Origin of the sequence: Gilliamella sp. Nev5-1 (assembly GCF_001690895.1) — a bacterium.
Lineage (GTDB): Bacteria > Pseudomonadota > Gammaproteobacteria > Enterobacterales > Orbaceae > Gilliamella > Gilliamella apicola_C.
The window spans coordinates 1-57,671 of sequence record NZ_LZHO01000073.1 but is presented as its reverse complement, the minus strand read 5'-3'; the positions used below and the strand labels follow the sequence as shown (position 1 = coordinate 57,671).

Here is a 57,671-nt window from a genome sequence, read left to right as displayed (position 1 = left end):
CCAGATGCCAAGAGTAAGGGATTTTACTAATTCGCAGTGTATAGGTGTCATGGGTGGTTCTGGCTGTGAAGGTTCAGTCGGCACCACGCCATCTTCATCTAGTAATCATTACCAGCGCAATATTAACGCCGGTTTCCTCACTGAGTGGGGCAACTTGCTCAACTACCCTGGTGCCAGTTGTACCGACGACCACTGGACGAGTGACGCTACTCCGGATAGTGAACGGTTCGACCGGTTCATTGTGTGGATAGGCACTGGTGAGATATACAGATACCGGTCGAGAGACTCTAGCCAGACTTTTTGCGCCTCGGTCCTTAAACCCTAGTCCTTGGTCGTGAGGTTGATATGGACTAATCTAGCCGAGGCTATTTAAGAAAGGTTGCTGCGTAAGGCACGACCTTTCGCTTACAAGATCGGTGAACTAATTAAATAACGAAGCGAATTGGTTGCGTAAGTGACCTGCCAACGCCGAAAGCGGTGTTAGCAGTGGTAAAATTGGCATATAAAAGAATAGCTAAATTAAACACATCACAAAAAATCTTACTTTTTTAAATCTAATCTTTGTAAGATCGCGCTCTGCTTTTTAAAAAGCTATTTTTGACTGTACTATTTTATACAATTGTTACATAATGTTATTATAATAACATTATGGCTTTATCTTTGTTATTTTTGTAACATTACTATTCATTTACCTACTAACAATATTTATTAGACATTATTACAAAGACAATTTAAGGATCTCGTTATGAGCTATGCAAAGTATATTGATCATACTTTACTCGCAATGAATGCGACGGAAGATCAAATTCGTAAACTCTGTGATGAAGCCAAGGAATATCATTTTTATTCTGTTTGTGTGAATTCAGGTTATGTTCCTTTAGCTGCAAGCTTACTCAATGGCAGTGATGTTAAAGTTTGTTCGGTCGTTGGTTTTCCACTTGGTGCTATGCTGACTTGTGCTAAAGCTTATGAAACCGAAATGGCGATTAAAGCGGGCGCACAAGAAATCGATATGGTGATTAATGTAGGCTGGTTAAAAAGCAATGATTGGGACGCTGTTAAAAATGATATCGAAGCGGTATTTAAAGCTTGTGGTCAAGTGCCATTAAAAGTCATTTTAGAAACCTGTTTATTAACGAAAGAAGAAATTGTTAAAGTCTGCACCATTTGTAAAGAAATCGGAGTGGCTTTTGTTAAGACTTCAACAGGCTTTAGTGTTGCTGGTGCCACTGTTGAAGATGTTAAATTAATGCGCAAAACCGTGGGCGATAAGATGGGTGTGAAAGCGTCTGGTGGTATTCGCAATCGTGAAACGGCGGAAGCAATGATCCAAGCGGGTGCAACACGATTAGGCGCAAGTGCAGGTATTGCTATTGTTTATGGTAACACTACATCATCAAGCAATTATTAATCAATAAACCCATCAATAAGCGACGTTATGTTGCTTATTGTCGTTGATGGAATCTGAATGGAAATGCAATCACAAAAAAGAATTAATGAGCTCATTCAAATTTTAACAAAAACTGATAAGATTCATTTAAAAGATGCTGCTAAGCTGTTAGCGGTTTCAGAAATGACCATTCGGCGAGATTTAAATAGTGTTTCTGCCTCATTAAGTGTTTTAGGTGGTTATATTGTCAGCGATGCTCGTTATCAAGCAACACGATATTTTGTTTCAGACCAACAAGATAAACAAGTTAACGAAAAGTTACACATTGCTAAACGGGCAAGCAAATTAGTTTTTGATAATGATACCGTCTTTTTTGATTGCGGTACCTCAATACCTTTTATTATTGATGCTATTGATGATTCCGTTACTTTTACCGCTATCTGTTATTCATTAAACGCATTTTTAGCATTACAAAATAAATCTAATTGTAAGACAATTTTATGTGGTGGTCATTATCAGGCTAATAATGCGATTTTTAGCGCTATTGGACAGCATAGTGAATTAAATTCGATTTGCCCAAATAAAGCGTTTATTTCGGCCGCGGGGATCGATATTGAACAAGGTGTAACTTGTTATCATTTTGATGAGCTTGATATGAAATTGCAAGCTATAAAAAAATCAGGTCAGAATATTTTGATTGCCGATCATACTAAATTTAATCAAGTTAAGCCGGCTTTTATTGGCGAGTTAACGCTGTTTAATCAAATTATTACAGATAAAGCGCCTGCTAAGGAATTTATCACTTTTTTCAATAACTATAACATTAACTTGATGTATTAATATGAAAAATATCGCAATTTTAGGATCGACTGGCTCAATTGGTTGTAGTACTTTAACCGTTATTGCTCAAAATCCACATCAATTTAAAGCTTATGCTTTAGTTGGTGGCAATAATGTGATAAAAATGACTGAGCAATGTTTAGACTTTAAGCCAAAATACGTTGCCATGGCAACAGAGCAAGCGGCTGCTCAATTAAGAGCAAATCTTGCTAATCTAAAATTGGATGTTGAAGTGTTAAGTGGTGAACAAGCCATTTGTGATTTAGCGCAATTGCCAGAAATAGATCAAGTTATGGCGGCTATTGTGGGTGCGGCTGGACTAAAGCCAACCCTTGCTGCCATTAAAAAAGGTAAACGTATTTTGCTGGCCAATAAAGAATCGCTAGTAACCTGTGGGCATTTGTTTATGCAGGCGGTTAAAGAGTATGGTGCCAAGTTGTTGCCAGTAGATAGCGAACATAATGCCATTTTCCAAAGTTTACCAACGATGGTACAGCATAATTTAGGTTTTACTAACCTTGCCGATCATGGCATTACTAAAATCGTGTTAACGGGTTCTGGTGGACCATTTCGTGATTGGGATTTAGCCAATCTTGCACATGTCACCCCTGAGCAAGCGATTGCTCACCCTAATTGGTCGATGGGTAAAAAAATATCTGTCGATTCGGCAACGATGATGAATAAAGGGCTGGAATATATTGAAGCTCGTTGGCTATTTAATGCCAGTGCCGACGAAATGGAAATTATTATTCATCCGCAATCAATCATCCATTCAATGGTACGTTATCAAGATGGTAGTGTGGTGGCTGAACTCGGTGTGCCTGATATGTGCACGCCAATTGCTTATGCCATGTCTTATCCCGGTCGTGTGCCTTCAAGCGTACCACCTTTAGATTTTACGCAAATTTCGTCGTTAACATTTAAACAACCTGACTTTGACCGTTATCCATGTTTAAAATTGGCAATCGATGCCTTTAATCAAGGGCAAGCGGCTACCACAGCGCTCAATGCTGCCAATGAAGTTGCGGTTGAGGCTTTTTTGCAAAATAAAATCGGATTTATGGATATTGCTAAAAATGTATCAAAAACCTTAGAAAAATTAACTTTTCCTGAACCGTCAACTATTGATGATGTTTTTATAATAGATCATTGGGCAAGATCACAATGTGGCCAGTGCTAAATATTATTTAGTTTTAATAAACAATGAATTAAATTTAAGTAAGGGCAGTTGACAACCAAAATTATGTTTTACTGCCCCATTAGTGGCACTTTTTGTTAGGTCATTTGTTTCGCCGTTAATGTAGGGTTATCGCTAATAAATGATTGTAAAAATACACTATCAGGTAATGCGGTTAATGCGCCTTTTTGAGTAGTTGCTAAGGCACCACAAGCACTAGCTATAGTCATCATGCTTTCTAACATGAGCTTATCTTCTGGCATGCCTGATGATGCAATACTGCTTAATAATCCTGCTACAAAAGCATCACCCGCGCCAGTGGTATCAACGCTATTTACATGAAACGAATCAAAAGTAAAGGTTTTACCTTGCCATAATACAATACTGCCATCTTTACCTTTGGTAATGAGCTTTAATGGTGCTTCATAGTGTTGTTGTAGTTTACTTAGTGCTTCATGCCAATCATTGCATTGTGTTAACCAAAATAGTTCTTCGTCCGATAACTTGAGGATATCGGCATCATGGCAAAATTGCGTAATAGTTGTGCGCATTTCGTTTTTATTTGTCCACATCTGCTCACGCAAGTTAACATCAAAGCTGATTAAGCCACTTTTAGCTGTAAGACGTTCGATTGCTGTTTTGACTGTTTGCCGGCAAGTATGCCCGACGAGGGCCAAAGAACAAAAATGTAAAATATCTTGGTTGAAATCAGGTATTGCTTGCTGAGACAAAAATTGATCAGCTGAAGGTGACACAAGAAACGTAAAGCTGCGTTCGCCATTTTGACCTAAATCGACAACCACAGTACTTGTTCGATGTTGTTCGTCTTTTTCAAGGCTTTGACAATCAACGTGATATTTACGGAAAGTCGTTTCCATAAATTCACCAAAAGGATCATTGCCCACCCGACCAATAAAAGCGGAAGGTAATCCTAATTTTGCAACACCAATTGCGACATTAGCTGGCGCCCCACCAGCGCAAGCTTGATAATTCATATCACCAAATGGCAACAAATCAATGACAGCATCCCCAAGGGACCAAACTTTAGTATTATTCATTTTTCAACTCGATTATAGTTAGTTACTGCGGTAATCTACCATAAGCATAGATTACTCTATCTCTGTAAAATACATCATCTTTTTTACTTTTTAATAACATCATTGATGTTTAATTTTTTGTTCAATTAATTATGGCTTGTTTTTAGAAGTCTGCCATAAACTAAATTATTTAACAAAAAATTCATCGTTGATATTAGAAATATGTGACTATCATCACATATTTTATCGCTAACCACATTAATAGTTAACGTTAACAATTAAATTAGGATACTATTTAGATAAAGGTATCTAATATTGGATAAAAAGGGGATTTTTATGTCTACTGCTATTGATAAAGCCAATCAAGCTGTCAAAAATTTAGAAAAAGTAATGAATAAACAATATTATCCGCATTTTCATTTAGCACCATCTGCTGGTTGGATGAATGATCCTAACGGTTTAATTTATTTTAAAGGTCAATATCATGCTTTTTATCAGCATCATCCTTATGATGAAAACTGGGGACCAATGCATTGGGGGCATGTAGTTAGTGATAATTTAGTCACATGGAAAAGGCTACCAATAGCCATTGCTCCTGATCAAGAATTTGATAAATCAGGCTGCTTTTCGGGATCGGCGGTGGATAATAATGACAAATTATGTTTATTTTATACTGGTCATATTTGGTTAAATGGGCAAGGTAATGATGAGCAAATTGAGCAAACCCAATGTCTTGCAACTAGTAAAGATGGTATTCATTTTGAAAAACAAGGCATCATACTTACGCCAAAAAGCGGGATTATGCACTTTCGCGATCCTAAAGTGTGGCAAAAAGATGGTAAATGGTGGATGGTAGTCGGTCAACGAACCCCACAAGATGTCGGGCAAGTTTTGTTATTTCGATCGGATGATCTAAAAAATTGGCAATTTGACCATGTTTTGGTGAGTGATATCGATCCTGATGTTTATATGCTTGAATGCCCTGACTTTTTTCCACTTGGTGATAAATGGATCCTTATGTTTTCGCCACAAGGCATGAAAGCAAAAGGTTATCAATATCGTAATCGCTTTCAATCAGGTTACCTTGTAGGTGATTGGCAACCAGGGCAACAATTCTCAATGATTAAACCTTTTCAAGAAATGGATTTTGGTCATGATTTTTATGCACCTCAATCATTTCTTGCTGCTGATGGCCGGCGTTTAATTTTTGCTTGGATGGATATGTGGGAATCAATCATGCCAAGTAAAAAAGATAAATGGGCTGGAGCATTTACCTTACCCCGCGAGCTCATTTTAGATCAAGATAATAAAGTTAGAAATCGTCCCATCAAAGAGCTTGAAGCATTACGAGAAAAGCCAAAATCATTTGAGGAATTAACCCTTACTAATGAGCTTAAAAACACCAATATCGAATCTATTAGCTGCGAGCTTAACGTTGAATTTGATTTGACGCAAAGCACGGCCGAACGATTTGGCTTACAGCTAGCAGCAACGAAAGACGGTAAACAAGCTACATTATTATATGTTGATCTACAATCTGAGCGGATTGTACTCGATCGTAGTTTATCGGGGCTTGAATTAAAAGGTTATCGTAGCGTACCATTACCAAAAAAACAAAAATTAACTTTGCATATATATGTTGATGCTTCATCTGTTGAAGTTTTTATTAATGGTGATTTATATAGCTTTTCAAGCCGTATCTATCCTAAGTTACCAGCAGAGCGAACTGTAAATCTATTTGCTGAAAATGGTAACGCTAAAATCACCAATCTAGAAAGTTGGCAGTTAAAATCTATTTATGCGTAATGCCTATTCACTGCCAATTGGCAGTGAAGTTTGGCTTTGAATACTGAGCTTTTTATTGAGAAGTTTTAAATGTTGTGCGATAAATGGCTTTTTAGGTAACATAATTGACCATACAATTTGTGTCATAAGTTTATTATTACTCCATACCACATAATCGCACAATAAATGATAATGTAGAGCCATCAACGCAGACCATTATTTTTAATGGTTATTAAATGTTTGCTTAGCATCGGGTTTATCATAAACACCAAAATGATCAACTATTGTACTGCTGGCTTTATTCAACCCTAAAACTTCTACGTGTGCACCTTCTTTGCGGAATTTAATCACAACCTTATCTAAGGCTGCTACAGCCGTTATATCCCAAAAATGCGCTTGGGTAAGATCTATTGTTACCTTTTGCACAGCCTCTTTTAAATCAAATGAACTAATAAATTTTGCAGAAGAGGCAAAAAATACTTGTCCATATACTTTATAAATACGTTGCTGTTTAACTGGTTGCTCCTTTTTAATTTGCAAATAATGGGCAACTTTATTGGCATAAAACAATGATGCTAGTAATACTCCCGTAAATACGCCGTAAGCAAGATTATGGGAAAATACGACGACAATGACTGTTGCAAGCATAACAATATTGGTTGAAAGTGGGTATGATTTAAGGTTTTTTATCGAGTCCCAGTTAAAGGTGCCAATTGAAACCATGATCATGACAGCAACTAATGCTGCCATGGGTATTTGGCTCACCCAGTCTTGCAAAAAAACAACTAATAATAAAAGTATAGATCCTGCTATCAATGAGGATAAACGCGTTCGCCCTCCTGACTTCATATTCACCATTGATTGACCAATCATAGCGCAACCAGCCATACCACCAAAAAAGCCGGCGATAATATTGGCGATACCTTGCCCTTTGCACTCTCGGTTTTTATCACTTGGTGTATCGGTTATATCATCCACAATAGTTGCGGTCATCATCGACTCCAATAATCCCACAATTGCTAATGAAATTGAGTAAGGCAGAATAACCAATAATGTATCAAGATTAAAAGGCACATTAGGGAGCAAAAAGGTAGGTAAGCTCGTAGGAAGCGCTCCCATATTACCAACGGTTCTTATATCCATCCCAAAATAGATGTAGAGACCCGTAAGGATAAGAATACAGAGTAACGGTGATGGCAAAATTTTTCCTATTTTAGGGACATAAGGGAAGAGATAAATAATAGCAAGCCCTGCAATAGTCATCATATAGACATGCCATGTTACATTGGTCAGTTCAGGAAGTTGTGCTAAAAATATTAAGATCGCTAATGCATTAACAAAACCGGTTACTACTGAGCGTGATACAAAACGCATTAAATTTCCTAATTTAACAAAACCTGCAATAATCTGAAAAATACCACATAGTATGGTTGCAGCTAGTAAATATTCAATCCCATGCGCTTTAACCAGACTTGCAACTAATAATGCCATTGCACCAGTAGCCGCAGAGATCATTCCAGGACGGCCACCAACAAAAGCGGTAATAACCGCTATACAAAAAGCAGCATATAATCCCACCTTGGGATCAACACCTGCAATAATTGAAAAAGCAATTGCTTCAGGAATAAGAGCAAGAGCTACAACAATACCTGATAAGACATCGTTTCTGATATTTGAAAACCATTCTTGACGTAAAGATTGCATTGAATTTTACCACCACTGAAAAAAACAAAAGAAAATTACAGCGTGAAGCAATGTGTTAGAAAATTGTCAAAATTTGATAGGGAAGCCTGACTTCTGTGCATCACGCGAGTAATTATAATTATTATTGATAAGAACAACTCGCAATAAACTACACAGCTATACTCCAAAATGAAATTTATTTTTTATAATAATAAAACTTAACTAGTTGTACAAGGTTAATTTCTTAACTATAGTTAAATATTATAATATCTTAATGAGGTTAAAGTACGATAACATTAGTAATGTCTAACCTAAATAGAATAAATGTAATCTGTTGGGTTTTCACCCAAATATTAGCCTATGCTGACCTTAGCAAATGGCTCTCTTTAGTAATACAATTGTTCATATTCTTGTGGCAATATTCAACCACTAGTTAATAAGATATAGACCTACTTAATTATCAATTGAATGGCGTATATTTATGTTTGATAATAACATGATATAAATGATGGGTATTTTTACGTATTACACGCTAAATGATAAATACCGCATTACTCATTTTAATAGTCTTTAATTTTTCTTATAAGGATTGTCTTTCTAAATAAGGTGACGCTACAGGTATTATTTCATTTTGGGTTTTGCCATCAATAATATGTAAAGCTGCTTGTTCACCAATTTCATAATGAGGTAATTGCACTGTTGTCAATGGTGGATAAAATAGCTCACCAGTACCCACCATATTGTCGTAACCTAGCACAGCAACATCATTTGGAATATGAAAACCTCGACCAAGTAAAAATTGATAAGCGACAAAAGCGATTCGATCGTTACCACAAATTAATACATCAAAATCTGTTTTTTTATTACAATGTTGTTTCAATATATCAATTGTCATCATATATTCTTGAGCTAGGTTAGCTGACAAAATTGATGTGTGATAACTGGTAATATCCTCCAAATTGTTACCCGCATCAATCCATGCTTGTTCGGCTGCTGCGCGCCTAGTTTTTCCTGCTAGCGTTTTTTCTGATAAATAGATACATAATGGTTTTTTATAACCTTTATTTATCACCTTTTGCATGGCTTGATATTGACCTAAATAGTCATCAGGAATATAGCAAGCAAGTTGCTTTGAATCGCTTATGCAGTTAGCTAATACAACATTTTTATCTAATAACTTTTCAGGCAGTTCAACTTTTCTTAATCCCATTGTGGTATAGATGATACCGTTAGGGCGATATGACAGTAGGGTATTAATGGCATGATCGGCATCTTTATCATCAAATAAATTAACAATAAAGGTATTCCATCCATGATTTTGGGCAGTTTTTTCTATGGCTTGGAGTAATTCTACTGAAAACGGTGTCATGGCGGTTTCTAATGCTAAAACACCAATAGCAGAAGGTCCCGAGTTATCACCACGAATCTTTCTTGCCGATAAATCAGGCACATAATTAAGTTGTTCAATAGCTTGTTTAACGCGTTTATAGGTTTCTTTATTTAATTTGTCAGGATTATTTATTGCACGTGAAACCGTCATCAGTGACACAGATGCTAATTTTGCAACATCCTTAAGTGAAGCCATAGTTAAATCCTTTTGTTTAACAAGATAAAAAATGATTAACAGCCATTACTATGCATGATGATATCACAAATAGAAATGATAAAAAGTGTGAGGAGGTTAACATTTATGATAATCGATTCTATCTATTTCGTATTAAATATGGTCATAATGTTAACATTAACATGTTAACGTTAAACTTCATCAAATTTCAACAATATAAGAGTAATAAACATGAATATGATACAAAATAGAAACTATTGGTTCTCGTCAGGCTACCTTATTACGTTTTATGCTGCATGGTCGCTTTGGTGGTCTTTTTATGCCATTTGGTTAAAAAGTAAAATTGGCTTATCGGGTGAACAGTTAGGTATTGTTTATGCGGCTAATTCTGCTGCAGCCATGTTTTTTATGATTTTCTATGGCATTATCCAAGATAAATTACAAATAGGTAAAGCCGTAGTGACCTTCCAAAGTATTATCATGGTTCTTATTGGCCCTTTTTTAATTTATGTGTATGAGCCTTTATTAAAAAATGATTTTATTTGGGGTGTTTGTATTGGTGCACCAGTTTTAAGTGCCAGCTTTATTTCGGGCAGTGCTTTGATTGACTCTTTTATTGAACGTATTAGTCGATTATTTGGCTTTGAATTTGGCCCTGCTCGTTTTTGGGGATCATTTGGTTATGCTGCTGCAACGTTTGTTGCGGGTATTTTATTTGGCATTGATCCTCATATTAACTTTTGGATGGCGTCGGGTGTTGCGGTTATCTTTTTTACCATTAATATGATGTTTAAGCCAAAACAATATCAAGCATCACCAACTGAAAATAACGATACTGTTTTAGTAGAAAAAACAACGACTATACCAACAATGGGCGAAATTTTATCGCTGTTTGGTTTGCAAAAATTTTGGTTGTTTGTGTTGTTTGTTATTGGTACTTATAGTTTTTATACTATCTATGATCAGCAGTTATTTCCTAATTTTTATACTGGTTTTTTTGAAAAACCAGAAGATGGTTATCAAGTTTATGGTTATTTAAATTCCTTCCAAGTCTTTTTAGAAGCAACTTGTATGATTATTGCTCCTTATTTTATTAACAAAATGGGGGCTAAAAGATCGTTATTAGTTGCTGCACTAGTTATGATTTGCCGAATTGCATTATCTGCAACGTTAGATAATATTTATTTGATATCATTCGTTAAGTTATTTCATGCAATTGAAATTCCATTATTTATTTTGGCGATGTTCAAATATATTGTGGGTAATTTTGATGCAAGATTATCGGCGACCCTTTATTTAGTTGGGTTTAATATTTCATCCAATCTTGGCGTTATTGGGTTGTCATGGCTAGTTGGTAAATTATTTGATAATACCGGATATTCGACAACATTTTATGTCCTTGCCGGTGTTGTTTTACTGACTTCGGCGATAGCAATATTTACTTTAAGCGATGAGCAAAAATCAAAACAATAATAATCTTAAATTCGCGCTAACAATGATAACAAAATGGAAACATGGAATTTCCATTTTGCTTTTTAATGTGATGATAAATGAATACAAAACTTGCTTCTAGGTTAAGTTTGCGAAACAATGTTAGCAATTTTAGTTAATGTGTATAGGAACTTGTTGTGAACGATGCAAAGATTGTTGTTAAACCCCAAATGTTATGGCAAACCATTCGACAAGAAGCCTCAGCATTAGTTGAAAGCGAGCCGATGCTAGCGAGTTATTTCCATGCAACTTTGCTCAATCATGAAGATCTGGGTAGTGCTTTAAGCTATATTTTAGCTAATAAGCTTGTTTCTCAGGTTATGCCGGCTATTGAAATTCGTGAAATTGCTCGGCAAGCATATAAAGCTGATGAAAATATTATTCAGTCCGCAATAAACGATATTCTAGCTGTCTATATTCGCGATCCAGCAACTCATTATTATTCAACGCCACTGCTTTATTACAAAGGTTTTTTATCACTACAAGCTTATCGAATTGCTCATTGGCTTTGGCAGCAAAATCGTAAATCATTGGCGATTTTTTTACAAAGCCAGATTGCGATAGTGTTTGGGGTAGATATTCATCCAGCAGCAAAAATTGGCTATGGGGTGATGTTTGATCATGCAACAGGCATTGTGATTGGTGAAACCGTGGTAATTGAAAACGATGTTTCTATTTTACAATCCGTCACCTTAGGTGGCACGGGTAAACAAAATGGTGATCGCCACCCAAAAATTCGTGAGGGCGTAATGATTGGTGCGCATTCCACGATTTTAGGCAATATTGAAATAGGCAAAGGAGCTAAAATTGGTGCGGGTTCAGTTGTGTTAGATCCTGTGCCTCCGCATACCACCGTTGCCGGCGTGCCAGCAAAAGTGGTGGGTTGCCCTGATTGCGACAAGCCAGCTTTAAATATGGATCAAGATATTTAATTGTTATTAAATAATAAAAAACGCCGTTAATAGATATCGACGGCGTTTTGTATAACTGTTACTTAGTATTAAGGTTTACATCCATGGTTGGATATGGAATATTGATATTATTTTCAGTTAGCCCATTTTTGATATTTTCAAGCAATTCACCTTTTACGGTGCCGTAATTTTCATTTAATGTCCAAACTAAAACATTAAAATTCATTGAGGAAGCATCTAACACATCTAATCGAATGGTTGGCTCTTTGGTGGTTAATATATTATTGGTTTTATCAACGGCTTGTTTTAATACTTGATAAACTTTTTGAATATCTGAATTATAACCCACATTAATTACCAAATCTAAACGTCTTTCAGGTAAACGTGTATAGTTAATAATGTTGGCACTCACTACCTGACTATTCGGGATCACAACAAGTTCATTCGTTGGGGTAACAATAGAGGTTGAGAAGATTTGTATAGAATCAATAACGCCTTGCTGGCTATTGATGACAACAGTTTCACCAACTTTAAATGGACGAAAAATAATTAAAATAACCCCAGCGGCAAAGTTAGATAGCGAACCTTGTAATGCCAAACCAATCGCTAAACCAGCGGCACCAATAACAGCAACAATCGACGCCGTTTGTACGCCTAATTGACCTAAAACGGCAACCAATGTCATGACAATGATGGCATAATAAGACAAAGCACTGACAAATTTAACAACGGTCGGATCAACGTGTCGGTTGAACAATATCCGTTTTAATTGGTTGCTAATAAATCTAGCAATCGTTCTACCAATAACAAAAATAAGAATAGCAAAGCAGAAATGAGCGATATAGCTAAATACAACCCCATCATATCGTTTGATAAAGGTAAGGGTATGATTTAAGAAATCTTCAAAATTCATCTTATTATCCTCGGTAATAGGGAATAGAAATTTCTGTTAATGTGTTTTAGTACAAATTTGGCTAAACCAATTGTTTAACTAATAAACTCCAACGTGTATCAAAATTAGTGGTGGGTAGATATTTAAAACCTGAACGAGAATAACGCGCCATCATACCTTCACAATAAGCTAATAACTGGCTAGATAAAATCCGTTCGTCTGTTATAAAAGCCACTCCCTCACGAATTTTTCGTTCACGTAAAACTTGTTTAATTTGAGTCTCAATGCGTTCAAATAGTTGGCTAATCCGCTCTTGTAACTGTTCTTGCTCAAACATTAATGCATGACCGGTCATAATTCTGGTTAATCCCGGGTTTTTTTCAGAAAAGCCCAATATCAACGCAAGAATAAGTTGTAAACGCGTAAAGGTATTAGGCTCATCTTGAATAATCACATTAATGCGCGACAACAAGATATCTTCAATATAAACAATTAAGCTTTCAAACATTTTTGTTTTGCTTGGAAAATGTCGATATAGCGCTGCTTCAGACACACCTACTGTTGCGGCTAATTTGGCCGTTGTAATTCGTTGAGTGCCTTCATTGGATTCAAGCATTTTTGCCAATGCTTGTAAGATATCTTCTTTACGATTTTTATTTTTGCTACTCACAGTCATTTTTTACCCGAATGCCCAAATCCACCTTCTCCACGCGCTGACTCAACAAATTCATCAACAATGTTAAATTCGGCTTGTACAACCGGAACAATAATTAATTGGGCAATTCGATCGCCTGCCTCAATAACAAAAGGTGTTTGACTACGATTCCAAACGGGAACAAATAATTGGCCTTGATAATCAGAATCGATTAAACCAACCAAATTACCAAGCACAATACCATTTTTGGAACCGAGTCCTGAACGAGGTAATACTAAGGCAGCCAAACTAGGATCGGCAATATGCATTGATAAGCCCGTCGGCGTTAAGATAGTTTCGCCGGGTTTGATTTCCGTGGTTTTATCAAACATCGCGCGTAAATCAATACCAGCAGATCCTGCGGTTGCATAGGTAGGGAGTGGAAATTCATTACCCAAACGTTGGTCTAATACTTTTATATCAATTTTTCTTTTCATCATGACTCGCTTTATATCGTGTTATAACAGCTTGAAGTAACTGTGTTGCTAATTGTTGTTTACTGCTTAATGGTAACGTTTGCTCACCATTTTGCCAATATAGCGTTAATGTATTTTGATCAGAATTAAAGCCGATGGTTTTGTCTGAAACATCATTAGCGCAAATTAAATCTAGATTTTTTGTGATTAATTTTTTTAGTGCATAAGTTTTGACATCATGAGTTTCAGCTGCAAATCCTACCACAAAAGGGCGATTCGTTTTTAGTGCTGCGACACTTGCGACAATATCGGGGTTTTTTACTAATTCAATAATAAGTTCGTCGTTATCGCTGGTTTTTTTGATTTTTTGTGGCGCAATTGTTTTGGCATGATAATCGGCAACCGCCGCGCACGAAATAAAAATAGTTGATTTTTGCGCGCAATTTAATGCTTCATCATACATCTGTTTAGCGCTTTTAACGTCAATTCGCTTGACATCATTTGGCGTATCTAAATGGACTGGTCCACTAATTAATGTGACTGTAGCACCCATTTGAGCGGCTGCATTTGCAATTGCAAAGCCCATTTTTCCTGAACTGTAATTACTAATGTAACGAACTGGATCGATTTCTTCGATCGTTGGGCCTGCTGTAATGGTAATGGATATGTCTGAAAGTACTGAAGTTGCTTTAAAATAGTGTGCAATTTCTTCAACAATTGCGTGTGGCTCAAGCATACGTCCTGATCCAATATCACCACAGGCTTGGAACCCGCTATCTGGTCCGAAAATCAAGGTATTTCTTGAGGCTAATACTGATAAATTATGTTGAGTTGCCACAGCTTTATACATTTGTTGATTCATTGCTGGAGCAATGGCTATTGGTGCAGAGCTTGCTAAGCAAATGGTAGAAAGCAGATCATCGGCAATTCCATTTGCCATTTTGGCAATAATATTGGCAGTTGCTGGCGCAATTAGGACAAAATCAGCCCATTTGGCGAGTTCAATATGACTCATAGAAAGCTCAGCAGATGGATCGAAGAGATCACAAGATACCTGATTGCCAGACACGGCTTGTAGGGTCATTTTGGTGACAAAATGGCTAGCAGAATCCGTCAGCACGACATGTACTTGCGCACCTGCTTTTTTTAAATGGCGAACAAGATCAGGGCATTTATAAGCAGCAATGCCGCCCGTAATTCCTAATAAAATACGTTTACCAGATAAACTCATGAGAAGCTTCCCTCACACCTAAAATGAAAGCGCTATATTACCACAATTAAGTTAGATAATAAGTAGCTCTTTTGCATTGGCTAACGTTGCATCTGTAATTTTATCGCCACCTAATAATCTCGCTAACTCATTTAACCGTCCATTATTGTCTAATTTTTGCATATCTGTGGAAGTTTTTTTGCCATTAGTTTGTTTACTAACAAAGTAGTGCTGATTAGCATGCCCTGCTACTTGTGGTAAATGCGTAACGGTAATAACTTGCGTTGATTGCCCAAGCTCTCTTAATAGCTGCCCTACTTTGGCGGCAGTTGGTCCGCTGATACCGACATCAATTTCATCAAAGATTAACGCAGGCGTATCCATTTTTTTTGCCGTTAGCACTTGAATTGCTAAAGCAATACGGGATAATTCGCCACCCGATGCGACTTTAACCAGCGGTTGTGGATTTTGACCGGCATTAGTACTGACTAAAAATGTTACTTGATCAGCCCCATCGCTGTTTAATCGATTTTCGTTAAAAGCAATATCTATACTCAATTGTCCATTTGGCATCGATAATTCATGCATCGTTGCGGTCACATTTTTAGCTAACGTTTTACTGATTGTTAAGCGTTTTTGGTGTAATTTAGCCGCAATTTCAATAGCAATTTGATGATATTTCTTTATATCTGCTTTCAGTTGTTCGCTTTGCTCATCTTGTTGGTTAATTTGTTTGAATTCAGCTAACAAATTTTGATGTAATTCGGGTAGGGTTTCCGGAGATACATGATGTTTGCGAGCCAATGCAATTTGCTTTGAAATCCGCTGTTCAAGTTGCATGGCGCGAGCAGGATCAAGTTCTAAACGCTCGCTATAGTGGCGCAGTTCATCACTTGCCTCTTTAATTTGGATAGAGGCTTCTTCTAACAGGTTATAAACGCTATTTAAGCAAGAGTCGAGTTCAGCTAGTTCTTGAACGCTATTTTTTACACTGCTTAGTAAATTATTAACATTATAATCATCAGCTTCATCTAATAGCATGACTGATTGTTGGCTAAGGTTAATTAATTGTTCACTGTTTGATAATCGCTTGTACTCTTCGTCAATTTGTTGATATTCTCCTTCAATTGGCGAAAACTCATTAAGTTCTTTTAACTGATATTGCAAAAGTTGCATATGCGCGTCACGTTCTTGCCGTGAAGCTTCGTATTGTTGGTAAGTGCGCACTGCATCTTTCCATTGCTTATAAGCTTGATACATCTGCGTTAGCAGTGTTGGCTCATTCATATAATGATTCAGTAACAACTGTTGATAGTCACTTCGCAAAAGCCGTTGATGTTCATGTTGACCATGAATTTGAATGAGCATCTGCCCCACATCTTTTAATTGCGAAATAGGTACTGCACGACCATTAATAAAAGCCTTAGAACGTCCATCTTGATTAATAACGCGCCGTAAAATACATTCATTGCCTTCATCAAGTTGGTTTTCACTGAGCCAAGCAAAAGCAGCTGGTGTATCATCCAGCACAAAACTTGCAGAAATATCAACGCGATCTGCACCATAGCGAATCGATGAGGCATCGGAACGATTGCCTAAACATAATCCCAATGCATCAATGGCAATCGACTTCCCTGCACCTGTTTCGCCGGTAATAGCGGTCATTCCCGAAGTAAAATCGACAAGAAGCTGATCCACAATAGCAAAATTATTAATAGTAAGTTGAGTTATCATAATAAATTAATACATAAGGCTAGTTATAATATTGGTAGTATAGCAGTAAAAACACTGTAAATAAATACAGGTGATTGTTTTTATTTTTTGAGATGTTTTGGGAGGGAAGCTTGTGTTAAAGTATAGGGAGATTGATAAAATTATTTTGTCGTATGAAGATTAATAATAATGATTAGATGCAACTTAAAAAAATGAGTTAGTTGAGTTTTGCATCAATTACGGTAAGCAGAGTGTAAAGGGATAATTGATTCTAAGTTAGATTGACTGATTATTTTTCGATAAAAGTTAAATAAAGAGAAATAAAATGGGATTACCAAAAGAATTTAGGACTGAACAAATATTAGCATTGGAAAATGAATTAAAAAATTTTGAAGTTGAGTTATTAGAAAATTTAACTAATGAAGACTTTAGAATATTAGGTATGTATATACAAACTTACAATTTTATTGATTTAAACATTAGGCGTTGTTTTAATATATTAAAAGAAAAAGAAATTTTAATTACAAGTCAAAAAGAATTACATATTATTCCTAATTTAGTTAATAAAATTATATCTTGTCTTTCAGAATTAAACCTAAGCCATGAACAAAGAAAAGAAGCAGAAGAGAAACTTGAAGAAATAAAATTTCGAAGAAATCATAGAAATATTTTTGCTCATTTTGCGGCAAAAAGAATTCCTAATCAAGATGCAATAGTTTTTATGACAAATGATCCAATAGACATGAAAAAGATATTCAAACAAATAAGTCCCTCTGATGCAATTTTTTATGCTATATATGATACTGCTGATATAAGAGGATTAGTTAAACACGTATTATCGTATGAAAATTGGTTAGCTGAATTTACTTCAATGATTATTAAAATATAAGACTCTACTTATAGGGCCAATTCTACTTTGCTCCCTCCATCACCTTAACTGCGTACTCTCTAAAATCTTGATAATATTCTAAACTGCCAACTTTTTATGTACAAATCTATTCAACAACTCAACAAATTGGTACAACTCATAAGGATTTACCATGATAAGTCAACTTAACACCCACCCGATCACATTGTAAAATCACACGAAAATAATATAACACATTCTATTTATACTGAATATTTATTGATCAAATAATTCCACCTGTTCACATTTTAAATTATATTGTTGTAAAAAATATTCAGGATTCTATACCGTTTTAATAATAAATAATCACATTCAATGATTTATTTAAGCTAGATTTACATAGTGGTTATGCTCGATTATTTTTCAACAACATGGACTAATTGCTTTGAAAATTACCTTTGCCTAAAGGTGGCATAAAACACTTTATAAAGATTTCAAGGATTATTTTAACCAATGAATGTAACTACCCCCATCATTCCAATAACTTTTACAATCAGCCTATCCCTTTTATTCTTCTTTTATCTACTGCTGTGGAGTATAATCCGATGACGTAATTATTTTAACTATGGGATACCCAGTATGTTTGGAAATAAAACAAATCGCCAAGTTATTATATGGACCACCATTATTGGCGGATTTTTTAGTTCATTAGTAAAATGGGGTTCAGAGGTTAATATGCCTCCTCGTGTACCAGGTGAAATATCGCCACCAGCAGCGCACATTGATGCATGGCTTGGTTGGCTTGGGATTAATTCCCACTCGCTTGATTATATTTACCAAGGGGCAAGCGTTTTAGGTGCGGTGACACTTTATCACTGGTTATTTAGTTTCGCTTTTGCCTTTGTTTATGTTGCTGGCGCATATTATTGTAATAAAATCCGCTTATGGTATGGTGCATTATACGGCATTATTATAACTGTTGTTATGCATGGTTTTTTAATTCCGTTACTTGGCTTTCGCCATCCTGCTTATGATGCTGAAGGGACTGTGGGTTGGTTATGGAATTTAAATGGTTATGAACTTTGGAGTGAAATTCTAGGTCATATCTATTGGGGAGCATCGATCGAAGTGTGTATGATTGCGGTACTTGCTCATTTTACAAGACCAATTCATGGTAACTGGCGCCAATAACTGGCTTAGCTTTCATCTGTTAATGTTCAATCCTACTATTTAAATAGTGGGATTTTTTATTTTAGTTGTTATAGTTAAAAACTATAACAATTCATAAAAAACTAGAATTATTCAATGCCTGTTTTTTTTGTTATCTTTTTTATCACTAAAGAAAAATGATAAAAAGGAAATAAAAATGAATACTGCTGTTATTGGATATCCTCGTGTTGGTAAGCTTCGTGAACTTAAATTTGCAACAGAAGCCTATTTTAAAGGCAATAAAACCCAAGCTGAATTATTAGACGAAGCCAAGGCGTTACGCGCCGAGCACTTAAAACAACAAGTGGCACAAAAAATTGCTTTTATTTCATCGAATGATTTTTCATTTTATGATGCCGTACTTGATACCGCATGCTTGTTGAATGTCATTCCAAAACGTTATCAAGATTTAGGTTTATCTGAACTTGACCGCTATTTCGCGATGGCGCGTGGTTATCAGGGCGAAAAAGGTGATGTGCGTGCGCTGGCTATGAAAAAATGGTTTAATACCAATTACCACTATTTAGTGCCTGAAATTGAAGATTCAGTACAGATTAAGTTAACAGGTACGAAACCTTTTGACGAATATCAAGAAGCTAAAGCGCTAGGCGTGCAAACCAAGCCAGTTGTGATTGGTGCATTAACCTTTTTTAAATTAGCGCAGTATTTAGGTAAAAAACAGTTTGTTGATTTTAAAGCGGATATTATTAAAGCTTATCAAGAGATCATCCAAAAATTCACAACGCTTGGCGCTGAATGGATCCAAATTGATGAGCCAATTTTAGTAACCGATCTTAATCAAGACGATATCGCCTTATTTACCGAGCTTTATCAAGCGATTTTATCAGTTAAAGGTAACACCAAAATTGTTCTACAAACCTATTTTGGTGATGTGCGTGATTGTTATAAAGAACTTGTCGCTTTACCTTTTGATGGGATTGGGCTTGATTTTGTTGAAGGTAAACAGTCATTTGCTTTACTTGAAAATAATGGCTTCCCTGCTGATAAAGTGTTATTTGCTGGTGTTGTTAATGGTAAAAATATCTGGAAAAATAATTACCAAAAAACCTTAGCTTTACTTGGTAAAATCAAGCAAAAAGCCACAAATATTGTGATAAATACATCTTGTTCATTACTGCATGTTCCTTATACATTGCAAAATGAAACCAAATTAACCATTCAACAACGTGCTTATTTTGCTTTTGCCCAAGAAAAGCTGCAAGAGCTTGCTGAACTTGGTCAGTTATTTAATGATGCAAATCCTGAAAATAACACTGCTTATAAAGCTAATCAAACACTATTTACCCGTGAACGTGAAGGTGCAAACCAAGCGGTTCGCCAAAAAGTGGCGGCATTAAACGCGTCTGATTTTACCCGTTTACCTGAGTTTTCAGTGCGTGAAGCAGCGCAGAAAAAGGCCTTTAATTTACCATTATTACCAACCACAACCATTGGATCATTCCCGCAAACGCCTGATGTACGTTTAAATCGTGCTAAATTCAAAAAAGGTGAAATTTGCCTGAACGAATACACTGAGTTTAATCAACAAAAAATTGCTGAATGCATTAAATTACAAGAAGAAATTGGCATTGATGTGTTAGTGCATGGTGAATTTGAACGTAATGACATGGTCGAATATTTTGGTGAAAGCTTAAATGGCTTTGTGTTTACCGAAAAAGCATGGGTGCAATCTTACGGTACACGTTGCGTTAAGCCACCGATTGTTTGGGGGGATATTTCACGCTCTAAACCGATTACGGTTGAATATTCGAAATATGCACAAAGCCTGACTAATAAACCTGTTAAAGGCATGTTAACAGGGCCTGTCACCATTTTAAATTGGTCATTCCCACGCGAAGATATCTCTCAAAAAGAATCGGTATTCCAAATTGGATTGGCCATTGGTGATGAAGTGTTAGATCTTGAAGCTGCTGGCATTAAGATTATCCAAATTGACGAAGCCGCGTTAAAAGAAAAATTACCACTGCGTAAAGCGGATTGGAACAGCGAATATCTGGATTGGGCGATTCCGGCATTTAGATTAGTACACAGCAAAGTCCAAGCTGATACCCAAATTCATACACATATGTGTTATAGCGAATTTGCTGACATCATTAAAGATATTGATGCAATGGATGCTGATGTGATTTCTTTCGAAGCTTCTCGCTCTAATCTGCAATTAATTGATGTACTCAATGCTAATAATTTTAAAACTGAAGTTGGACCTGGTGTTTACGATATTCATTCGCCGCGTGTTCCACCTGTTGCTGAAATTAAAGCGACGATTGAAAAATTACTGGCGAAGATTGATAAGCAAAAATTATGGATTAATCCAGACTGTGGTTTAAAAACGCGTGGCGAAAAAGAAGTCGTTGAAAGCTTGCAGCATCTTGTTGAGGCTACATTAGCAGTAAGAAAAACACTGAATTAGGCACTGTTTTTACAAAAAACTGAGCTTATTTACTAAGACATCGTACTTTACGAGCCTGAAAATTCCGTCGCCTATTTTGGTGGCGGAAATATTAATAAGGAAAATAAGTGATATAACGAATGGATGATACAAATGAAAACAAATCTATTATTTAATCAAAAAACGGTGTTCTCTTTTGAAGTTTTTCCCCCTAAAAAAACCTCACCTTTAGCAACCATTTATAGCACGTTGCGAGAGCTTGGTTATTTTAAGCCCGATTTTATTAGTGTTACTTATGGTGCTGGTGGTAGCTTAAATGGTCAAACCACCATTGATATTGCGCATTCGGTTAAACATACTTATGGCATCGAAAGTGTTGCGCACTTACCGGGGATCAATTTTGATAAAGCCGAAATGCAAAAAATCCTACACGATCTTAAATGTGCAGGGATTGATAACGTGCTTGCTTTGCGTGGTGACATCAGCCCGAATGTGCAACCTAAAGATGATTTTCGTTTTGCCAGCGAACTGGTGACATTTATTAAAGAAAACGGCGATTTTAACGTGATTGGCGCATGTTATCCAGAAGGTCATCTTGAAGCATCAACCCTAAAACAAGATCTGATCCATTTAAAAGAAAAGGTCAATGCTGGTACTGATCAACTGATTTCGCAGCTATTTTTTGATAACGACTATTTTTATGCATTTTTAGATAAAGCGCACGATATGGGCATTAATGTGCCGATAGAAGCCGGCATTATGCCAGTGACTAATAAAAACCAAATTGAGCGCATGGTATCGATGTGTGGGGTGAATTTACCGAAAAAATTCAAACAAATGATGGAAAAATATGAACATCATCCTGATGCATTTCGTGATGCGGGTATTGCTTATGCAATTGATCAGATTGTTGATTTAGTTTCACAAAATGTGGATGGCATTCATTTATACACTATGAACAATAGCTACATAGCCAGACGCATTAGCGAAGCTGTCGCAACATTACTAGCTGTACCAAAATCAAAATAGTGATGATGAAAAAAGGATATATCAAGGATTGATAGGAATTGGTTGCGGGGGCTGGATTTGAACCAACGACCTTCGGGTTATGAGCCCGACGAGCTACCAAGCTGCTCCACCCCGCGTCAAAGAGGTAGCTATATTATAGTAATAAAATAAAAAAGCAATACCTATTTAGCTTAAACGCTACATTTTTAAACATTCTTGAGTTAATCTAGACTATTTTCTAATATAAACACAAATTTACTTGAAAGTTTTTAACAAAAATTTTAGCCTTCCTCCAAAAACAAAGACAGTAAAATCCAACTGTGCTGAAAATAGCAATAATTTTATAACCATATGATTTCAATTAAAAAATAAAAATAAAAAATTAAATAAAATCAATTATCTATCTGAACGGTTTTGATGAGTAACACACTGATTTTTTTACATCAGTATTTTAGTACACTTAGATAAATAAACAAAAGTCATTAACGTTAATATAATGATTAACAAATATCGGGGAGTTATCAACATGATGCTACTATCTAATTATCTAAAATCTACAGATATTGAATTAATCAATACTAATTTAAAAAAGTAGCTATGACAAACTTAAAACATATTCTTAATGATCACTACACAGAACTAGAACTTAATACTAAACAAGATACCCAAACCTTACTTTTCATGAAAGCTTAAGCATGCTTTTAACGGGAGATTATAATGAACCCGTTTTCAAATGTGCTTAAAAATTTATAAAGATGAAATGTATCTTGGTTATTATCACTATTTAACAACATTAGGCCTTACCTTTGTTGATGAATTCTTTATTATCAGATAACCAATAAAAACACATTGTGTTGCATTTTATATTGAAATGCTTAAACGCCCTAAAATCTGGTCAAATAGATTCAAGTAATAGATACCTTTATATAAAAAAATAATTTTCTGTTTCTCGACTTTTTATGCATTTAAACAATATTTTTACGAAGATAACGTACCATACAAAGTGCTAGCAACATAATTAGATTAGTAATACCCAGAAAGAGACTTATAAAAAATTACAAACATTGAATTAAAAACTAACACAAACAGAAGGTTGTTGCAAAGAGACCGCTTAGTTGGGACAACTAAAGATGATCAACTACCGCTCTTTTTTTAGTTTATATTAAATACAGGTATTATCGATTTTTACAATTCCTCGTGCTCCGTATAATCTTCTAACACCGCATCAGTCATACGTTCTAAATGTTTGGCTTTGCTAAGATCTTTTAAATTACTGTAGGGGATATAGCTACAACGATCTGATAATGGTCCACTTTCTAGTAACGAAAATACTGGACGACGGATCTCTTGAAATACCTTTTCCTGCCGGCTGTCTGGGGCGACAATATGTAGTTTAATATTCATATTGGGTTGTAAGGCGAGTAAATCCGCCATGCGTAAAATACCCGAATACACCGAAGTGGTATGTTCTACTTCATTAAGGGGATAATCAGTGGTTATGTTATTTTGTTGTAATAGGCAGTTTGTTAATAACTTACCATTTTATCAATGTTTTGAGTAAAAGAAAGGTGTTGCCAAATTTGGTCAGAATGAATAGGAATAGCTTGGGTTAATGGTAACCACACTTTAACACGAATATGAAAACGAACAATAAACGGATCATCCGATTCTAAAAAAAGTGGTGTGCTATCTTCATAAGGGCCATCAACCACTTCAAGCAGACCGCACCAGCGAGATAATCGAACCAGATAACAAATAAAAATATCCCCAGCTTTTACTTTTTCTGCCAGTGATTTTTGTCGAACCCGAAAACCGGATACTGTTTTATCTGAATTCATAAAAGCTTGATACGTTTCGGGTGAAAAAATATTGGTGTAGTAAGCCATAAATAATTATCCGTTTTTAATTAACCTTATTTTAATGGTTTGGGTCCATTTAAAAGTAATCAGTTAAATTGCTGTTTAATCTCGGTCATCCAACGTGGAAGTTCGTCATGTAAGGCGAGATTGAGCATAAATAAATTATCAATATCTTTATTTGCTTTGCTTAAATCAATCGTTTCAATCATTTCAGCAAAATAAGGCACAATATCCGATTTTGATAGTTCAAATTCAGTTATTGCTTGTAATAATAGCTTGCTATCAATACCCCATTCGTTAGCAAACTGGTTAACGGCATGTTTGATTTTATCGTTTTTCCAATTGGCAAATGCTTGATCAAAATGGACTTGGCTGGATAGGCGACCTGTTAATAATTCGGAATCGACAAATTCCTTTAATATTTTTGCTTGCTGATCTTCTCCCATTTGACTTAATTCTTGGATTTGTTCGTAGATAATGCGCCTAGTTTCGTCGTTAACGGTTTGCACACCATCAACATGCTTCACTTTAGATCCAATTAAGCTAAGAATATGGGCAGCATCAATCACCTGTGTGCCCGCTAATTTGGTTTTACCGATTAAAGTTGGTGCTACGATTGGCTTTTTAGTCGTATTATCTTTAGCGGTTAAGTTTTTAAATGCGCCAACATATTGCAACCAACGGTGCTCTGTCATGCCAAAAGTGGCATTATCCCATTGATATTCGTAATATTGTTGGACAATATTAAGCTGATCATCGGCAACTTTAAACGCTTTGCTAAATTCAGTTAGTTTTTTATCATCATGTTGAATTAATTGCCATTGGGTTGGATCGGCTAAGGTTAAAACTAATTGCTCCAAATCGTTAGCTAAAATTCGCACAGCAGTGGCATAGGTTTCAACAATCGCTTTGCTACTGCTACCACCACTACCATATAGCTCAAGGGCTTGGTTAACCATTTGTTCGGTCAGGCGTGGGGTTTGGAAATTTACAATTGTGCCAAACTCTTTGCTAGAACCAAACACGCGATTGGTGCGTGAATAAGCCTGAATTAAATTTTGTAGCTTTAAAGTGCGGTCAACATAAAGAGTATTGAGTCGTTTAGAATCATAGCCTGTTAATAGCTGATCAGCGACAATCACTAAATCAATATTTTTACCATTACGACCACTACCGCCACGGGTAGCACGCTCGACCACATCCTCAAAATAGGCTTGTTCGCCATGCTTTTTATCACCGGCGATAAACTTAATGCCAGTAAACGCTGCGTAATCATTAAACATGGCACTGATAATTTCGGGATCGACATTATCTGGATCATTTTCGTTACCAAAGCTAAAGGTCATGGCGATATTGATTTTTTGCTGTTGGCTTGCAAGTTGTTTTTTAAATTCCTGATAATAGGCAATCACCCGTTCTTTATAAGCGACGGTTAAAATAGCATTAAATTGTTGCTGTTGAGATTGTGCTTGCCAGTTATTTAAAATCTCTGTAACCACTTGTGGTATATGAGTTTGATCATGATAAACTAATAGCTCTTTATCAATAGCTTGCTTTTCAACTTCGGTTTCGCTCCAGCTATGTACTAATCGGGCGATTTCGCGATCGGATTGTTCTGGTTTTTCAATTTTAATACGCTCAATAAGCTTATCGCGTAAATCTTCATAACTGCTAAATTCGCCAGTATTAATATAATCGACATGAAACCCGAGCACGTTGCCATCAGCAATGGCTTCATCAATGGTATATTGATGTAATTTAGGGCCAAATAACTTTTCGGTAGTGTTAATCACTTCGCTGTTTTCGTTTATTTTGCCTTTAATTTTGTTTTCATCAAAAAGCGGCGTACCAGTAAAGCCAAAAAATAGCCCATTTCTTCTAAAATGGCTTTTTATATCGCCCATCATATTTTTCATGGTGGAACGGTGTGCTTCGTCAACAATAAAGACAATTTTTTTATCGGCTAAGTGACTATCTTTACCCTCTTCAAGGGCTTTAACCAAATTATGCAGTTTAAAGATAGTGGTGACCACAATGCCATTTTGGCGCGTGCTAAGGTGTTTTCTAAGTTGCGCAGTGCTGTGCGTGTCATCAACCGTGACAGGCTCAAAGGCAGCATAGGCTTTAAAGTTATCACTGGTGCGGCTATCAAGTTCACGCCGATCGACCAAAAAGACCACTTTATCAAAATAAGCTCGAGTTGATAAAAATAGCGCAGTTTTAAAACTGGTGATAGTTTTACCCGATCCTGTAGTATGCCAAACAAAGCCGCCATGTGGTTTTTTATTGGGATTATCCCAACCAAATGCCGCTCCTTCTACCGCTTGCAAAGCAAAGACCTGATAAGGGCGCATTAGCATATGTCGGCGGTTTTCTTCCTCTTTGGCTTCATCAATGACTAAGTAGTCGCCCACCATTTGATGCGCCATGGGGATCATTAAAAAGTGTTCAATGACTTGTTGCCAATGATTGATCGGTTGATTGAATTTATTTGCCCAATGAAACACAAAGCTAGGGTTAAAGTCACTAATTGATTTAGGCGTGGCAAAGTAACGAGTTTCGATTTCACTACTTATTACCATCATTTGCGAAAAAGCCATAAAATTGTGGCTATATTCACCATCTCGATAGTAACGCTTAAACTGTTCGAATGCTTCGTCAAGGTTTTTATCGGTCCGTTTTTGTTCAATATTAATTAACGGTAAACCATTAATTAATAACACCAAATCAAAACGATTACCGTTAGGGGTTTGTACCTCGCGGGCAATGCGATAACTGGAATCACCGCCACGCACTTCGGCTTTTTTAAAGATAGTTAAGGTAATTTGCTTACGGGTGATAAGCGGGTTATCATCGCGATAGATGCCATCAATTTTGCCTTTTGACTCTTCCATGGCGAGCAATTTTGCCGCTTGGTAACTGTTTTGTAGTTGGTTAACCTTTGCCATTACTTGGCTAAATTCGTTATCGGTTAATTCAACACCTTCAAGTTGATCGGCATTAAGACGATTAAGTTCACCCCGCCAATGCGTAACTAAATCATTAACCGTTACTTTACGTCGATTACCATCTAAAAAGTCAGGTGCCTGCCATTTCTGTTTTTCTAATTCCCTGACGAAATTTTCTTGAAAAATTTTTTCTGCGGCATCTTTTACAACCTGACTCATTCCTTAACTCCTTTTATACAAACATTTCGTTTAAATAAGCTTGTTTGATGTTTTTTAATTTATTTAGTTTTTTTTGTTCTAGGGCGATTTTGTTATCCAGTAATTTAAAGAAATTACCGATTTGTTGTTGCTCTACTTCACAAGTAACAGAAACCTCAAACTTCGAAAATTTTGAAATCCAATGCCTTTCATGATTTTGAGGTACATACATAATATTTCTCAATACGTAATAGACAAAGACAGAATTATAATTCTGATTTTTTAGCATTAAAATTTTTATTGCTGAACTCTTAATTTTAAAGGGGAAGTCAACATAGTGTGACGAAGTGGTAAAATCATCAAATATGATGACAGGGTTATTAACATTTGCTTTATAAATATTGTTTTCTTCATTCGTATAACCCAATATAAAGCTTTTCCCCGCTGTTAAAACAGGGATTTTATAAGCGTCATTATAGTCAACATTATTTACAATATACTTAGTTGGTTGTTCATATTTTAATAACTGAACCAGTTCCTTATTATTCCAGTCTTCTTTAAACCCACTAAACCGTAACTTAGGTTGTAATTTTCCCCTACTTGGAAACATTTCCCTCAGATAGGCAGATTTTAGGGTTTTGGCTTTTTCTAATTTTTTTTGTTGAGTATTAATAAGGTTATCAAGTTTTTGGAAAAAAATTCCAATAATTTTCTGTTCATCAATATTCGGAATAGTAGCATGCAGCTCGGATATGATTTTTTTATTTAATCCTCCACGAGAACCATCCCCAGAAGAAATCGAACGTAATTCTTCATATCTCATACCTAAATTTTGAAATAAAAACTCTGAATCAAGTTTTTCATTTGGTACTACTGCTGCAATAGACTGATTTGTTGTTATTTGTAATTCATTTATTGCGACTTTTCCTCTAGTTTTTCCTTGTCCTGCTAATGCGATAAGAATTGACTTCTCTTTTATCCAGCGTGCACTAGAACTATCAAATCCTTTTTGGGAAATCATATTATCTGTAGAAAAAATTCTTTTCTTATTTATTTCGCCAGAAGACATCCATGGAACTTCTTTCGGCATCCAAAAATCTTTAATTTGAGTACTAGGAGTACCACCAGTTAATATTTCAGCATATTCATTGAGTTGTTTTAAAAGACTCCAAGCCTCTCTATCCTCAAACGCCTTAAACCGCCGCTTAGGAATTAATTTCTTACTTTGACTCATTGCGTTACCACCAGATCTTGCATCATTGCTTGTAACTCGGCTTCGAGTTGTTCGATCTCTTTATCAATCGAAGTTAAGGTGTCTTGATAACGTTCGTTTAACATTTGCAGGGTTTTTAATTCGGCTTTAATCGGTTTTTCGATTAATTCGCTCAGTAATGCAATGGTATTACCAAACCATTTTTTAGACATTAGTGTGTCAATTTCTTGATCCGTTAAGCTCAAAATCCGTTCTTGTACCGCTTCTTTTAATGCCAATTCGTCCGCTTTAATTTGTTTACTTAATGTCGATTTTTGGCTGATTAATTTATCGACTTTTTTAAGTGTTAAATATGCTTCAGCATCTTTTGGTGTCTCTTTTAACTCTTGTTTGAGTTTTTTATTATCAAATGTATCAAGCGGTTCGTCATCATCATTCTTTTTCAATGATTCATACAGCGCATCGTACTCAGGGCTGTCTTCGACTTTGGCTGCTTCAATAAGATCCGCAAGTTCGCTTTCTAGCGTTTGGATTTGCTGTTTATTGTGGTCGATATTAGCTAATTCATCGGCATATAATTCCGTAGCAATTAATTCGCTTGGGATTAGACTGCTGATAAAGCCGTCTTGCTCAGACCGTTTTTTAGCACCGCTACCTTTGTTGACCATATTCGGTACTCGGTTACGTGCTGCGGTATAAAAATCAGTTGCGGCAATAATTTCAGCGTCATGGAGTAATGTATTTTGCCAAATTTCGGCAATAATCTGATAGCCGTCATAGATATCAAGATGATTAAAGCTTGCTAGTAAGATTTTTATATCGTTTAACATTACTTCCATCAGCGGGTGAATCTGTTCAGGATCATTAATTGCAATGATTTGTGACCAATAGCGGTCAATATAAGCTTGCGTTTGCTTCGCTAATTGCTCAGATTGTTGTAGAACACGTGCATCATTTAAAATTTTAGCGCTTAATTGACTAATCTCTTCTTTTAAAATGAAATATTTCGGACGAACAGGCTCTAATGCCGACTGTAATAGATCGGGGGTGGTGGCACGAATAACCGCCAGTTGCTCAATATTGTGCTGTGGTATACCACCTAATAAATGACCTTCAACGTCGTGAGCAATATCATCATCAATGGCATCAATATAGCGGGGGATATTGAGGTTGTATTCATTGGCGATAATCTCTTGGCGAGTGGCTAAATGGCTATAGCCAGCTTGCTCTTGACGTGATACATAAGTATCAACAATTTTGGCGATGTCTTTTTCTTGCAAGACATTTTGCTTACCGACTTTGATAAAGGTATTTGAGGCATCAATGATTAATACGGGATCGCTGAGCTGTCTATTCTTCTTCAACACTAAAACCACAACGGGGATGCCAGTGTTGGTAAACAGGTTGCTTGGTAAGCCGATTACGGTATCAATGTAATTCTTTTCTAATAATCGTTTGCGGATTTCTCCTTCGGCTGCACCACGGAATAAGATTCCATGGGGTAATACAATTGCCATGGTACCGCTTTGTCCTAAATGGAATAGTCCATGTAATAAAAAGGCAAAGTCACCTTTTGAATCAGGCGGCAATACGCCAGCTATTTCAAAACGGGGATCGCTCACTTTTAGCCCTGCACGATTCCAGTTTTTTACCGAATATGGGGGATTCATTACCACCGCATCAAATTGGACGCCCTCGCTAGGACGTTCAGGATCTTCAGGCCAATCATGGGCTAAAGTATCGCCATTTCTGATAGTCATTTTATTGGGTTTAACTTCATGCAGTAATAAATTCATCCGCACTAGATTATAGGTGGCGGTATTTTTTTCTTGACCGTAATAGGTTAAGCTTTGTTGTGCTTGTTTAGTTAAATGTTTTTTAACTGTTAGCAGTAATGAACCAGATCCAACCGTCGGGTCATAAATCGAACGGATATTTGGTGTTTTGGCGGCGATTTGTGCCATCACTTCACTTACTTGGCGAGGCGTATAGAATTCCCCCGCTTTTTTACCCGATTCCATGGCAAATTGCCCAATCAGGTATTCATAAGCATCGCCTAATACATCGCCTTTTTGCAAAGTGACCATATCAAGATCGGCAAATAATAAGATTAAGGCTTTAATATTTTTACTGCGTTCATGTAAATTACTACCAAGAGCGGTATCGGTTAAATCTAAGGTTGAATTAGAAAATAGATTTTTAAAGTCATCGGCATCTTTGCTATTGGCAATTGAACGTTCAAAGTGATTTAAACTGTCGATCACTTTTTGCACTTCAAAATTGCCTTTATTAATATCCGCGATCCAAGTTTGATAAAGATGCTCGGGTAAAACATAATAACCCAACGTACGTTGTAACATGCTTTCTAATTGAGGACCACGTTCAGCCATACCATTGTAATAATTGGTGATAAGCTCGGACTCGGTGATCTCATCTCGGGTTGTCATCGATTTAAATGCAGCTAATGTTTTATCGCTTAAAAATTTATAAAACATTAAACCTAACATATAATCTTTATAACGGCTGGCATCCATCGAACCACGCAGCTCATTGGCGCCATCCCATAATCGACTTTTAATCTCTTCAGATGTAATCACAACGTATTAACCTCGTTTGCTAATGTTATCTTGGTATAAAAATAGGGTTATTTTTAATGGTTTTATAACCAACCTAGTTTGCGCTGTATTTTAGCGATAATTAGCGCAAAATCCTAGCTAAATCAGTCAAAGTCAATATCGCTGTAAAATAGAGAAGAAAAGATATTATGCTTAGGGTATCTGGAAGCTTGTTATTTGATAGAATGTATTTAAATTGGAAATTATGTGATAGCCCAATACAATATGTATTACTTTTATCAATGGTTAGGTTTTATTTGTACGTTAATGAATTTTTAGCTTGATTATTCTAAACAAGGAGCGATTTCAAAAGATGAAACAAGTTGGAAAAAAGAAAATGATTTTCTTTTTTAGTCCTGACAATTACTTATCTCAATGGTACCCTTGCCATTTTGTCATTGATAATATTACATTTACTAGTGCAGAGCAGTGGATGATGTATGCTAAAGCATTGTTATTTCAAGATGTAGAAAGCGCCAATACCATTTTATCTATCACTTCCTCGAAAATGCAAAAGCAGATCGGGCAAGCTGTGCGTAATTTTGATGAAACGATATGGGATAACAATAAGAAAAAAATTGTTTTTAAAGGTAATTATGCAAAGTTTTCTCAAAATGCGGAGCTTAAAAAATCGTTATTATCAACCAAAGATAAAGTTTTAGCAGAAGCCAGCCCTTATGATAAAGTTTGGGGAATCGGTTTAAGCATGGATGATGAAATGCGATTTAATATGGCCAAATGGCGAGGAAAAAACTTATTAGGTGAAGTTTTGATGGCAGTGCGCAAGGCATTAAAAGAACAATCTAAATTAAGTTATTAAATAAGGCGGACTTACATTTTTAGGTATATTTTCCCCAATAAGTAGATTTGTATACTCAAATACCATATTACCTGAAGCCTTATCGACAATAATTTACTGCTTTTCACTAAAGTCTAAACAAAATTATTCTCGCTTGGTAGGGCAATTTACCGTAGGCAACACTTTACGAGAGTATCGATAAAATGACCCAAAGGGATCCTCTCGCTCCCTTTGGGTTATGGCTCTGGGTTAATGTGTTTCACTAAACGCTAAAAACGTTTAAAACGAGGTACAATGCTAAACAATAAATAAAAGTGTAAAGGGTTTAAAAATTTTTCTGAATTATTCTACTAGCTATTGTTTAACATAAATCTCTATAACTACTCAAAAAACTTAATCACGCTATTTTAGTGTGATTATTCAGTAACAATGGTAAAGCGTTGCTTAATATGTTTAGCGTTTTCTGCTTCATCAATCATTGCAATGGCGTAATCGGCATAGCTAATTTGGCTCTGGCCTTTATTATTGAATAACACTTGCTCACCGCCAGCTTTATAGTGGCCTGTTCTTGCTCCATCCGCAATAAACTCAATAGCAGGGCTTAAATAAGTCCATTGCACATCATCACATTTTCTAAGTTCATCAAGCGCATTAGCCATATTAGTCGCTAATGGTTTAAATTGATCAGGAAATTCAGGTGTATCGACTAAACGAATAGTATTTTCTGGATTAACGTATAAGCTTCCTGCACCACCTACAACTAATAATCGATTAGGTCTATTTTTTAAAATATCAGTAAGGTGTTTTAAGCTGGTTTGATGTAATGGCAATGATTCTGGTGTCCATGTGGCAAAAGCATCGACAATCACATCAAAAGGCTTTAAATCTTCATAAGTCAGATCAAACAGATCTTTAACCAATACTTTTGCTTTTGGATCGACGTGAGAAGTTGGCTTACGTACAATCGCCGTGACATCATGCCCACGTGAAAGCGCTTCTTTAACAATTAATGAGCCTGATTTACCGCTTGCACCAATTACAGCAATTTTCATTGTATACTCCTTTCGTATTGTTTAAATTAATATTTTTTAAATTTAATAAATATCTTTTCGAAAAAATTAGTTACTAAATAAGTATTTTTAGATTAGTATTCAACGTTTCTATTGTAAAGTAGGTACTAATTAGTAAGATAGTTACCAAAATAATATTATTATTGAATTTAAAGGATTTATTATTTATGTCACTTAATGAAAAGTTACCACCTTGTCCTGTTGAAACCACATTAATGTTAATGGGTGACAAATGGAAAATATTAATTGTGCGTGATTTACTTACGGGAACCAAACGCTTTGGTGAACTAAAAAAATCGCTGACTGGCATATCGCAAAAAGTCTTAACTCAGCACCTGCGAGCTATGGAAAAAAGTGGGCTATTAACCCGTAAAGTGTATGCCGAGGTTCCACCAAGGGTTGAATATACGTTAACTGAGGTTGGACAAAGTCTAAAACAGGTACATGATGCCATGTTAGCGTGGGGAAAGGCTTACAAATTAAAAGCGGATGAGTAACCTTTTACCCATCCTTAAATTAATCATGATTAGCCGTCAAATTCTTCACAGCCAAAATAAAACTCATCTGATTTAACATTTTTGTCACGGCCGATAAGAATGATACTAGGAAAAGGATTTTCTTCCGTGACTGGGGCTGTATATTGATAATATTGACCTATATCACCCCAAGACATTGCTTCTTTTAAATCGGCAGGGATTGGGGTTGCTGCCATTGATTTGGCAAATGTATCTATATCACCTTTAGCAATCGCATAAAAGTATGAACCACTATCGCCTTGATATTTAATCTGTGACACAGTGGTATTCATTATTTCCAGCGGTTTAGCAAAGTGATACTCTAAATTAATCAGTCCATCTTCTTCTAAATTTTTTACGGTAATGTTTTGCTCGCTGAGTTGTTTAACCACTTTTGCATCACGACCATCAATTGGATCAACCTTGCATAATAAAGCCGCTTTAAATTGTGACTCAATGGTATTATTTGTTTCGATCGCTAATGCATATGTTGAAAAGCCGAAAATAAGCAGTGAACTGCATAAAAATCTGTATGACACCTTTATATTTTCCTTTTAAAATCATCATTTCAATTATTTCGTATTATTGCAAAAAATAATTTTATCGAATAGCGCTTATCAAAATTTAGTTAAATAAAGTCATTTTAATTGCAATGGTAAAATGGTGGACATGATATTACATCCTATATCAGTTATGTGATTGACAATGTATTAGGATGCATAATTTTATAACCTAACTTAACCAATTTCTTTTGCCTAGTAACAAGATCATTTTATGTAAAAAAATTCAATCTGATATGCATGCACAACACTTTTAAGTCATTAATAGATTTATTCAAAACCATCTACTTTTTTATTATTTAACTATTTGATTATGTATTGTAAAAACATAAATAACTTTATAACAATAGTCAGCAAAAAATTATCAACATTCTATTTTTGGTTAACAATAAATTAGTTTAAAATATGCATAAAAATAAATAACATAATCAGAAAGGAAAGCAATTGGACGGGACAAAAACATATTGGTTTTTGAGTGCTAGCTATAATGGCAAAGATCAAACCGATCACTTTATTAGTGCAGGCATTTGGGAAAGTGGTTATAACGATAAATATTTAAAGCTAGTGCGTTCAATTGCGGTTGGTGACAAAATTGCCATCAAATCAACTTATACGGAAAAGCACAATTTACCCTTTGATAATAAAGGCCTTAATGTTTCTGTTATGAAAATTAAGGCTATTGGGGTCGTAACAAAGAACTACGGCGATGGTAAATTATTGGAAGTCAATTGGCAACGAACTGATTTAAATAAAAAGTGGTATTTTTACACTAATGTCGCTGTCATTTGGCAAGTTAAAGCTGATAATTGGTTTTCAGAACAATTAATTAATTTTACTTTTGATGATAAGCCACAAGAAATTGACGTGTTCCGTAATGCTCCTTATTGGCGTTCACGGTATGGGGATATTAATAGTAACAATGTTAATAGTAATAACAATGCTGACAATATGAACGAATCAAGTAATGATACTTGGAAAGATATTGTATTAAGTCGTGTTAAACAATTATGTTATCAGAAAAATGATAATATATTTACTCGATCGGAATTTCTTGATCATTATAAAGAAGAAATTCAGCAATTATTTCCTAATAATAAAACGATAAAATCAAGCATTGATAATAGGCTTCAAGAACTGAGAAATGATAATATTTTGTTATTTTTGGGAAATGGAAAATACCAATTACTAGAGACAGATGCAAGCTATCTAGAAAAAGACAGTTCAGATAATCAAGACACGACTGAGCCAGTAATAATGAAGCAATCTTATTCCTTGGATAATTTAATCAATGAAGGTTGTTTTGTTGATAAACAACAGTTGCAAGCCATATTAAATAGCTTAAGGTTTAAAAAAAATATTATTTTACAAGGTCCACCAGGGACAGGTAAAACATGGTTAGCCAAGCGTTTAGCGAATATTATTGTTGGTTATAAAGATTCAAAGAATATCAAAGCAATTCAATTTCATCCTAATATGTCTTACGAGGATTTTATCCGCGGCTATCGACCAACCAGTGATGGAAAATTAGCGCTGATTGATGGACCTTTTTTAGAGATAATTAATCAAGCAAGGAGAGATTCTCAATCAAATTATGTGATTGTGATTGAAGAAATTAATCGTGGCAATCCAGCACAAATTTTTGGTGAAATGTTAACGCTACTTGAAGCTGATAAACGAAATCCAAATGAGGCATTAGAATTAACATACCAACACCAAAATGAAAAAGGCGTATTTATTCCCGCCAATCTTTATGTTATCGGCACTATGAATATTGCCGATCGTTCGTTAGCGATGCTCGATTTTGCTTTACGTCGTCGTTTTGCCTTTTACCATTTAAGTCCTCATTTTGGCGAAAATTGGCTCAACTATGTGCAAGAAAAACACGCCTTTTCACCGCAACAATTACAAGATATAAGGCACCGTATAGAGGCATTAAATCAATATATTAGTAATGATAGTTCACTCGGCAAGGCATTTACCATTGGACATAGCTATTTTACTTGTCCTAACCAAGAAATGGCTGCGCAAGATTGGTTTGAACATATTGTTCGTTCAGAAATCGAGCCTCTATTAGAAGAGTATTGGTTTGGCGAGCCTGAAAAATTTAGCGATGCGATGAATATATTATTAGGTAATGCACAATAATGACCACAATAAATAATCATCCGCTATTAACCAATACGACCGTTGCCAAAATACCAATTAGAAACATATGGCTACTTTTGCTCTATGCTTCTGATTATTATAAAACTGTAGGGCAAAAGCAGAGAATAGAACTAGAAAATAACCCAGAGGAATTAATAATGCTCGCTGCCAAACTATATTGTCAGGCAGCAAATAAATGGTTAATACATCATCTTGCCGCAGATTATCAGCTCACAACAAAAGCGCTTAATCGTGTCAGAGGAAAAATAGAGGTTTTAACTACTCAGCGTAAGCAATTATTGGCAAAAGGTAAAATTCAATGTCGATATGATGATTTAACGATTGATACCCCTAAAAATCGCTATATTCATGCTGCGGCTCATCTATTAGTAAAACAATTGAAAGATGCGAGCTTAATTGAACAATGTAGAAAAATCATTCATCAATTTACTGCGTTGAAAATTGGTCAAACAACGTATTATTGCTATGAAAAGGAGCGTTTTAACCATGCAAATTTTAAAGATAATACTTTAATCTCTTTAGCAAAACTGATTTTTAGCTTGTCAATTCCCACTCAATTCCAAGGATTACATACCATTGAACAACTAAAAAAAACCGATCATTGGTTACGTGAATTATTTGAAAAAGCGATAGTTGGCTTTTATCGTGTAAATTTAGATCCTCGGCAATGGACTATTTATGCGGGTAAAAAATTAAATTGGCAATATAGCAATGCGACTGATAATATCACCACCTATTTGCCAACTATGAAAACCGATTTAATTCTTGAAAATCGCGGTCATACACAACGTTTAATTATTGATACTAAATGTACTTCAATTCTAAAAGAAACACGATTTAGATCTAACTCGTTTAGTAGTCATCACCTTTATCAATTGTATGCTTATTTAAGAAGTCAGGAAAAAGATAGTGATCCTTTATCGGTTTGCGCCTCTGGCATGTTGCTATACCCAACTGTCGGTGCGACGGTGAATGAAAATATGACTATTCAAGGACATAAATTATCATTTTGTACTATTGATTTAACCCAAGATAATACAAAAATCAAAGAGAGCTTATTGGCATTATTAAATGATTTTTTACCTTACTAGCTTAAATTGGATGCTGTGATAATTTTTGCTAAAAAACCAAACAGTCAAAATGGAAAACCTAAATATCATATTGAAACAGGGTTTAATCTGAAAGTTCATTTCTGAAAGCTTATTGATAATAATTTCAAGATATTGTGAAAGGAAACAACTTGAAATCTAACAGTACTACAGGCAGCATCCACCTTATAACTGCTTGATTTCACTTAAAAATGTCAAATAAAAACTTCAATAAAATCAATGGCTTTCCTGAACGATTTTTATATAGAAATGCAATGAAATTTTTCATCTTTTTTGTTTTAGTCATTAATTGTGTCGCTAGTTTATCAAGTCGATATCAACAATCTAAAATCGCTATTTTTTCTAAAATAGATTAGTATGATTTTATTGATTTTTGTTGGCTAAATTTATTATGGGCATATCTTCAAACAATTTGACGATTAAAGATATTGCAAAGCTTTGTGGGGTAAGCAAATCGACGGTGTCACGGGTGATCAATCATGACCCAATGGTTAAAGCCAGTACACGCTCCAAGGTAATGGCAATGATTGAACAGCATCAATTTACGCCGTCAAAATCAGCTCGAGCCATGCGTGGTTATGGCAATAAGGTCATTGGTATTATTGTGACCCGTCTTGATTCATGGTCAGAAAATCAAGCTGTTCGCAGCATGTTGCCTATTTTTTATCAGCATGGTTATGATCCTATTATTATGGAGAGTCAATTTAGTGCTGCTAAAGTTAAAGAGCATTTATCCATGCTAAAAGACAAGCAAGCTGATGGTGTGGTTATTTTTGCTTTTACTGGGCTTGAACATTCATTATTACCCTTCTGGCAAAATAAAAGTGTGGTGATTGCCAGAAAGTTTCCTGCTCATACTTGTATTTGTTATGATGATATAGGAGCAGTAAACACGCTACTTACCTATTTATATCATTCACAAAAACATCAAAAAATTGGATATCTTGGTATTGATCAACAAGACCAGACCACTGGCGCTCGGCGTTACCAAGCTTATCTGAATTTTTGTCAGCAATATCAACTGATCCCAAATGCAGCCTTAGGTCAATTAAGTTATCGCTCAGGCTATGAGCTCGCCATACCGGTATTAGCACAAAACCCATCGGCAATTGTTTGTGCAACAGATAGCATCGCATTAGGATTAAATAAATACTTACACGAAAAACAGTTTGAACATATTGTGGTTGGTAGTATTGGCACTAGTGAGCTACTGAGTTTTCTTTTCCCTAAGACTTGTGCAGTTGAACTCGGTTTTGATAAAGCCGGTAGTTATGCGGCTCAAGAGTTACTGAATATGTTACAAAATCAATTTGAGCTGAAAAGTATCACCATTCCTTGCTATTTAATAAGTTAACCCGTAGTTATTTTTATTTAATTTGTGCTTATTTTGCTCTAATTTGTGATATCAATCACAAAAAAGGGAACGTTCCCATTTATTAATTATTCAATTCCATCTATGCTTAATCTATATTCAAAATAGCCAGATTATTAGTGAAATAAAAAGGCTAATTCTAATTTAAAGGAGACCTTTTATGGCTAAAAATACCCAATTAACTAGCCAATCGATAATGCAATTGATCGAGTTGATTGGTGGGAAAGAAAATATTGCCAGTGTTACCCATTGTCTAACAAGATTGAGGTTTGCCTTAGTTGATCCTAAGCTAGCTGATGTCCAAGCTATAGAAGAACTGCCTTTTGTGAAAGGTTGTTTTAATAATGCTGGGCAATTTCAAGTTATCATTGGTACCAATGTTGATAGTTATTACAAAGTATTGATCCAGCAATTAAATTTAGATGAAGCAAGCAAAGAGCAAACTAAAGTTGCAGCTAAAAAGAATATGTCTTTTTTTGAAAGGTTTATTTCTAACTTAGCGGAAATTTTTGTGCCATTATTACCAGCTTTAATCGCTGGTGGTTTATTACTTGGATTACGTAATATTATTGGCGAAATGCCAACTATTGATGGTAAGCCGCTTATACAAACCTATCATTGGCTGGCTCCAATTTACAGTATACTTTGGTTACCTTGCGAAGCGATTTTCCACTTTTTACCAGTTGCCATTTGTTGGTCTACTGTGAAAAAGATGGGAGGATCGCCAATTTTAGGTATTGTTTTAGGTATCACTTTGGTTTCACCACAATTGATGAATGCTTATGATCTTGGCAGTAAAATACCTGATGTTTGGGATTTTGGTTGGTTTAGTATCGAAAAAGTCGGCTATCAAGCGCAGGTGATTCCATCTATTTTTGCTGGTTTAGCGTTGGGTTGGATCGAAACACGATTACGCAAAATTGTACCTGATTACTTGAATCTAGTGATTGTGCCGATTGGTGCGCTTCTTGTTTCTGTGTTTTTAGCCCATTTTATTTTAGGTCCATTTGGCCGCATGTTAGGTAATGGTATTGCTTATATTGTTAAATACTTAATGACAGGTGATTATGCCTTTATTGGTTCGGCTATTTTTGGCTTTATTTATTCACCACTGGTGATTACAGGTATTCATCACACCACGCTTGCTATTGACATGCAGATGACCAATAGTATGGGTGGAACACCAATTTGGCCCATTATTGCTTTATCTAACATAGCTCAAGCTTCAGCCGTGGTTGGTATTATTTTAGCCAGTAAAAAACAAAATGAACGTGAAGTCTCTGTACCTGCGGCGATATCAGCCTATTTAGGCGTGACTGAGCCTGCTATGTATGGCATTAATTTGCGTTATAAGTTCCCGATGTTATGCGCCATGATTGGCTCGGCATTAGCTGGATTAATTTGTGGGTTAGCTGGCGTGTTGTCTAATGGCATTGGTGTTGGTGGCTTACCTGGCATATTAACTATCAAACCGATATATTGGTCAATTTATGCCGTTGCTATGTTGGTAGCAATTGTCGTTCCGATTGTTTTAACCTCGTTAGTTTATAAAATAAAACAGAAGCAAGGCACGTTAAATATCCGCTAACTTATTGATGTCACTTTTTATCGTTGTATTAACTAAACGATAAGTGATTAACTGATTAACAAAAAGAGTGCACAATGAACAAAATTACAATTCCTTGGTGGCAAAATGGGACTATCTATCAAATTTATGTAAAAAGTTTTCAAGCTAGTGGCGCAAATTCAACTGGAGACTTACAAGGTATTATTAAGCGATTAGATTACTTAAAAAACCTTGGAATTAGTGCCATTTGGTTAACGCCAATCTATCCGTCGCCGCAAATTGATAACGGTTATGATGTTTCGGATTATTACGATATTGATCCAAGCTATGGCACAATGGCTGATTTTGAGCTACTCATTGCACAAGCTCATCAACGAGATATCCGAATTATGATGGATATGGTGTTTAATCATACTTCAATCCAGCATCCTTGGTTTAAAGCAGCTTTAGATAAAAATAGCCCTTACCGCTCCTTTTACATATGGAAAGATGCCTCTCCAAATGGAGCAGAGCCAAATAATTGGTTATCAAAATTTGGCGGTAAAGCGTGGCAATGGCATCAACCATCGGAGCAATACTATTTACACTTATTTGCTAAAGAACAAGCCGATCTCAACTGGGAAAACCCAACCGTTCGTGATGAAATCAAGAAAGTGTGTCAATTTTGGGCGAATAAGGGGGTCGATGCGCTTAGGCTTGATGTGGTTAATTTAGTATCTAAACAACAGAATTTTCCTAATGATGAAAATGGTGATGGAAGACGATTTTATACCGATGGCCCACGTATTCATGAATTTTTACAGGATCTGAGTGCTAATGTGTTTCAACCCTATCAGTTGAAAACGGTTGGCGAAATGTCATCAACCACACTAGAAAACTGCCGAAAATATGCCGCATTAGATGGTAAAGAATTGACTATGACCTTTAATTTTCATCATCTAAAAGTCGATTATCCTAATGGCTATAAGTGGTGTTTAGCTAAACCTGATTTAATTGAGCTTAAAAAAATTATCGGTTATTGGCAAACGGGCATGCATAATCAAGCATGGAATGCCATTTTTTGGTGTAATCATGATCAGCCACGCATTGTATCGCGACTTGGCAACGAAAACCAATATCATACACAATCGGCCAAAATGCTAGCCATGTTGCTGTATGGTTTACAAGGAACACCTTATCTTTATCAAGGTGAAGAAATTGGTATGACTAACCCTCATTTTACGGATATTACTCAATATCGCGATGTTGAAAGCCTGAATATCTATCAAGAAAAACTCGCGCAAGGCATGACAAAGCAGGAAATCTTAGCCATTTTAGCCAGCAAATCCAGAGACAATAGTCGAACCCCAATGCAATGGGATAACTCAGTTAATGCTGGATTTACGCAAGGTGAACCATGGATTGAGGTTGCCGATAATTACCCACAAATTAATGTTAACACTGCACTCAATAATCCCGATTCAGTGTTTTATTGTTATCAAACTTTAATTGCGCTCCGCAAGCAGCATCCGATTTTTATTTTAGGTGACTATCACGATTTTACCCCAAATATTGCCGATTATTGGGTTTATGTACGTAGTTACTATCAGCAACAACTATTGGTAATAATTAATCTTACTGATAAAAAAATCAATTACTCATTACCAACACAATTACAACATCTAAACTGGAGTCAATTATTAAGTAATTATCCAGATAGCCCGTTCTTAGGTTCGCAAATAACATTAAGGCCTTATGAAGCAATGTATTGGCTACAACAAAATAATTAAGCAAGCAATATGGGCAATCAAAGATAGATTGCCTATTTTTATATGATCATAATGGTAGTAAGTGATATAAAAACTTGTACATATTAACCAAAATTTATATTTCCTTAGCTGAATTTGACATTTCGTGTATCAAATCGCTGAATGCCTATTATGTCGTCACAATGGGTGGCAAACCATGTACTATTCAATTTGGTTAGTGCGGAGGCTTAATTTAGGATCAAATAGCGCATACAAATCCTATCAATGGCAAACATTCACTAACCTACCTGGCGATCTAGCCAATCGAGTAAGGAAATACAATATTTACCTTGTCTTATAAGATAAATAAGGCGGAAGAGTAAAGTGTAATATTATAAGGAAAGATATTAAATATCTAATGCTCTATTTAACGTATACATACTAAATGTCTATTAACATACGGCGACATTTTGTCTATAATCATTAAAACAGTTCATTTTATATAATTGTTCATATTTAAACGGTATAAAATTCTGAATAAATTTTACAAAAAATATAATCTAAAAAAACAATAGGTGGAATTTTTAGCATAAAATTAATGAGCAAATTGGAAAAGCTTTAGCAATGCCAAATTTCTCAATACATCAGATGACCAGAGCTATTTAAAATTAACGTTTCCAGTATTGTCATTGATTATTCACACAAGTAGGAAAAGGCGGGGGGAACATTAGCTAAATTACGGTAGCTATTTTCGCTGATACTTGGGTAAATATATAATATAGCGTTGAGCTAACTGGACCGTTTGTGCTAAAAATAATTGCAATAATTGCTGCTAAACCTGCAGCAACAACGGCGTATTCAATGGCAATCACACCTTGTTTGTTTTTAATAGATTTATTTAAAAAAGCTCTTATTTGAGTGCTAAGACCCGATAAGCACACCATAACTTTCTCCCTAAATATTTCCTTTATTGCGTAAACCTAGTTCTTTCAATTTTTATAAGGCTCGTCGATTATATAACTTTAACACCAAAGAAACAATAATTATTCGTAAAAATTAAAGAATAATATCAATAAAAAAGCCAGAGAAATAGCAATATTCAAGCAATTAGATTAAGAAGTCGGTTTTCGTTACTTTCTATTGTTGGTCAACCTAACGATGAATGTCATTGTTTGCGATTGTACCAATAAGCATAAACAGCAAAGACTTGTTGCAATTCTATTGAATGTATTGAAACACTCATCGAGTAATCGATGAGTAAACTTCGTTAATCAGAATGAGAGAAATTTAACGATGCTAGTCGTGTTTAATCTGGTTTAATACAGATATGAAAAAACTGTTGTTTTATGTTGATCGACATTGTAGTTGGCAATTTGCCAATTAAATTAAGTAGCAAAAAATAATTTCAACCTTGATTAACTATTGAAGCGTTATTGTTTGCCATCTGATGTGCTCGATAAAGACTTAGCTAGCCTGAGAGATGGTAAATACAAATGGGAACAAGAAACTTAATTCAACCAACCATGATATCATTAAAGGTCAAGGCTGACCTAAATGGATAGTGGAGGCATTTAATGCTACATTGCAAGAACATCTAGCCAAAATTAAGCAAAAATATAAAGTAGAAGAATAGTTTTTAGATGGCTAGATTTATTAGTAACGATCAGCGATAATCCTAAACAACCTTATCAAATTTGCTGCTACACTAATATGTTTATCATTTATCATTCTAACCAAGTTGATCTGCTTAAGACACTATTAAGTGAATTGATGCTCAGACAACCATTAGAGGACGTATTCATACCTGATATCGTTATGGTGCAAAGTCAAGGTATGGCACAATGGTTACAAATTGCGTTAGCTGATGAATTGGGTATTGTGGCTAATGTTGACTTTCTTTTTCCTACACAGTTTATTTGGCAGCTATACCAAAAATTGTTACCCAATGCGCCAACTGAAAATAGTTATAATATTGAATCAATGACGTGGCGTTTATATTACTTATTACCCCAAGTTATTAAGCAGCCTGAATTTATTGCACTTAGCCATTATCTTAATGATGATAAACACGATAGAAAACGTTATCAATTAGCAACTCGTATCGCTTGGTTATTTGACCAATATTTAGTTTATCGCCCTGATTGGCTGGCAAAATGGGAAGCCAATCAAACTGTTGCCGAATTAAATTATCATTCTGATGAAACGTGGCAAGCCGAGCTTTGGCGTAAGCTAATAGCTATCAGCCAACCTTATCATCGGGCTAATATTTATCAGCAAATGCTTGAGATTTTGTTAGATAAACATTTTGATCGTGCTTGTTTAGATCCGTTACCTGATCGTATTTTTATTTTTGGTATTACTTCGCTTCCCCCTATTTATCTCTCATTACTTTCAGCACTTGGGCAACATATTGATGTCCATTTAATGTTTAATAATCCATGTAAATGGTATTGGGGAGATATTGTTGAAAAACAATTATCAGATATCGAAAACACACCAGATAAAATCCCTAATCCATTGTTAACTTCGTGGGGGAAATTAGGTCGAGATAATCTATTTTTACTACAAGAATTTAGCCATAAGCAAGATATTGAAGCGTTTGTCGATCTGGATTGTTCTTGTTTGTTACAGACCATACAACAAGATATTTTGGATCTTTATCAAAGCGAATTTTGTAATAAACATATGTCACCTATGGATAAGTCCATTTCATTTCATGCCTGCCATAGTGAACAGCGAGAAGTTGAAGTGTTACATGATTATCTGTTATCGGTTTTTGATGAAGATCCTACATTGGAGTTACGTGATTGCATTGTTATGGTGTCGGATATTGATAAATATGTTCCTTATATTCGCGCTGTTTTTGCAAATGCTTCTGGAAAGCGATTTTTACCTTTTACTATTTCTGATCAAAAAGCCCGAAATATTGATCCGATTGTGCAAGGTTTTTTCACTATCTTAAATTTTCCTCAAAGCCGATTTACGGCCGAAGAGCTATTTAACTTATTAGAAATCCCTGCTATTGCCGAAAAATTTGCCATTAGTGAATCGCAATTAGCCTTGCTACGAACTTGGATTGTGGAATCGGGCATTCGTTTTGGGCTTGATAGTGCACATAGTTGGTTATTTGGGCTTGAACGGTTATTACTTGGCTATACGATGAGTAGTGAGCATGGGGGGTGGCAACAGATATTACCTTATGATGGTGCAACCGGTTTAGATGCCGAATTAATCGGTCAATTAGCCGAATTTATTAAAGTGGTAAATAAGTGGTTTGTTATCTTAAACGAAGAAAAACCACTCATTGATTGGCAGCCTTGTTGTCTTGAATTAATTAATGATTTTTTTGTCAGCAATTCACAACGTGAATCCATTTTATTGATGATAGCACAAGAGTGGCAAGCGTTGACTAATAGTGGTCTGTCAGCCAATTATATGGAAAATATTTCTATCACGATTTTGCATGATGCCATGCAATCACGCTTAGAACAAAATCATTTAGCACATCGTTTTTTAGTCGGTAAGATAAACTTTTGTACCATGATGCCAATGCGCTCCATTCCCTTTAAAGTTGTTTGTTTATTGGGAATGAATGACGGGGATTATCCAAGAATGTCGCTTCCACTTGACTTTGATTTAATCGCACAGCATCCAAGACGAGGCGATCGCAGTCGTCGCACCGATGATCGTTACCTTTTTTTAGAGGCAATTTTATCTGCACAAAAACAGCTGTATATTAGTTATATTGGTCGTGAGATGAAAGATAACAGTGAACGTTATCCCTCTATACTAGTTAATGAACTTTGGGATTATATTGCCCAATATTATAATATACCCATAAACACGGTTAGTTTTGCTAACAGCTTGGATTTTTTACGTGTAAACCATACACGCACACCCTTTAATCCTCAAAATTTTTTACAGGAACCCAAAAGCTATGCCGATGAGTGGTTACCTGCGGCATTACAACAAGGTGAAAGCCAATTATTTATTAGTGAAATACCTGTTATTGATGTCGATAATATCAATCTCGATGAATTAAAACGATTTTACCAACACTCTATTCGTTTTTTTTTACAAAAACGGTTTAATTTTTATATCAATTATCTGGATGATACCTTACCCGATACCGAAAATTTTAATCTTGATAGTTTAAAACGTTATCAATTGAACTTGCTGATTTTAAATCAGCTGATCAGCAATGAACTGCAACAATACGATGATTTTTATCAACGTTTAGCGTTAACGGGTGAATTACCCGATGGTACCTTTGGTGAAATTATTTATGATAAACAAGTCGAATCATTGCAACCATTAGCGAATAAAATTAACCAAGAACGATTGGTTATGACAACGCAAGAGGTCAATTTAACTATTTTGACCAATGGGCAACATGTCCAATTACAAGGTTGGTTAACCCATGTGCAAGAAGACGGTATATTGGCATGGCGTCCTGCAAAACTGTCGATTCGAGATGGTATTTCACTGTGGATTGATCATTTAGTTTATTGTATCTTAAATCCAGATCAAGTTGAAAATCAAAGCCGCCTCTATGGCCGGGAAGATACTGAGTGGCGTTTTTTACACTTACCCCATGATAAAGCAATTGCGATATTAACCACATTAGTGGAGGGTTATTTACACGGTATTAATCAGCCTTTATTATTGCCAGTACAAAGCGCATGGAGTTGGTTAATGGCTGCTTATAATAAAAAAACCGGTGAGATTGTCGCGAGCGATAAAGCTACCAATCAGCTTTTAAATACTTGGCAAGGCGGATTTAACCGATCTGCTGAGTGCGACAGTTATTATACTCGCCTTTACCCTGACTTAACGGATGCATTAATTGAACAAATTATATTTGCTTGCCAGCGGTTTTTATTGCCTATTTTATTACATCAAACAACGGTAAAATAAGGGGGGTATTATGTTTATTGATACACATTGTCATTTTGATTTTCCACCTTTTACCGATTATCTTGCCGATTCAATAGATAAGATTCGCCAAGCGGGTATTGTTGGGTTAATCATACCTGCAGTTAGTGCTAACTATTTTGATACTGTTTTACAACTAACGGATAATTACTATGAACTCTATGCCGCTTTGGGATTGCATCCTATTTATCAACATACCATGGCTGATTTAGAGCGGTTAACCAATATTGTTAAACAAAAACCTAAAAAATTAATTGCCATTGGTGAAATCGGACTCGATCGCTATGATTTACGTATTGATTGGCAACAACAATTATTATTTTTTAGGTCACAATTAGCGCTTGCCAAACAGTTTGATTTACCCGTTTTGATTCATTCACGCAAAGCGCACGATATTATGTACCACGAATTACACCGAGCCAACTTACCTTGTCGTGGTGTAATACATGGATTTTCAGGTAGCTATCAGCAAGCCATGCAATTTGTTAAGCTGGGTTATTATATTGGTGTAGGTGGCGTAATTAGTTATGAACGAGCGAACAAAACTCGCAATACGATTGCTCAATTACCGTTAGAATGTCTTGTGCTTGAAACTGATGCCCCCGATATGCCATTAAGTGGCCGCCAAGGACAAATAAATCGCCCTGAATATATCGCTGAAGTATTTAAAATTTTGACCCAATTACGCAATGAATCAGCAGATCACATACTGAACACGATTTTAACAAATACCTTAACGCTATTTAGTAGCATTAATAGAATAAAAATCACACAAAGCAACTAAAATAACTTTATTATTATAGAATGATTTTATTAAACTCATCGCAGGTTTATATGATCAGACTATGTAATCAGCTGTTTGTTTTCTCTATACCCCCTCTTTTATCAGCACTGCCTGCTGTAGTATTTTCGGTTTGGCACAATAATTTAGGTTGATTACTAGCTGGCTATTGGCAAGATAGACCTGTTAAAAATAAGAAAAAAACCAATAATTAATAAATAATATTGTAAAATGGCATTCATCTGCTCTCTTTCTTCATAAAATAGGTAGTAAGAGAGCTTAATTTTCCGAGCTTATATTCAACCGCTCACCTAGCATTTAAATTAATTTCAGGCCAAATTAAAATGAATAGCGAATTACAGTTACCGCCTTTTGTTTATCGAATATTACCATGGATTGCAGCATTTGCATTTTTTATGCAATCGCTTGATACCTCGATATTAAACACTGCGCTTCCCACGATGGCAAAAGATCTTAATGAATCACCCTTAAATATGCAATCGGCAGTGATAAGTTATGCTTTAACCCTAGCATTATTTATTCCAGTCAGTGGCTTTTTATCGGATAAATTTGGCACTAGAAATATTTTTGTGATGGCTGTCTCACTGTTCACACTTGGCTCATTGCTTTGTGCTTTATCCAATTCATTAATTTTTTTAGATATCTCGCGTGTTATTCAAGGTATTGGTGGCTCAATGATGGTACCGATATCACGTTTAGTATTAATTAAATCTTTTAAGCGTAGTGATTTTTTAGCCGCCTTAAATACTGCCACCATTCCCGGTTTAATTGGACCTGTTTTGGGACCGGTATTAGGGGGATATTTGGTTGATATGGTGAGTTGGCATTGGGTGTTTTTTATTAATTTACCCATTGGTATTTTAGGCGTGATAATTAGTTGGAAATATATGCCGAATCTAAAGGGTGAACGCATGCCTTTTGATCTGTTTGGCTTTATATTTATTGTGATTGCCTTTATTAGTGCCACTTTAAGTGTAGAGGTTTTAAACCAAAATCAAACATATTATTTTTCATTGCTACTTGCCGCAATCAGCTTCTTTTTTTTACTTATCTATTATGGGTATGCCAAAAAGAAACCAACACCATTATTTCCCCTATCACTTTTTAAGATTCATACGTTCAAAATAGGTATTATTGGCAATTTAATTTGCCGATTAGGTATATCTGGCGTACCTTTTCTAATTCCCTTGTTATTACAGGTCGGTTTTGGCTACTCGGCTATTTTTGCCGGTGTGATGCTAATGCCAATGGCTATTGCTTCAATTTGTACTCGAATCGTTATTCCTCGTATTTTAGCTCGTTTAGGCTATCGTTTTGTGCTCGTTGCTAATACCATTTTAGCGGGCGTGATGATTATTTTAATGTCTCTACTAAATTTATCAACACCCCTTATCTTAATCAGTTTATTGCTATTTTGTATCGGTGGTATCAATTCTATGCAATATACCGCGATGAATAGCATAACCTTAGCGAACTTAGAAAACGAAAATACAAGTAGTGGCAATAGTTTAATGGCAGTGAATCAACAACTTGCTATTAGTTTTGGTACAGGATTTGGTGCAGTTTTACTGCGATTAATTAGCAACTCAGCTAGTACTATTCACGCATTTCAATTAACATTTGTTATACTCGGTGTGGTTACAGTGCTATCAAGCATTATTTTTGCGCAACTAAAAAAAGAAGATGGCCAAAATCTAATCACCCATAACCAAGAAACAAGGAGATAAGTATATGTTTCAGTATCAAATCATCCCCGTTACCGCTTTTCAAGAAAACTGTAGCATTATTTGGTGTGATCAAACCATGGAGGGCGCATTGATTGATCCTGGCGGTGAACCAGAACTACTGAAAAAAGCCGTTGAAAAACTGGGCGTAAATATTAAACAGATTTTATTAACCCATGGACATTTGGATCATGTTGGTGCGGCAACCACATTAGCTCAACATTATAATGTAAAGATTATTGGACCAAGCCAAGAAGATGAATTTTTATTAACCTCTTTGCCACAACAATGCGTACAGTTTGGTTTTCCACATACTGACAGTTTTTTACCTGATCGTTGGTTAAAAGAAGGGGATCAGATCCAAATAGGTAAAATTACCCTTGATGTGCTTTTTTGCCCAGGGCATACTCCAGGACATATTGTTTTTATTAATCATTTGGATAAATTGGCTTTTGTCGGCGATGTATTATTTAAAGGCAGTATCGGACGAACTGATTTTCCTCGAGGCAATCATACCGATTTAATTGCATCAATCACTAACAAATTATTACCTCTTGGTGATGACTTTATTTTTGTGCCAGGACACGGCCCAATGTCAAGTTTTGGTCATGAACGAATCAGCAATCCTTACTTAGTTTAAGCAAAACCTTGTTTTTTGCTATCCCGCTCTTTATCTTAGAGTGAGATAGCAACAAATTAATCTTAATGTAAACTTTTTATATAAAAAATAGTTTACATTGAAATACGTTGCGCTATTATAGTTCTACTATTTATGTATCAAAGGTAGAAAATAATGAAACAACAACTCTCTTCGTATTATCCAACATTTATCACGACACTGGTCAATTTATCTTCTTGGCAACGTAAATTATTGGCCACCACCGGCGCAGCATTACTTTTAGGATTAGCCGCTAATATTAGTATTCCGACTTATCCTGTTCCATTTACATTACAATCATTGGCAGTATTGCTAATTGGTGCTTTTTTAGGTCGTAAATTAGGCGCATTAGCAATAATCCAATACCTTTTTTTAGGTGCGATGGGATTACCGCTATTTGCTAATGGCAGTGGTGGGATTATGGCGCTAGCATCACCTTCTTCCGGTTACTTATATGGCTATGTATTTAGTGCCTATTTAGCTGGTTTTGCAGCAGAAAAGGGGTATGATCGTCGCTTCATTTTAGGCTTAATTGCATTTGCCTTTGCACATCAATTGTTATTTGTATTTGGCGTTGTTTATTTAATGGGCTATTTACATATTACGTTTATTGATGCGTTAAAAGTGGGTTATTTTCCATTTGTTGGTATTGATGCACTTAAATTTATTATTGCAACTTGTGTAATGTTTTCGCTATGGCGTTATCGTGCTAAAAATCAATAATATTCAAAACGGCGATATCATTTTCCAAAGCCTTAACGAAGATAATGATTTTAGTGACGCTATAAACCGTTCTGGCGCAGTGGCTAACATGGATGAGATAACAAAAAATATCAACCATGTCGGTTTATATATTGGCAATAATAGCGTCATTGAAGCGACACAAAAATATGGCGTAATTGAACAATCTTTGCCTGACTTTGTTGGTATGGCTAGAAGTAATATCATTGGTAGGATCCATGATTTAGCTATTATTCAAAATGCATTAAAGCGAGCTAAACATTGCTTAGGTTCACCTTACAATCATAGCTTTCATCCCAATGCGGAAGGTTTTTATTGCAGTGAACTGATTACTTATGCCTTTAAAACTAAACAAGGTAGTGATTATTTCGCATTATATTCAATGAATTTTAAGGATGTAACGACAAATCAAATTTTGCCTTATTGGATTGATTATTATCGCGATCTAAAACAGAGCATCCCACAACAAGAGCTTGGTTCGCATCCACAACAATTACTCAGACAAAAACACTTATTCAAGACAATCCTAACACTTGAATTATCCTAAAAGGAGGTAATTAACACAAAAAATCATTTTACTATTGACATAGCGCCATTAAATCTATAATATACGCGCTACATTTCGGTTCCTCCATAGTTCAGTCGGTAGAACGGCGGACTGTTAATCCGTATGTCACAGGTTCAAGTCCTGTTGGAGGAGCCAACTTCTAAATCCCAAAGCCATCTGAGATAAATTACTTCTTATACACAGCTTCTTTCCTTTATTCCAAATTTTTATCCTGTTGATATTAAAAGTCTATATTGTATTTGCGAAAAAATTATTCATAATAAATTTATTGTTAGATATATATAATGTCATTGAACCATGATTTTGGTGATAATATTTATAGGCAAGGAGTCTTTATTAATGCATATACATTTTATTATTCATGAAGCTTTTGAAGCGCCTGGAGCTTATGAACAATGGGCGATAAATAATCATCACACTATAACTTATTCTCGCATTTATCTTAATGAACCGCTTCCTAATTGCATTGATGATATCGACTTTCTTATTGTTATGGGTGGTCCACAATCGCCGTCAACAACCAAACAAGAGTGTGCCCATTTTGATTCCATAGCAGAACAAGGCGTGATCTTATCTGCGATAAAAGCGGGTAAAATGGTCATTGGTGTGTGTCTAGGTGCACAATTAATTGGCGAAGCATTAGGGGCAAACTATGCCAAAAGCCCAGAAAAAGAGATTGGGAAGTTTCCTATTACACTAACTGAAATCGGTAAAGCCAATCCTTTATTTGCTGATTTTGGAAGTGCATTAGAAGTTGGCCATTGGCACAATGATATGCCTGGTTTAACCAAAGATGCCCAAATTATTGCTTATAGTGAAGGCTGCCCTCGGCAAATCATTGCTTATAATAAATTCGTTTATGGGTTTCAATGCCATATGGAGTTCACGCCTGAAGTTGTTGAATTGCTGATTGCCCATTCGCAAAAAGAGCTTAATCAAGCTGCCAATTACCGCTTTGTTGATACGCCTGAAATGCTTCGCTCGCATGATTACACGGCAATGAATCAAAAACTTTTCGCTTTTCTCGACAAGTTGAGCCAGCACTATCAATCATCTTTAGAAAAATAACTGATTATATATTGTAGATAAGGGAATAGAAAATATGAAAGGTATCATTGTCGATAAACCGATAAAACGCAGTAAATTAAGGCTGAAATTAGGCAAAGAGTATTTTATCTTAAAACGAAAATTAGATTGGTGGCGACATCGTAACATTTATAGTACTGTCGACATAAATAATAATACCTGTTGTTATTCACACAAAAAACATCAGTCTGTTTTATTAAGACCACTAAAAGATGTTGATATGTATTTACAATATAACAAGATCACGAATCTTAGATTAGCCATTGAAAAACTTAATGGTTCAATCATTAAGCCCAATCAACGTTTTTCGATCTGGCAAAAAGTAGGGCGTCCATCCAAAAAACGAGGATTTTTAGAAGGGCTATCATTACATAATGGACAGATAGGCAAAGATATTGGTGGTGGATTATGCCAATTAGGTAATTTGATTTATTGGATTGTGTTACATTCTGATCTCACCATTATGGAGCGTTGGCGGCATAGTTTTGATGTTTTCCCCGATATCAATCGTACAATTCCTTTTGCTTGTGGCGCGACCTTGTCTTATAACTATGTAGATTTACAATTACTCAATAAAACTAATACCACTTACCGGCTTAATCTTTGGCTTGATGATCAATATTTACATGGTGAATTACTTGCTAATATCCCCTTAACTCATCATTATGAAATCCTAGAAACCGATCATCGCATTGAACAACAGTGGTGGGGAGGCTACACCAGACATAATAAAATATGGCAACGCAAAACACATTTAATTGATAACCATGTCGAAGAAAAGCTCATCAGCGAAAACCATGCAATTATGATGTATACTCCATTTATAGCAAGTAATGAAAGCTAATTAGAAAAATAATCATCAGCCTAATCACAGATAGCCACTAACTATCTAAGTGATAGTTTGAGGGCTATTCTAATAGCCCGTATACTCATAAGATAAAGTAGTTGATAATACCTAATATATGAAAGGAGCAAATTTCATGGCTTATACTTTACCCCCTTTACCTTATGCTTATGATGCATTAGAACCTTATATCGATTCTGAAACGATGCATCTTCATCACGATAAACATCATCAAACCTATGTCAACAATGCCAATGCTATCGTTGAAACTTTACCTGCTGAAATTAAAGAATTTAGCCCAAGCGATTTATTAAAAAATTTAGATAAAGTGCCGGCTGATAAACTTACTGGCATTAAAAATAATGTAGGTGGTCATGTTAATCACACGCTTTTCTGGGAATTATTAAAAATCGGTACCGAACTAAAAGGTGAACTTAAAGCTGCCATCGAAAAAGATTTTGGTTCAGTTGATGCATTTAAAGAAAAATTTGCAGCAGCGGCAGCCACTCGCTTTGGATCTGGTTGGGCTTGGTTAGTATTACAAAATGGTAAACTTGAAGTGGTTTCAACAGCTAACCAAGATTCTCCAATAATGGGGGATAAATTTGCTGGCGTTTTTGGTACACCTATCCTAACGCTTGATGTTTGGGAACATGCTTATTATTTGAAATACCAAAATCGTCGTGTTGATTACATCGGTGCATTTTGGAATGTGGTTAACTGGGATAAAGTTGCTGAGCTATACGCTGAAGCAAAAAAATAACCTAGCTTGCACTAAATATCTTCAACTAAAAAGATGGCGCTTTATGCGCTATTTTTACTTTTCGCTGAGCACTTTATTCATCAAGTTTAAGTCAAAACGGTAATTGGCAATTGCTAAATTATGCCCAAATCCGCTACAATGAACGCTTGTAAAAAATCATAAAACTGAACAAACCAATTTAAATCATGTTTGAAATTAATCCTGTTAAATCAAAGATAGCAGAACTTACCGAACGCACGGCTGTGATTCGGGGGTATCTTTGACTATGATGTAAAAAAAGAACGGCTCGAAGAAGTCAATGCTGAATTAGAGCAATCCGAAGTTTGGGCCGATCCCGAAAAAGCGCAAGCGTTAGGTAAAGAGCGCGTCGCACTAGATGAAATTATCAATACTATCAATTCATTAACGCAAGGTCTTGACGATGTTGAAGGCTTACTTGAACTGGCTATTGAAGCGGAAGATCAAGAGACTTTCGATGAAGCAAATAGCGAACTTGATCAGCTAGAAAAAAAACTGGCCGGCCTTGAATTTCGGCGTATGTTTTCAGGCAATTACGATAGTGCAGATTGTTATTTGGATATCCAATCTGGATCAGGAGGCACTGAAGCACAAGATTGGGCTGAAATGTTACTTAGGATGTATTTGCGTTGGGCTGAATCAAAAGGCTTTGCAACCGACGTGATGGAAGTCTCTGATGGTGATGTTGCCGGTATTAAATCAGCAACGATTAAAGTATCGGGTGATTATGCTTACGGTTGGTTACGTACGGAAACTGGGGTGCATCGCCTTGTCCGTAAAAGCCCATTTGACTCAGGCAATCGACGCCACACCTCGTTTTCGTCAGTATTTGTTTATCCTGAAATTGATGATGATATTGATATCGACATTAACCCAGCCGATCTTCGCATTGATGTGTACCGTGCATCGGGTGCCGGTGGGCAGCATGTGAATAAAACCGAGTCTGCCGTACGTATTACACATGTTCCAACCGGGATTGTGACGCAGTGTCAAAATAACCGTTCACAACATAGCAATAAAGATCAAGCTATGAAGCAGTTAAAAGCAAAACTGTATGAGCTTGAGATGCAGAAAAAAAATGCCGAAAAACAACAGATGGAAGAAAACAAATCTGACATCGGCTGGGGCAGTCAAATTCGCTCTTACGTGCTTGATGATTCACGTATTAAAGATTTACGCACTGGCGTTGAAACGCGTAATACCCAAGCCGTATTAGATGGCGATTTAGATCAATTTATTGAAGAAAGCTTAAAAGCAGGTTTATAACCCTGCTTGGTGATAAATAAAAGGTAAAATTATGTCAACACAGCAAGAGCAACAAAACCATATTGAAGAGTTAAATAACGAGCTTACAATACGTCGTGAAAAATTATCTGCAATTCGCGAACAAGGCATTGCTTTCCCGAATGATTTTCGTCGTGACGCAATTTCAAGCGATCTTCATAAACAGTATGGCGATAAAACGAATGAAGAATTGATTGAAAATAAAATTATTGTAACTGTTGCTGGGCGTATGATGATGCGCCGTATTATGGGTAAAGCTTCGTTCGTTTCTTTACAAGATGTTGCTGGGCAAATCCAACTTTATGTTACTCGTGATGATCTTCCTGAAGGTTTTTATAACGAACAATTTAAAAAATGGGATTTGGGGGATATTGTCGGTGCTAAAGGTTACCTATTTAAAACTAAAACAGGTGAGCTTTCTATTCATTGTGAAGAAATTCGTTTGCTAACCAAAGCACTACGCCCATTACCTGATAAGTTTCATGGGCTTTCTGATCAAGAAATGCGCTATCGCCAGCGTTACTTGGATCTTATCACCAATCAAGAATCAAGAGAAACGTTTAAAGCGCGTTCAAAAGTGGTTAGCGAAATCCGTAACTTTATGCTAGAAAATCACTTTATGGAAGTTGAAACCCCAATGATGCAAGTCATTCCAGGTGGTGCATCAGCGAAACCATTTATTACGCATCACAATGCGCTTGATTTAGACATGTATCTACGAATCGCGCCAGAACTTTATTTAAAACGTTTAGTGGTGGGTGGTTTTGAACGTGTCTTTGAAATTAACCGTAACTTCCGTAACGAAGGGGTATCGCCAAGACACAATCCAGAATTCACCATGATGGAAATGTATATGGCTTACGCTGACTACAAAGATCTGATTGTATTAACAGAAGCATTATTCCGTCGTTTATCTATTGCTGTAACTGGCGATGCTGTTGTGCAATATGGCGATCATACTTTTGATTTTGGTAAACCATTTATTAAAATGACCATGCGTGAAGCGATTTGCCATTATCGTCCTGAAACCAATAATGCCGATTTAGATGATTTTGATAAAGCCTGTGCCATTGCCCAATCTATTGGCGTCAAAATTGAAAAAGGTTGGGGACTTGGTCGTGTTGTCACTGAAATTTTTGAAGAAGTGGCTGAAGCAAATTTAATTCAACCAACCTTTATTACTGAGTATCCAGCAGAAGTTTCACCTCTGGCTCGTCGTAATGATGAAAACCCATTTGTTACTGATCGATTCGAATTTTTTATTGGTGGCCGTGAAATTGGCAATGGATTCTCAGAACTCAATGATGCAGAAGATCAAGCACAACGTTTTGCAGATCAAGTATCCCAAAAAGACGCTGGCGATGATGAGGCAATGTTCTATGATGAAGATTACATTACTGCCCTTGAGCATGGTTTACCGCCTACAGCAGGATTAGGAATTGGTATTGACCGAACAGTAATGCTATTTACAAATAGCCATACAATTCGTGATGTTATTTTATTCCCAACCATGCGACCAGTGAAATAAGGCGTTTATTGCTAAAAACGCACTTATTTTCTGATAAGTGTGTTTTTATACCCAATCCCCTCCCGACTATCCTTAAAGCTTTTTATAAATAACAGCAATAATAAAAAAAACAATAAGTCACAAACAACAACTTCGTTATGTCACAAAGAAATGTGTAAAATCGATTGAACATAAAGCAGCTCACGTAATGTTATATGTGAATTTTATAGCAATTTTGAAATTTTGACGTACTTGTTCGCTTATCAGGTTATTTTTGTAAAAAACTTTGAGGAATCTATACCGTTTCGTTATTAAAAATAATTTATGTTAATCCCTATATCTATCATGTAAATATCCCCAACTTAGTAAAACAACTCACGTAGAAAATTAAGCTGCCTGTTTTAGTGTTTTGTATTCAATTGGTGTCATGTTATTTAATGCCTCATGCGGTCTTTCGGTGTTATAAATGGTTAGCCATTCTTCGGTTACCTTTCTTGCTTGTTCTAGATTATTAAATAGATATAAATCGAGTACCTCAGTGCGATAGGTACGATTAAATCGTTCAATATAGCCATTTTGATACGGGCTACCGGGCTAGATATAATCAATGGTTATACCATGTAATTTAGCCCAGTTGGTAAAGGTTTTTCCTGTAAATTCTGGCCCATTATCGACCCATATTTTTAATGGATACCCATGATATTCGGCCAGTTTATCTAAGTAACGGGTAATCCTTCCTGCCGGTA

General features: G+C 35.8%; 45 protein-coding genes, 2 tRNA genes and 1 pseudogene. 29 read left to right on the top strand and 19 right to left on the bottom strand.

What is annotated here, in order from left to right:
- Nucleotides 1-745: 745 nt before the first annotated feature.
- Genes deoC through ispC form a run of 3 tightly spaced genes read left to right on the top strand, consistent with a single transcriptional unit; the run spans nucleotide 746 to nucleotide 3,410 of the window.
- Entirely contained in the window at nucleotides 746-1,411 is a 666-nt protein-coding gene (gene deoC, locus A9G41_RS10145; RefSeq protein ID WP_075539626.1) for a deoxyribose-phosphate aldolase, read from the top strand.
- A 57-nt stretch (nucleotides 1,412-1,468) separates the two neighbouring features.
- Nucleotides 1,469-2,230: a DNA-binding transcriptional repressor DeoR gene (deoR, locus tag A9G41_RS10140; RefSeq protein ID WP_065583167.1), complete on the top strand. Its 762-nt coding sequence runs from the start codon at nucleotides 1,469-1,471 to the stop codon at nucleotides 2,228-2,230.
- A 1-nt stretch (nucleotide 2,231) separates the two neighbouring features.
- The gene (gene ispC, locus A9G41_RS10135; protein WP_065583168.1) at nucleotides 2,232-3,410 is read left to right on the top strand and encodes a 1-deoxy-D-xylulose-5-phosphate reductoisomerase; all 1,179 of its coding nucleotides are present in this window, start codon (nucleotides 2,232-2,234) and stop codon (nucleotides 3,408-3,410) included.
- Nucleotides 3,411-3,505: 95 nt separating this feature from the next.
- Here ispC and A9G41_RS10130 read toward each other — a convergent pair whose 3' ends face one another.
- Nucleotides 3,506-4,465, bottom strand: coding sequence for an aminoimidazole riboside kinase (locus tag A9G41_RS10130; protein WP_065583169.1), 960 nt, complete (start codon nucleotides 4,463-4,465; stop codon nucleotides 3,506-3,508).
- A gap of 315 nt (nucleotides 4,466-4,780) precedes the next feature.
- Here A9G41_RS10130 and A9G41_RS10125 point away from each other — a divergent pair, with 315 nt between their 5' ends.
- Nucleotides 4,781-6,250: a glycoside hydrolase family 32 protein gene (locus tag A9G41_RS10125; protein ID WP_065583170.1), complete on the top strand. Its 1,470-nt coding sequence runs from the start codon at nucleotides 4,781-4,783 to the stop codon at nucleotides 6,248-6,250.
- A gap of 3 nt (nucleotides 6,251-6,253) precedes the next feature.
- On the opposite strand, the gene A9G41_RS14775 is transcribed toward A9G41_RS10125, so the two are convergent.
- The 3 genes from A9G41_RS14775 to A9G41_RS10115 all read right to left on the bottom strand — a co-directional run bounded on the left by A9G41_RS14775 (nucleotide 6,254) and on the right by A9G41_RS10115 (nucleotide 9,497).
- Nucleotides 6,254-6,376: a hypothetical protein gene (locus A9G41_RS14775; RefSeq protein ID WP_255307315.1), complete on the bottom strand. Its 123-nt coding sequence runs from the start codon at nucleotides 6,374-6,376 to the stop codon at nucleotides 6,254-6,256.
- Nucleotides 6,377-6,451: 75 nt separating this feature from the next.
- Nucleotides 6,452-7,933 carry a SulP family inorganic anion transporter gene (locus A9G41_RS10120; protein WP_065583171.1) on the bottom strand — a complete coding sequence of 494 codons (1,482 nt, stop codon included), beginning with the start codon at nucleotides 7,931-7,933 and terminating at the stop codon, nucleotides 6,452-6,454.
- Between the two features lie 559 nt (nucleotides 7,934-8,492).
- Nucleotides 8,493-9,497, bottom strand: coding sequence for a LacI family DNA-binding transcriptional regulator (locus A9G41_RS10115; RefSeq protein WP_065583172.1), 1,005 nt, complete (start codon nucleotides 9,495-9,497; stop codon nucleotides 8,493-8,495).
- Between the two features lie 210 nt (nucleotides 9,498-9,707).
- On the opposite strand from A9G41_RS10115, the gene A9G41_RS10105 reads away from it, so the two are divergent.
- Both A9G41_RS10105 and cysE read left to right on the top strand, forming a co-directional pair.
- Nucleotides 9,708-10,949, top strand: a complete 1,242-nt coding sequence (locus A9G41_RS10105) for an oligosaccharide MFS transporter (RefSeq protein WP_065583174.1) — start codon at nucleotides 9,708-9,710, stop codon at nucleotides 10,947-10,949.
- Nucleotides 10,950-11,137: 188 nt separating this feature from the next.
- Nucleotides 11,138-11,899, top strand: coding sequence for a serine O-acetyltransferase (gene cysE, locus A9G41_RS10100; protein WP_075539628.1), 762 nt, complete (start codon nucleotides 11,138-11,140; stop codon nucleotides 11,897-11,899).
- Nucleotides 11,900-11,957: 58 nt separating this feature from the next.
- On the opposite strand, the gene A9G41_RS10095 is transcribed toward cysE, so the two are convergent.
- The 5 genes from A9G41_RS10095 to recN form a co-directional block, all read right to left on the bottom strand.
- Nucleotides 11,958-12,791 (bottom strand): mechanosensitive ion channel domain-containing protein, encoded by an 834-nt coding sequence (locus A9G41_RS10095; RefSeq protein WP_065637988.1) that lies wholly within the window; start codon nucleotides 12,789-12,791, stop codon nucleotides 11,958-11,960.
- A 61-nt stretch (nucleotides 12,792-12,852) separates the two neighbouring features.
- Nucleotides 12,853-13,446 (bottom strand): nucleoid occlusion factor SlmA, encoded by a 594-nt coding sequence (slmA, locus tag A9G41_RS10090; RefSeq protein WP_065637987.1) that lies wholly within the window; start codon nucleotides 13,444-13,446, stop codon nucleotides 12,853-12,855.
- Complete coding sequence (gene dut, locus A9G41_RS10085) at nucleotides 13,443-13,901, bottom strand: dUTP diphosphatase (RefSeq protein ID WP_065637986.1); 459 nt, start codon at nucleotides 13,899-13,901, stop codon at nucleotides 13,443-13,445. The genes slmA and dut overlap by 4 nt, the downstream gene beginning before the upstream one ends.
- A complete protein-coding gene (gene coaBC / locus A9G41_RS10080) occupies nucleotides 13,885-15,111 on the bottom strand; it encodes a bifunctional phosphopantothenoylcysteine decarboxylase/phosphopantothenate--cysteine ligase CoaBC (protein ID WP_075539625.1) in 1,227 nt (408 codons plus the stop codon). Before coaBC ends, dut begins: the two co-directional genes overlap by 17 nt.
- Before the next feature lie 51 nt (nucleotides 15,112-15,162).
- Nucleotides 15,163-16,824 carry a DNA repair protein RecN gene (gene recN, locus A9G41_RS10075; RefSeq protein WP_065583179.1) on the bottom strand — a complete coding sequence of 554 codons (1,662 nt, stop codon included), beginning with the start codon at nucleotides 16,822-16,824 and terminating at the stop codon, nucleotides 15,163-15,165.
- Nucleotides 16,825-17,128: 304 nt separating this feature from the next.
- Between recN and A9G41_RS10070 the strand changes: the two genes are divergently transcribed.
- The 4 genes from A9G41_RS10070 to metF all read left to right on the top strand — a co-directional run bounded on the left by A9G41_RS10070 (nucleotide 17,129) and on the right by metF (nucleotide 22,298).
- The gene (locus A9G41_RS10070) at nucleotides 17,129-17,692 is read left to right on the top strand and encodes a hypothetical protein (protein ID WP_075539624.1); all 564 of its coding nucleotides are present in this window, start codon (nucleotides 17,129-17,131) and stop codon (nucleotides 17,690-17,692) included.
- A 597-nt stretch (nucleotides 17,693-18,289) separates the two neighbouring features.
- Nucleotides 18,290-18,841, top strand: a complete 552-nt coding sequence (locus tag A9G41_RS10065) for a YagU family protein (RefSeq protein WP_065637982.1) — start codon at nucleotides 18,290-18,292, stop codon at nucleotides 18,839-18,841.
- A gap of 175 nt (nucleotides 18,842-19,016) precedes the next feature.
- Complete coding sequence (gene metE, locus A9G41_RS10060) at nucleotides 19,017-21,290, top strand: 5-methyltetrahydropteroyltriglutamate--homocysteine S-methyltransferase (protein WP_075539623.1); 2,274 nt, start codon at nucleotides 19,017-19,019, stop codon at nucleotides 21,288-21,290.
- A 132-nt stretch (nucleotides 21,291-21,422) separates the two neighbouring features.
- Nucleotides 21,423-22,298, top strand: coding sequence for a methylenetetrahydrofolate reductase [NAD(P)H] (gene metF, locus A9G41_RS10055; protein WP_065583329.1), 876 nt, complete (start codon nucleotides 21,423-21,425; stop codon nucleotides 22,296-22,298).
- A 39-nt stretch (nucleotides 22,299-22,337) separates the two neighbouring features.
- Here the strand turns inward: metF and A9G41_RS10050 are convergent.
- From A9G41_RS10050 to A9G41_RS10025, 6 genes are all read right to left on the bottom strand, one after another.
- Nucleotides 22,338-22,414, bottom strand: a tRNA-Met gene (locus A9G41_RS10050).
- 1,048 nt (nucleotides 22,415-23,462) lie between these two features.
- Nucleotides 23,463-23,711: a hypothetical protein gene (locus A9G41_RS10045; protein WP_179854694.1), complete on the bottom strand. Its 249-nt coding sequence runs from the start codon at nucleotides 23,709-23,711 to the stop codon at nucleotides 23,463-23,465.
- Nucleotides 23,712-23,803: 92 nt separating this feature from the next.
- A complete protein-coding gene (locus A9G41_RS10040) occupies nucleotides 23,804-24,163 on the bottom strand; it encodes a hypothetical protein (RefSeq protein ID WP_075539621.1) in 360 nt (119 codons plus the stop codon).
- A 59-nt stretch (nucleotides 24,164-24,222) separates the two neighbouring features.
- A complete protein-coding gene (locus A9G41_RS10035; protein WP_075539620.1) occupies nucleotides 24,223-27,303 on the bottom strand; it encodes a type I restriction endonuclease subunit R in 3,081 nt (1,026 codons plus the stop codon).
- A 13-nt stretch (nucleotides 27,304-27,316) separates the two neighbouring features.
- Nucleotides 27,317-28,516 (bottom strand): restriction endonuclease subunit S, encoded by a 1,200-nt coding sequence (locus A9G41_RS14335; protein WP_075539619.1) that lies wholly within the window; start codon nucleotides 28,514-28,516, stop codon nucleotides 27,317-27,319.
- Nucleotides 28,513-31,092, bottom strand: a complete 2,580-nt coding sequence (locus tag A9G41_RS10025; RefSeq protein ID WP_075539618.1) for a type I restriction-modification system subunit M — start codon at nucleotides 31,090-31,092, stop codon at nucleotides 28,513-28,515. Before A9G41_RS10025 ends, A9G41_RS14335 begins: the two co-directional genes overlap by 4 nt.
- 331 nt (nucleotides 31,093-31,423) lie before the next feature.
- Here A9G41_RS10025 and A9G41_RS10020 point away from each other — a divergent pair, with 331 nt between their 5' ends.
- Nucleotides 31,424-31,930, top strand: a complete 507-nt coding sequence (locus A9G41_RS10020) for an NADAR family protein (protein WP_065583187.1) — start codon at nucleotides 31,424-31,426, stop codon at nucleotides 31,928-31,930.
- Between the two features lie 395 nt (nucleotides 31,931-32,325).
- On the opposite strand, the gene A9G41_RS10015 is transcribed toward A9G41_RS10020, so the two are convergent.
- Nucleotides 32,326-32,961 carry an NAD(P)-dependent oxidoreductase gene (locus A9G41_RS10015; RefSeq protein WP_065583188.1) on the bottom strand — a complete coding sequence of 212 codons (636 nt, stop codon included), beginning with the start codon at nucleotides 32,959-32,961 and terminating at the stop codon, nucleotides 32,326-32,328.
- A 185-nt stretch (nucleotides 32,962-33,146) separates the two neighbouring features.
- On the opposite strand from A9G41_RS10015, the gene A9G41_RS10010 reads away from it, so the two are divergent.
- Nucleotides 33,147-33,476 (top strand): winged helix-turn-helix transcriptional regulator, encoded by a 330-nt coding sequence (locus tag A9G41_RS10010; protein ID WP_065583189.1) that lies wholly within the window; start codon nucleotides 33,147-33,149, stop codon nucleotides 33,474-33,476.
- Between the two features lie 29 nt (nucleotides 33,477-33,505).
- On the opposite strand, the gene A9G41_RS10005 is transcribed toward A9G41_RS10010, so the two are convergent.
- On the bottom strand, nucleotides 33,506-34,033 hold the full coding sequence (locus tag A9G41_RS10005; RefSeq protein ID WP_065583190.1) for a hypothetical protein: 528 nt from the start codon (nucleotides 34,031-34,033) through the stop codon (nucleotides 33,506-33,508).
- Nucleotides 34,034-34,498: 465 nt separating this feature from the next.
- Here A9G41_RS10005 and A9G41_RS10000 point away from each other — a divergent pair, with 465 nt between their 5' ends.
- The 5 genes from A9G41_RS10000 (at nucleotide 34,499) to treC (ending at nucleotide 42,037) form a co-directional block, all read left to right on the top strand.
- Entirely contained in the window at nucleotides 34,499-36,199 is a 1,701-nt protein-coding gene (locus A9G41_RS10000; protein WP_065583191.1) for an AAA family ATPase, read from the top strand.
- Nucleotides 36,199-37,311, top strand: a complete 1,113-nt coding sequence (locus A9G41_RS09995; protein WP_065583192.1) for a 5-methylcytosine restriction system specificity protein McrC — start codon at nucleotides 36,199-36,201, stop codon at nucleotides 37,309-37,311. The genes A9G41_RS10000 and A9G41_RS09995 overlap by 1 nt, the downstream gene beginning before the upstream one ends.
- 409 nt (nucleotides 37,312-37,720) lie before the next feature.
- Nucleotides 37,721-38,683 (top strand): trehalose operon repressor TreR, encoded by a 963-nt coding sequence (gene treR / locus A9G41_RS09990; RefSeq protein WP_065583193.1) that lies wholly within the window; start codon nucleotides 37,721-37,723, stop codon nucleotides 38,681-38,683.
- A 178-nt stretch (nucleotides 38,684-38,861) separates the two neighbouring features.
- Complete coding sequence (treB, locus tag A9G41_RS09985; protein ID WP_065583194.1) at nucleotides 38,862-40,289, top strand: PTS trehalose transporter subunit IIBC; 1,428 nt, start codon at nucleotides 38,862-38,864, stop codon at nucleotides 40,287-40,289.
- 74 nt (nucleotides 40,290-40,363) lie between these two features.
- Nucleotides 40,364-42,037: an alpha,alpha-phosphotrehalase gene (gene treC, locus A9G41_RS09980; RefSeq protein WP_075539617.1), complete on the top strand. Its 1,674-nt coding sequence runs from the start codon at nucleotides 40,364-40,366 to the stop codon at nucleotides 42,035-42,037.
- A gap of 689 nt (nucleotides 42,038-42,726) precedes the next feature.
- Here the strand turns inward: treC and A9G41_RS09975 are convergent.
- Entirely contained in the window at nucleotides 42,727-42,939 is a 213-nt protein-coding gene (locus A9G41_RS09975) for a Flp family type IVb pilin (protein WP_065583196.1), read from the bottom strand.
- A 766-nt stretch (nucleotides 42,940-43,705) separates the two neighbouring features.
- On the opposite strand from A9G41_RS09975, the gene recC reads away from it, so the two are divergent.
- The 12 genes from recC to lysS all read left to right on the top strand — a co-directional run bounded on the left by recC (nucleotide 43,706) and on the right by lysS (nucleotide 56,946).
- Nucleotides 43,706-46,912 carry an exodeoxyribonuclease V subunit gamma gene (gene recC, locus A9G41_RS09970; RefSeq protein ID WP_065583197.1) on the top strand — a complete coding sequence of 1,069 codons (3,207 nt, stop codon included), beginning with the start codon at nucleotides 43,706-43,708 and terminating at the stop codon, nucleotides 46,910-46,912.
- Between the two features lie 10 nt (nucleotides 46,913-46,922).
- Complete coding sequence (locus tag A9G41_RS09965) at nucleotides 46,923-47,714, top strand: TatD family hydrolase (RefSeq protein ID WP_065583198.1); 792 nt, start codon at nucleotides 46,923-46,925, stop codon at nucleotides 47,712-47,714.
- 341 nt (nucleotides 47,715-48,055) lie between these two features.
- On the top strand, nucleotides 48,056-49,459 hold the full coding sequence (locus A9G41_RS09960; RefSeq protein WP_075539616.1) for a DHA2 family efflux MFS transporter permease subunit: 1,404 nt from the start codon (nucleotides 48,056-48,058) through the stop codon (nucleotides 49,457-49,459).
- Nucleotides 49,460-49,463: 4 nt separating this feature from the next.
- Nucleotides 49,464-50,096, top strand: coding sequence for an MBL fold metallo-hydrolase (locus A9G41_RS09955; RefSeq protein ID WP_065583200.1), 633 nt, complete (start codon nucleotides 49,464-49,466; stop codon nucleotides 50,094-50,096).
- A 153-nt stretch (nucleotides 50,097-50,249) separates the two neighbouring features.
- A complete protein-coding gene (locus tag A9G41_RS09950) occupies nucleotides 50,250-50,837 on the top strand; it encodes a biotin transporter BioY (protein ID WP_065583201.1) in 588 nt (195 codons plus the stop codon).
- Nucleotides 50,821-51,402: a YiiX/YebB-like N1pC/P60 family cysteine hydrolase gene (locus A9G41_RS09945; protein WP_075539615.1), complete on the top strand. Its 582-nt coding sequence runs from the start codon at nucleotides 50,821-50,823 to the stop codon at nucleotides 51,400-51,402. Before A9G41_RS09950 ends, A9G41_RS09945 begins: the two co-directional genes overlap by 17 nt.
- Before the next feature lie 80 nt (nucleotides 51,403-51,482).
- Nucleotides 51,483-51,558: transfer RNA gene (locus A9G41_RS09940), tRNA-Asn, on the top strand.
- A gap of 204 nt (nucleotides 51,559-51,762) precedes the next feature.
- Nucleotides 51,763-52,491 carry a type 1 glutamine amidotransferase gene (locus A9G41_RS09935; RefSeq protein ID WP_065583203.1) on the top strand — a complete coding sequence of 243 codons (729 nt, stop codon included), beginning with the start codon at nucleotides 51,763-51,765 and terminating at the stop codon, nucleotides 52,489-52,491.
- 34 nt (nucleotides 52,492-52,525) lie between these two features.
- Nucleotides 52,526-53,353 carry a VanW family protein gene (locus A9G41_RS09930; protein ID WP_065583204.1) on the top strand — a complete coding sequence of 276 codons (828 nt, stop codon included), beginning with the start codon at nucleotides 52,526-52,528 and terminating at the stop codon, nucleotides 53,351-53,353.
- Between the two features lie 136 nt (nucleotides 53,354-53,489).
- Nucleotides 53,490-54,116, top strand: coding sequence for a Fe-Mn family superoxide dismutase (locus tag A9G41_RS09925; RefSeq protein WP_065583205.1), 627 nt, complete (start codon nucleotides 53,490-53,492; stop codon nucleotides 54,114-54,116).
- 185 nt (nucleotides 54,117-54,301) lie between these two features.
- Nucleotides 54,302-55,400 (top strand): peptide chain release factor 2 gene (prfB, locus tag A9G41_RS09920; protein ID WP_143425455.1). Its coding sequence is split into 2 segments (ribosomal slippage): nucleotides 54,302-54,376 and nucleotides 54,378-55,400, totalling 1,098 coding nucleotides; the frame shifts between segments, so codons are not numbered across the junction.
- A gap of 31 nt (nucleotides 55,401-55,431) precedes the next feature.
- A complete protein-coding gene (lysS, locus tag A9G41_RS09915; protein WP_075539613.1) occupies nucleotides 55,432-56,946 on the top strand; it encodes a lysine--tRNA ligase in 1,515 nt (504 codons plus the stop codon).
- A 366-nt stretch (nucleotides 56,947-57,312) separates the two neighbouring features.
- Here the strand turns inward: lysS and A9G41_RS15100 are convergent.
- Nucleotides 57,313-57,507, bottom strand: a pseudogene (locus A9G41_RS15100) (integrase core domain-containing protein); the annotation flags it as partial.
- Nucleotides 57,508-57,671: the final 164 nt, after the last annotated feature.

Bases quoted from the DNA above. Each gene is read 5' to 3' on its own strand.
- A9G41_RS09960 (WP_075539616.1), top strand. From the start codon at position 48,056: ATGAATAGCGAATTACAGTTACCGCCTTTTGTTTATCGAATATTACCA.
- deoR (WP_065583167.1), top strand. From the start codon at position 1,469: ATGGAAATGCAATCACAAAAAAGAATTAATGAGCTCATTCAAATTTTA.
- metF (WP_065583329.1), top strand. From the start codon at position 21,423: ATGAAAACAAATCTATTATTTAATCAAAAAACGGTGTTCTCTTTTGAA.
- treB (WP_065583194.1), top strand. From the start codon at position 38,862: ATGGCTAAAAATACCCAATTAACTAGCCAATCGATAATGCAATTGATC.
- A9G41_RS10095 (WP_065637988.1), bottom strand. From the start codon at position 12,791: ATGAATTTTGAAGATTTCTTAAATCATACCCTTACCTTTATCAAACGA.
- A9G41_RS14335 (WP_075539619.1), bottom strand. From the start codon at position 28,516: ATGAGTCAAAGTAAGAAATTAATTCCTAAGCGGCGGTTTAAGGCGTTT.
- A9G41_RS10020 (WP_065583187.1), top strand. From the start codon at position 31,424: ATGAAACAAGTTGGAAAAAAGAAAATGATTTTCTTTTTTAGTCCTGAC.
- A9G41_RS10105 (WP_065583174.1), top strand. From the start codon at position 9,708: ATGAATATGATACAAAATAGAAACTATTGGTTCTCGTCAGGCTACCTT.
- A9G41_RS14775 (WP_255307315.1), bottom strand. From the start codon at position 6,376: ATGACACAAATTGTATGGTCAATTATGTTACCTAAAAAGCCATTTATC.
- recN (WP_065583179.1), bottom strand. From the start codon at position 16,824: ATGATAACTCAACTTACTATTAATAATTTTGCTATTGTGGATCAGCTT.
- A9G41_RS10010 (WP_065583189.1), top strand. From the start codon at position 33,147: ATGTCACTTAATGAAAAGTTACCACCTTGTCCTGTTGAAACCACATTA.
- A9G41_RS09930 (WP_065583204.1), top strand. From the start codon at position 52,526: ATGAAAGGTATCATTGTCGATAAACCGATAAAACGCAGTAAATTAAGG.
- A9G41_RS10065 (WP_065637982.1), top strand. From the start codon at position 18,290: ATGTTTGGAAATAAAACAAATCGCCAAGTTATTATATGGACCACCATT.
- metE (WP_075539623.1), top strand. From the start codon at position 19,017: ATGAATACTGCTGTTATTGGATATCCTCGTGTTGGTAAGCTTCGTGAA.
- A9G41_RS09950 (WP_065583201.1), top strand. From the start codon at position 50,250: ATGAAACAACAACTCTCTTCGTATTATCCAACATTTATCACGACACTG.
- A9G41_RS09955 (WP_065583200.1), top strand. From the start codon at position 49,464: ATGTTTCAGTATCAAATCATCCCCGTTACCGCTTTTCAAGAAAACTGT.
- deoC (WP_075539626.1), top strand. From the start codon at position 746: ATGAGCTATGCAAAGTATATTGATCATACTTTACTCGCAATGAATGCG.
- A9G41_RS10070 (WP_075539624.1), top strand. From the start codon at position 17,129: ATGGGATTACCAAAAGAATTTAGGACTGAACAAATATTAGCATTGGAA.
- lysS (WP_075539613.1), top strand. From the start codon at position 55,432: ATGTCAACACAGCAAGAGCAACAAAACCATATTGAAGAGTTAAATAAC.
- A9G41_RS10035 (WP_075539620.1), bottom strand. From the start codon at position 27,303: ATGAGTCAGGTTGTAAAAGATGCCGCAGAAAAAATTTTTCAAGAAAAT.
- A9G41_RS10115 (WP_065583172.1), bottom strand. From the start codon at position 9,497: ATGGCTTCACTTAAGGATGTTGCAAAATTAGCATCTGTGTCACTGATG.
- recC (WP_065583197.1), top strand. From the start codon at position 43,706: ATGTTTATCATTTATCATTCTAACCAAGTTGATCTGCTTAAGACACTA.
- treR (WP_065583193.1), top strand. From the start codon at position 37,721: ATGGGCATATCTTCAAACAATTTGACGATTAAAGATATTGCAAAGCTT.
- A9G41_RS09995 (WP_065583192.1), top strand. From the start codon at position 36,199: ATGACCACAATAAATAATCATCCGCTATTAACCAATACGACCGTTGCC.
- ispC (WP_065583168.1), top strand. From the start codon at position 2,232: ATGAAAAATATCGCAATTTTAGGATCGACTGGCTCAATTGGTTGTAGT.
- A9G41_RS10130 (WP_065583169.1), bottom strand. From the start codon at position 4,465: ATGAATAATACTAAAGTTTGGTCCCTTGGGGATGCTGTCATTGATTTG.
- A9G41_RS10015 (WP_065583188.1), bottom strand. From the start codon at position 32,961: ATGAAAATTGCTGTAATTGGTGCAAGCGGTAAATCAGGCTCATTAATT.
- A9G41_RS09975 (WP_065583196.1), bottom strand. From the start codon at position 42,939: ATGGTGTGCTTATCGGGTCTTAGCACTCAAATAAGAGCTTTTTTAAAT.
- A9G41_RS09965 (WP_065583198.1), top strand. From the start codon at position 46,923: ATGTTTATTGATACACATTGTCATTTTGATTTTCCACCTTTTACCGAT.
- slmA (WP_065637987.1), bottom strand. From the start codon at position 13,446: ATGACTGTGAGTAGCAAAAATAAAAATCGTAAAGAAGATATCTTACAA.
- A9G41_RS10120 (WP_065583171.1), bottom strand. From the start codon at position 7,933: ATGCAATCTTTACGTCAAGAATGGTTTTCAAATATCAGAAACGATGTC.
- A9G41_RS10040 (WP_075539621.1), bottom strand. From the start codon at position 24,163: ATGGCTTACTACACCAATATTTTTTCACCCGAAACGTATCAAGCTTTT.
- A9G41_RS09925 (WP_065583205.1), top strand. From the start codon at position 53,490: ATGGCTTATACTTTACCCCCTTTACCTTATGCTTATGATGCATTAGAA.
- A9G41_RS09935 (WP_065583203.1), top strand. From the start codon at position 51,763: ATGCATATACATTTTATTATTCATGAAGCTTTTGAAGCGCCTGGAGCT.
- A9G41_RS10125 (WP_065583170.1), top strand. From the start codon at position 4,781: ATGTCTACTGCTATTGATAAAGCCAATCAAGCTGTCAAAAATTTAGAA.
- treC (WP_075539617.1), top strand. From the start codon at position 40,364: ATGAACAAAATTACAATTCCTTGGTGGCAAAATGGGACTATCTATCAA.
- coaBC (WP_075539625.1), bottom strand. From the start codon at position 15,111: ATGAGTTTATCTGGTAAACGTATTTTATTAGGAATTACGGGCGGCATT.
- cysE (WP_075539628.1), top strand. From the start codon at position 11,138: ATGTTATGGCAAACCATTCGACAAGAAGCCTCAGCATTAGTTGAAAGC.
- dut (WP_065637986.1), bottom strand. From the start codon at position 13,901: ATGAAAAGAAAAATTGATATAAAAGTATTAGACCAACGTTTGGGTAAT.
- A9G41_RS10045 (WP_179854694.1), bottom strand. From the start codon at position 23,711: ATGGCGGATTTACTCGCCTTACAACCCAATATGAATATTAAACTACAT.